Origin of the sequence: Pseudoalteromonas amylolytica (assembly GCF_001854605.1) — a bacterium.
GTDB lineage: Bacteria > Pseudomonadota > Gammaproteobacteria > Enterobacterales > Alteromonadaceae > Pseudoalteromonas > Pseudoalteromonas amylolytica.
Genome location: NZ_MKJU01000035.1, coordinates 173,015 through 230,685 on the forward strand (window position 1 = coordinate 173,015; position 57,671 = coordinate 230,685).

Below are 57,671 nucleotides of genomic sequence, written 5' to 3' on the forward strand. Positions count from 1 at the left end.
TATTAAGCGCTTTCCAACATAGTAAGCCATAGCCATAGCCACTGGCGACCATGGGACATCCAGCCATTGCACTGGACGACTGATTGGCCACATAGCTATGGCTTGTTGATTTAGCAGCAGCTTCACCTGTGCCAACTAAAACGCCCCATTCGTGAAGCTCAACGGTAGCATAAGGCAATTCAGACTCAGGCAGATAAATCGTTGTCGCGAAAAGCAAATTAAGCGCGTGGTCTAATTCAAGCAGTTGTGTTGCGACCATCGGGCTTGTACTTGTTTCCGGGTATTGGCTGATAATAGTTCGTGACGAAGGGCTGGGCTTTGCGTATTCATATGGCACACCTAACACAAACACGCTCTCGCTTTTGATATCGCTACTAATGATCTGTTGTAGACCTAAATTATCGATTCGCATTGCACTTTGCACATTCGCGCTATGGTCGGTCAGCATTAAAGACTCATCTTGGCGCAACAGCCAGTGATTATCACCCATTCCATGTACTTGCGTATCGTAAAAAGTGTACTGATTATGAAGTTCCCCTTGTTGCATCATGATGACACTGTCTTGGTTTAGACTAAGACTCGATTGCGATAAATCCTCTTGGTGATGGCGCTTGTTAGGTGGCTGATATTGACCAATCAAGGTAGTTAGTTCCAATTTTACAGCATCAGTGCTGCCGTGAACGGTCCACCTTCCCGCTTGAGTTGGTAAGAATTTGGCGCTGGTATAACGGCCATCCTTATCGATGTTGAATGCTTGCCAAGTTGTTGAACAAGTTGACTTACAAGCTTTTGAAATTCGATTCAAAGAAGCGTTATCATCACTTATGCTGGTACTGTAATCATCACTGAATTCAAACTGCAAGGATGATGGTTGCTCTGAAACTTGCAATGTAAAGGTGATGCGTCTTTGGTTACCACTGGCATACAAGGTACCTTGTTCATACTGGCCAAGGTTAAGCTGGGAGTAAGTATCCTGCTTTTTCATACTACCTGCCTGACCCGCGAAGCTGGCATGGTAGTTTCGCTCATCAAATGAATTGGTGGCCTCTAAGCCATTGAACTTGATGCTTTGTATGCAGGCCGCTTCTGAGCAGGTTTGTAGCTCGACAAGCTGTGCTTGGTAACGTAATGAATACCAAGGAGAAAGCGCTCGGTAACTGTCCCCTTGTGCAAAAAACAAAATAGGTAGTGTGGTTGAGTCAAGGTTCTGCGCTTGCACTGGCGTTACGATTGAACCCAATAGGGCTATGTGGGCCAATGCCGTCAAAGTTAACTGTTTCATAATTATTCCTTTTATCTTGAAAAAGGCGCGATGGCGCAGCTTAAGTACGCCATCAATATATTCGAGCTTAATGCACGAGCCCCTGTGACTGGCCAGCGCTAACTGGTTTGTTGAGTTGCATTGATAACCAAGTTTCTACATCGCTGCGAAGTGACGCAATGCTGTCTGGACCAGATTGATCTGCATAGAACCAAAGGCCAGTTGGTAGAGGAGGCGTGACACCACTGGCGCATGTAAACTGATTTGCCGCATACATGATTGCACCCGAGCTGCCGTATTCAAAATGACTATCAGAGTAACCGCCGTAACCTCTGGCTTTGACTCTGGCATTAGAGTCAAGCGTGAAGTGATATACCTCGTTGGGTTGCAACATAAAAGGGCTCACATCTGAAGAATCAAAACGCGCCCGCATGGTGCTATTCACAGTCGCTTCATTACCTGAGCGAGTGATCATGCCTGCGATGTTAGTAATGAGGTCACTGGCAAGTTGCCCATCAAGCAAACTGCCTGGATTGTCACTGACAATCGCAGCGGTGATGCCAAGTGCTGCTTTAAGTGCACCAAGCACTGAATTTATATCCCAGCCGGTGTTATAGCTCATAGCTGCTCCACCGGCTTTGTTAAACAACACGATTTCAGGAGCGGCGCCTGGCAAGTCTACCGCAAATTTAGCACCATCTGCAGAGTGAGAATTGGTGGCCTTTGACCAAATTTTCTTTGCTTGTCCTGTAACATGAAAACGGGCAGCGTAGGTGCCACGCACCTCTAAATTACCTGAACAAGTGTTACTTTGATTACAATCGTAACCATTGGTGTCGGCACAGAGCATTTTTACATAAAACTCGCTGGAATTATGATTGATACTAGAGTCGTAGCCATAGACTTTGTGCTTTGACCATCTTTCACCATCCCCCGAATGAAAAGCACCATATGCGGTGGTTTTAAAGTCCAGCTTATGTTTTGAAAGACCGCTGTCATCACTGGAATAGTCGCTCCAATTGCTTGGGCTAGAAGGGTAATTGGTAACAACATGTCCTGAACTGGTAAGTGGAGTTATCATTTGGCAAGCACATTGCGAGCGCTCTCCCCCAAGTGGCAGTTTGTTGAGCAAGTCCTTTAGCTCAGCATACACTTCACTAGGCAAGGTTTTATCATATTCCAACACTGACAAGCCTTTGCGTTTTGGTGCTGCATGTTCGTTGTACCAAGTTTCGTAAAGTTGCGGTGATTGTTGTTGAAGATATTCTGCCAGTGTGAGCGCTCTGTTGTTTTTTAACCATTGATCGAAAAGTGCGGGCTTGTATTGTGCTGCATATCGGGTGAATAGGAAATTATCTTCATAAGAAGCTTCATCCATCGCCTGTGACCAAAGGTCTAAAACAGTTTTGTCGAGTGCTTGAAACTGAGCAACAACGTCACCGTCTCGGTAATCACGAATTAAAACATCAACATAGCGCTCCAGCTCAAACTCCTCGTCATTGTCAGCAATAAACTCAAGTAATGATACTGAGTCAGTTGACCAATTGGAGATTGCACGCCACGTTGTTTCGCTCACTGCTGTGGGCGTCATCTGTCCATATTCTTGGGAGAGCTGTTGTGTTTGATCACTGTTTGTGACCACAGCAGCGCCAGCATATGCAAATGTAGCGCTGCTAAGCAGCATAGTGCAGGTTAAATTTGCCAGTACTTTGGCATTTAAAATTGTACGTTTCATTTTCGTATTCCTTCATCATTAATGGGCACGGTAATTAAATGTGCGCTTTGATGATGAAATGCTTTTGAGGTGCACAAAAGGAAGTTACAGGGTCAGAAACGGGAAATATGGGTAAATCATCTAGGCAAACTAGCGTTGGCGAGTGTACAGTGGAGTAATACAATCGATATTTAAAAATAAAAGTTTATTAATTAAATATTTGAACAGGTTTTTACCCAAGTTTACCCATTTGCCCCGTATCTTTATGTGCATTGATTTTTTCTTTAAGGCAGTATTTTTTTGAACCTGACGAAGGCATATTACGTGAATATTCCTTTGTCCACCATGGAGCTGTAAAAAAGGAGACAAGCCATGAAGCAATTGATCCTATTATGTTCACTGTTAACGGCTAATTTTGTGTATGCACACAACGCGCAAACAATTAAAGAAATAACGTTTAGCGAAAGCGCTATATGCCCTAAAAAGCAGACCGTTTTGCTAGGAAAAATGAACTTATCAGCAGGCACCTTCAAGTACTTGAATAGTGAAGGTAGCAATGTATGTAATGCGTTGAATAGCAAAATATTAAGTTGGAATTCTGCGACACCAATGCTTGATTGTGGTCAGTTTGATGACTGGCGTCTAGCTTATGAAATGGGTAATAAAATGTGTCAATCGCTGCTTAACAACATGCGCGGTTTTAGCCATACAATCACCACAGATGTGCCCGTATTTACAAGATTTGAGGGACCCTACGAATTTAAAGGGGACTCACACCACCAAACTTATGAGGCAAGCATGGGCGTGACCTTTGCGTGCTATATGTGCGATGTTAGTCGCTGATGACTGAGTGCGTCTTCCATCTCGGGGCTTCGGCCCCTTTTATGTATCATTAGCCGCTAATAAGGGCAATTTCTTCTAATTGACTTACTTTGTTTTGCAAGTCTTTTAGTTGTGGGTGGTCGGTATCGCAATGTTGTATGACGTGATTTGCGGTTGCAATAATGTTTCGCCAACGGGGCTTTTTGGGTAGTGTTTTAATACTTAGATAGCGCTCAAAGGTCCTTACTCTCAGTCGACCATCGTCAATATTTACTTTCCATACTTTGCTTTGTTCTGCCAATTCTATTCTTGATTGGCCAATACTTTGCTCCCAAATACTCAAAGCAAGCGTCATAATTTCCACCATTAATATACGGCATTGCTCGTCATCCAAATGTTTCGAGTTTGCGTTGACTACAACTGTATCGGTACTCGATGATGATGAATTTGTCACTCGACGTTTGAAATACACTGTCGTTATCAACACACCAGCAATGAAAGCGAGGCATACCAAGGTGATCATCGAATCGTGGTTTGATGATGACGAAGTTGTATTAAGTACGTTGGCCCTTTGCAGGCGAAACTGATAGAGGCTCTCACTTTGAGAACGACTATTTTTGAGCATATTAACGTAATTTTGTAATGTGTCGACAGCATTTCGGTAGCGTTGTGTCTGCTGCTGAGATTGTATCAACGCGATGTAGAACAGTTCAGTCAATTGACTATTTTGTTGGTCGTGGGCATTAAGGCCTTGTTGTAGAATAATCTGTGCGCCATTGTGGTCTCCTTCAAGCTGCTTCAGTTTAGCCTCAATTAGCAAAGCGCGTTGATCTGTATTACTGCTTTGAATTAACTGGCGCGTGTGTTTTTGTGCGTTTAACCATTGGGTGGCCTGAACAGTGTCATTTTGTGCGATGGCAATTTCTGCCAATAGTAAGTACGCTCTGGAAACTTGCGCATGTGAGCCACTTTCGTTGAGAGGCGCAACGAGGTCATAAATGAGCGTTTGTGCTTTTTCAAACTGCCGTTTCTTCATTAAAACTTCTCCGAGGCTTAACAAAGAGTGGTTTGCTTTTGTAATGTCACCGGCTTGTTGGTGTAAAACATGGGCCTGACGAAAGGAGAGTATGGCATCATCTAGCTGATTAATATCTCGTGAGACATTTCCTAGATTATTCAATGTAATAGCTTGTCGGCCTGTGTCGTTTAGTTGTTTAGCCAGTTGGTAGCTTTGTAAGAATAGTGTCAGGGCGGTATCTAAATCTCCCAGTGCTTGATAAACATTAGCAAGGTCGTTAGCTGACTTGCCGCTGAGACTAAGATCATCGAGCTGCCCAGCAATAAGCTGGGCATTATGAAAGTACTCAAGAGCTTGAATATAATTGCGCTGGCGGTAAGCATTAATGCCTTTTTGCCGTATAACATTGTATTTTTGAATATTAGTTAAGTCTTGTTCAAGTAAGGTGTCTAGCACTTGGTTGGCAAGCTTTAAATCTCCTGCTTTTCGATATAGTTCAACCAGCTCAAGTGATGCCCTAAATACACTGTCGCTTTTTGGCGGCAGTGTTTGAATCATTCGTTTACAGGTCAAAATGTCTCCTGTGACATTAGTATTCCCTTGAGGTTGGCACACATCGGCCCACAGAGAGCCATGATTTAACACCAATAACAAAAACAGACGACGTAACATTAAGGACCAGCTAAATTAAACACAATGTTTACATGTTAATATAATATCAACAGCGTGTCTTAACAGATTTTTTCCAAAAAAGCTGGTTTAGCATAGTGATAGTTTGGATAGTAATTAGAGTAATACCTTGGTTATTGATATGTAACTACTACAAGTTTGCTGAATATGCGCTATTTTTAAGCCATTAAAAACCTTAATTTGTGTACTATGAGACTTTGTAATTGGTTGATGTGCAGTTGCTTATTTATTTGCTTTACGAGCGTTGCAAGAGAGGCTCCTCGAATACTTAAAATCTATCATGACTCGGATTATTCAAATCATCACGCTTCAGCGCTTGCCATGAAAATGGGCTTAGTAACTGCTTTTGCCGAGGTCAATAATCAAGTGCAAGGGTATGAGTTGCAATTAATAGAAAAAGATAATCGTGGCAACAGTAATCGCAGCTTTTTACACATACGACAATATTTAAACGATCCGGATGCACTGGCAGTATTGGGTGGTTTACACTCTCCACCTTACATTAAATATCGGAAATTTATCAATGAGAGCGGCGTGTTATTGCTGATACCATGGGCCGCTGGTGGTCCGATAACGCGTTACCCTGACGCACAGAATTGGGTTTTTAGACTGTCTGTAGACGATAGCAAAGCTGGGTACACCTTGGTCGAACATGCACAGCAAAGCTTACGCTGCGAGAACATACATCTATTACTTGAAAATACCCCATGGGGCAAATCCAATGAAAAAACCATGCGTACTGCGATGGGAGATACTCCAATAGCTGGCGTGACGTGGTTTAATTGGAATACCCAGTATGCCAGCGCTAAAATTATCATCCGTGATATTGTGACAAGTGATACTGATTGTATTGTATTTGTTGGAAATGCTCCTGAGGGCAAGCATTTTGTCAACGCGATGGCTAGCTTAAAAAATCAGGATAGGTTACCTATAATTAGCCATTGGGGGATCACGGGTGGCGCATTTTATCCCGCCGTGAAAGAGTCGCTCAACAATGGTTTGGTATTACACTTTATCCAAAGCTGCTTTTCATTGAGGGATTATCGGCACCATACATTGGCCAAAGAGGCTGTAGATTTAGCCAAAAATCAATTCCCTGAGCAATTAGTTCACCCCGAACAATTAGCCGCACCCACAGGCTTTATCCATAGCTATGACTTAGGAAGGTTACTACTCCAAGGGCTTGGGCAGATCACGCTCAGTGATGATATGAAGAGTAATAGAGCACAGCTTCGAGCTGCGTTAGAGCACTTGGACGGCTCTGTAGTTGGTTTGCTAAAAACTTATCAAAGGCCGTTTTCAGTTTGGTCAACGACCAATCAAGATGCGCATGAAGCGCTGGGTCAGGATGACTTTTGCATGGCTAAATACGATCTCGATGGCGGAGTTACATTACTGCCAAAAGGAGCGAAAAAGGTGATAGGGAATGAAGCAACCAGTGACTAGGTTACTAAGATTATCATCTGATAATGCGTTTTACGCATTTCTTGTGATGAGCTTGATTTTATCGGTACTAATTAGTGTTTTCTTAGTTGGTCAACGCGCTAGTGATTCTGTGACTGAACTGCAAACTAACACCAGTAGAGTACAAGCGGATCTTACCAAAAACTATTTGCAACAGTTTCTTGAAACAAGACAGCAAATATTGCGAGACCTCGTGCGTCATCCGGTTATTATTCAGGGGGTAATGGGAGGAGAGTACTCGCAAGCTTCATTGTCAGATTTTCTGACGGCTTACCATCTGTTAGGCCATAAAGAGCATCTAATAATTGTGAACATGCTTGGCGAGGAAGTATATAACAGCCATGCGAGTGTGCTAACAACCAGCCCACATTTACCGTGGTTACAACAGGTGTTGAATTCGGAAATAAAAACAGCAATTTTACTGGATAAAGTTAAAGAAAAAGAACATGTTAAAATTGCAGTGCCGATTCATTACAATGGCTTTGTTGAAGGTGCGCTAGTTGCTCAATTTAGTACCAGCTTAAATGCCTTATTGACTGACACCTTAAAAGATGACAATACGGCGATTGTACTCGAAGGAAAGTGGTTTACCTTTAATAACTCAGACTTAGACAGTCACTACATGAGCATCAAAACTGACGAGATAGGCACGACGGGAATAGCCTACGAGTACCTGATTAAAACCAGTTGGTTAGAGGATAAAGTCTCCTCATTTCAGGGCGATATCGCTTGGGGAATCACAATAAGCTTAACTCTTTCGGCAGGATTGCTGCTACTATTTGGCCGCCAATTATTACTTAACCCATATCGTCGTTTAGAAAAGTCAGAGCAGCAAGCTAAGGCGAATGAAGCTCGATATAAGCTGGCCATTCGTGGCAGCCATGACGGTTTGTGGGATTGGGATCTAGAAAAGCAACATATATACTTTGCGCCTAGATTTAGGGAGCTGCTTGGTTACGACAAGGATGACACCGATAGTTTTCCTAACGATTTGAAAGCGTTTGCGTCTCACCTCCACAAAAAAGACCTGTTACTGTTACAGGAGCAACTGCATTATCACTTCAAGTACAGCAAGCCTTTTGATGTTGAATTAAGAGTACGTGTTTATGGTGGGGAAGTTCGCTTTTTTCGCGCCAAAGGTGTTGCATTAAAAGACAAAAGTGGCCGAGCAATTAGGATGGCAGGGTCGCTGACAGATATCACTGAACAAAAGGTATATCATAGCGCTTTAAAAAGCGCTAAAGAACATAACGATATGCTTGCAGAGGCCATTGAGTCATGCACTGTGGGTATATCCATTTCAGATGCAACACAGCCTGATTTCCCATTGGTATTTATAAACCGAGCATTTTGTGAAATAACGGGCTATGACAAAAGAGTATTAGGGATGAATTGTCGTTTTTTACAAGGTAAAGACACATCCCAAGAGGTGGTTGTCCAGATGCGTGACGCCTTGAACGCGAGAAAAAAGTTTTCAGCAAAATTAATCAATTACAAATGCAATGGTGAAGCATTTTGGAACAGTTTGGAGTTATCACCTGTGTTTGATAAAGCTGGAGTGCTAAAAGCGTATGTAGGTATTCAACAAGATATAACTGATTGGGTTAACTCTAGAGAAGCGTTACAAGAGGCCAAAGTAGCGGCTGAGCAGGCTAGTTTAGTTAAAAGTGAGTTTTTAGCATCAATGAGTCATGAGATAAGGACACCGATGAACGGTGTACTCGGTATGCTTAATTTGCTTTTAAATAGTGAATTAAACGAGGAACAACATCACAGGGCGAACATAGCCTTAAATAGTGCAACATCTTTATTATCACTGATAAATGACATATTGGACTTCTCAAAGGTGGATGCGGGCAAACTTGAGCTCGAAGAGCTGGAATATGACCTAAGAAGCATGTTGGGGGACTTTGCGGAGTCGGTAGCAATTCAGGCTCAAAATAAAGGGTTAGAGTTGATACTTGATACCACGTTTGTGAATGAATCTTTAGTCAGGGGGGATCCTGGTCGTTTAAGGCAGATCCTGACCAATCTAGTAGGCAATGCTATTAAGTTCACCAATGAGGGAGAGGTGGCAGTCTGCGCGAACTTAAAAGAGCATGACGAGCATCATTGGCGATTTGAGTGTGTTGTGAAAGATACCGGCATTGGCATCGCAAAGAATGAGCAAGGCAAACTATTTCAGTCATTTACACAGGTCGATGCATCAACCACACGCAAATATGGTGGGACAGGGCTAGGGCTGGCGATAGTTAAGAAACTATGCGAATTAATGAGCGGCAGCGTACAGGTACAGAGTGAATCAGGCCAAGGCAGTCAGTTTAGTTTTAATGTGTTGATGCGCAAGAGTAGCGGCTCTGTGGTCGTTAAACCCCATTGTACAATGTCAGACAAACACGTGTTAGTCGTTGATAACAATGATACCAACCGAGCTGTACTCACCAAGCAACTTGAACATTGGGGAGCAAAAGTGCGAGGTGTATCGTCTGCTCAGCAAGCACTCACACAATGTCATGAGTTCACTCAAGCACAGCAATCATGCTTTGACATTGCCTTTATAGATATGCAAATGCCTGAAATGGACGGCAAGGAACTCGGCAAAGCGATTCGTGAACAAGCAAAGTATGACACCATGAAACTTATTATGATGACGCCAATGGGGTTTCAGTGGGAGGCAGGTCACCTTGCTAAGTTGGGGTTTGCAACGTATTTTCCTAAACCTGCTACTACGTCGGATCTTATTACTGCTTTGGCGGTTTTAAATGAATGTGAACAGGAAAGCGGCGCTAAGAATCCAGCAATAAGTCGCTACATTAAAGGAGAAAAGCACCATCAGCAATTGACTAGTGATGGTATTAAGTGGTATGAGTCTATCCGCATTTTGCTAGCAGAAGATAATCAAGTAAATCAAATCGTTGCAACCAGTATGTTGAAGAAAATCGGCTTTAAGATTGTGGATGTGGCCGCAGATGGAAAAGAAGTACTTAGCCTACTAGAGCAGCGCCTAGAAGAGGACTGTTACACATTATTGCTAATGGATTGCCAGATGCCTGAGCTGGATGGGTATGAGACAACTAAATTAATAAGAAGCGGTGAAGCTGGAGAGTATTACGCCAAGATTACTATCATCGCCATGACGGCAAATGCGATGGTAGGAGATAAAGCCAAATGTCTTGAAGCAGGCATGGACGACTATATTGCCAAACCTATTGCTCAGACTGTGTTAGTCGATAAACTCTTACAATGGTTACCACATAAACAAAACTAGCATGGGCACTGGCTCCATGAGATGAGATATGTAATACTGTACAAAAAAACAGTGCCGGTGTAGGCGTGCAAAAACAACTTCCTGAAAAATATTATCTGGATCATTATCATGAGTTTGTAGGGTTTATTAAACTCAGCAACGGTCACTTATTGTCGGCGCAAGATAAGCATATGTTGGCGCTTATAGAAGCGCTCGCAGAGCACGAGCGCTGCATATTGGTTCGCCTGTTAAATAGGAAATCCAAGTTTGTTACATATGACTCACTCAATTACGCCGAGATCGATAATTTAGAGCTGGCATTGACTGGGTTGCGTGACAAGCAGTTGATTGGTGATGTTGCTGCGCAGGACTATCAAGCTTGGTTACAGATCCTCACCAAAACTGAATTACAAGATCTCTGCCAAGATGTGCAGTTGAGTCACTATCCCGCACGCAGCGCTAAAAAAGCGCTATGGCTGGATTTCGCTCGTCAGCATATTGACTTTACTCATGTTGAGCAACATATTGTAATAAAACGATATTTATGTGTAACGATTGCTCCATTGTTTGATTATCTGTTGTTCTTGTTTTTTAATCGCCTTGAGACGAATTTGTCGCAGTTTTCTATGCGAGATTTAGGAGTGATGAAGACCCACAGTGATGTTAATCCCGCCAGTTACTTTAGTGACTATCAACAAGCACAGTGTGCCTATGAATATGCACAACTTTATCAATCTTTACACAATATTAGCCTTGACGATGCACATGCACTATCAACTTATGTGCTTGACCTTAACCATGATTTTGAATTGCAGGAACAGGCTAGCCATCGTCGCGATAAACTGTTTTATAAGCTAGCCTGCTTGATAGAAAAACACATGCCACAACAAGCGGTGCGATTGCTAGCACGATGTACGAGTAGCAAAGCGCAAGAAAAGCGTATTCGCTTGATATTCTCTATCGGTGATCGTGAGCACTGTCGTACGTTGCTTGAAGATATTCTGGCAAGGCCTAATGATGAATCACTATTACTATTCGCTAAAGATTTCCTGCTAAGAAAGTTTCAGCAAAAACGCACCTCGATATTAACGGATTTATTGCGTGAAAGTCGTGATGAAATTACCCTAGATGAAGCCTACAAAGGTAATACAGAACAAGGTGTAATCGCCTTCTATGCGCGCCAGAGCGTTAAGAGTTGGCATACAGAAAATCAGCTGTGGCTGGCATTGTTTGGTGTTGTTTTTTGGCAGGAACTCTATGAACATGAATTATCTATGGCCGCCAATGAGTTTGAGCGCTACCCGCAGCTACTTAAATTTAATCGCTTTTATGCAGTGTTAGCAGAGGACATTGAAAACAAGCTGCAACAAATTAATCAAGCACCATGTTTAAAAAGCTGGTTGTTAAAACAGCTGAGCTATTGTTTTAAAAAGCAGAATGCATTGTTTTTATGGCATGATGACTTAATAGACGCATTGCTTGTGTTAGCAGAGTTTGCTCCTTTAAGCTCTTTAGTTTCTTTGCTACGTGCTATGAGTCAAGATTTTAAGAACTTAAAGGATGGATACCCCGACCTTATGGTACGTGAGGGCAATAGCCTACGCTTTGAAGAAATAAAGGCACCGGGAGACTCGCTCAGACGTAATCAATTGGTGACCATTAACCGCCTGACAAAGTGTGGTTTCGACGTAACAATACAGCGAACCCGTTGGCAGTTTGACCCAAATCAAACCTATGTGGTAGTTGATATTGAAACGACGGGAGGTAAGAGTCAGTTTGATCGCATTACCGAAATAGCCCTCGTGCGTATTGAAAGAGGTGAAATCGTTGCCACTTGGCAAAGCTTAGTCAATCCAAAGCGCACTATTCCAAAATATATTACTCAGCTGACGGGGATAGATAATCAGATGGTTGCAGATGCCCTCGAGTTCTCAGAGGTGGCCGATAAAGTTGCTTCGCTATGTGACCAGGCTATTTTTGTTGCTCACAATGTGAATTTTGATATGGGCTTTTTAAAGCAGGAGTTTCAACGAGTCGGTCGTGTTTTTAGTCAACCTAAACTGTGCACAGTACAATTGGCGAGAAAATATTTACCCGGACATGACTCTTACTCGTTAGGAAAACTATGCGCTGCTTTGGATATTGAATTAAAACAGCACCACCGAGCGCTTGAAGATGCCCGAGCAGCGGCAAAAATATTGTTATTAGTTAATGAAGTTCGCCAAGCCACACACACGCAACCATAGTGCTGAGTCTCAAGATGCTTTGAATATTTAGTTTTTAGCAACTAGAGTTAAATTCTAAGAAGAGCAAAGCGGTGAGAGTATATTGCGAGTACTGTTACTAGTTTGGATGCTGTGTTGCAGCTTGGGGCTTGGTGCTCAGGTGGCAGATCCTATCGATACATTGAATGAGGCGGAAGATTATCTGACAGTTAATCCGGCTCACTCTATTTTACTGCTCGAAAACATGGCAAAGCCAGATACGCTTCCCGAGGAATTGTTTGTACGCTGGCACCTCCTCGCTATGCGAGCCTCTGTGCCCACCAATCAAATGCCGCGCTTGATTGAGTCTCTTGAAGCTGTGTTTTCTGTCAGTCAAAGCCCGTACTTTCGAAACCAAATTACGTCAATTTTAAGTGCGCTGGGTATCTGGTTACGCCGATCTCAATATTACCAGGATGCACAAATCAGTTTGGATTGTTCATATAAGTACGCACAAAATGATCGACAGCGTTTGACGTTAACTAACAGCTTGGCCTTGGTTGCGAGAGAGCAGAGAAATCACTCAAAAGCGCGGGCTTTATATGCGCGCTCTCGCACGCTTGCTGAGCAATTACAACAAACCCCAGTACTGGCAATGATTGAGAATAACCTAGGGGCTTTGGCGTTGGACGAGGGAAAAGTTGATGAAGCGGAGCGTTTATTTCGCCAGGCTCTAACTGATTATCAGGAGCTGGATAAACGCTCAGGTAAGATCTCAGCCGGTATTAATCTATTATTTGTGTTTTTAATTAAAGAGCAAACAATGAATTACCAGCGTTTGATTGGCCCCACCTCTAGGCTGACCTCAATTTTTCCCAACGAATCAAAACAGGCTCTATTGTCTTGGTTGCAGGCAAGGTTTGAGCAATTACAAGGCAAGGCGCCCGATGATAAAGTAAAGCTTGCTTTAAAAGTAGCCTATGATGAGTTAGAAAGTGATACAGTACGAGCATGGGTACATAAGTATTTAGCACCAAAGCTGGTGGTTGAGGTTACACATCCTTTGATCCCTATGAAAAAATCGTTTGAAGAACCGTGGTTTGATGCCGTTAAAGAATGTGACTGGCAATAGCGATATTTTTGTATACCTGAACACCTGCTTTTTAAGATAAAATCAAATAAATTAAATACTTTTGAGTGTGTTTTGCCTGCTTATTCGCTTAATTTAGCTTGTTTAGGGCTGTCATATGGGCTGTCGGTGTGTGCTTGGTTGCTTATTGCGGTTCTAGCCATTTTTTTAACCCACAGCGATGTGCGCTATACACTCGCTATCGTCGCTTATTATGTGATTATAAATATATTGTTTTTATTGATATTTTGGTCAGATAAACAACGTGCCATCGCAGCACACAGGCGTATTAGTGAAGTTAAATTGTTAGCCTTATCATCGCTTGCTGGCAATATGACAATGTTTATTGCACAAAAATACCTTCGTCATAAATGCCAGAAGTGGCAGTTCAACGCAAAGCTTTTGTTATTGAGCTTTGCGCAAACGGCCATATTGGTGTGGCTGAGTTATCGGCTTCTAATTCAATAACTCAGGTGCATATTCATCAATGAGTGACCAGCGTTTAACGGTTTTTTGGCTACCTTGACCTAAAATCCAATAACGATAATTGGCGTCAATTTGACCATTTGCATGTTGGATATCCAACCAAGCATTGAGGTAGTTCAATAGGTCGTAATTGCGTTTTGCAACTGCAAACCCAGTTGGGTATTTACTGACCTCTCCTTGTGGTACTACCACGCCGAATTCAGGATAAAACATGCTCCAAGCAAAACCCGCTTCGGCACTTATCACCAGTGCATCATATTTATCTGGGTCACCAAAGTATGCCTTTAAATTTGGTAGTTGTTTAAATGCTACGTTGGGGTAGCCTCTGGCGACCTGATGTAATAAGGGGGCATACTCAACATGTGCAATAGTCAGTGGTTGCTTGGCGATATCTTTTAAAGTTGTAAACCTGTCTAACTGGTGGTCTTTAGCGAGCAGGGCAAGTTGCAACTGCAATACTTGATCACTAAAGCGAACCTTCGTCAAATCGGCCACATTTATCTCAAGGCCTGACATGGCTACATCAAAAAAGCCTTTATTGAGGTACTCATTAAGCTGATGCTTTTTGAACGGGATAAATTCAACACTTACATTAAGATCAGACGCCAAACGGTGCGCGAGACTGATATCAAAACCTACCAGTTCATTTTTTTGGTTAAAGTAGCTAAATGGCACGTTATCAATTAGATAGCCGACTCTTAGCAGGTTGCGTTTTTTAACCACATCAATATTCGTTAATGACAGTTCACCACTTTGATAGGCTTTGGGGACGTACCCCAAAACATGCGCAGGGACCTTATCGGCAATGACCATGTTGGCTATCACTTCATCTGCGGCTTGGGAGTTTTTGGCGAGATAGCTGTTTAATGTGAAGCTTGCTAGCATAAATGCAGGCAATAGCGCACTAAACAAAGTTAGATAGTAAACCGAACGAAGCCGCTTTAGATGTAATTGCTTGCGGCAATAGAAGATACTCAAGAACACAAAAGCAAAAATATAAACCACAGTGGTAGGTGAAACCACCTTGGCCGTTAAAACTGACATTGATAGGTAAAGCTGGTAGCTATCCGCTGGAATTTTTAAACTGTCCAGCATAAATGGAATGGCTAAGTGCACATTCGCAAAGTAGCTCAACATGGCAGAAAGCGTGACATTGGGTATATCTGTTAGGCTAATTGGATTGCCAGTAAGCCAGCCTGCAAACATCACAAAAATAAGTGTAGTGAGCTTGCCAAGGCTTGGGAAAGTGTAGGCGATGGGAACCAGTACTTCGGCAATATGATCTGCTTGCTCATCGGCTTTTTTGATACTGCGCATGTGCTCTTTTATACCTTCGGTGATAACTGGCAGTACAATAAACACGTTGCCGGTACTAAATGCAGTTATCCAAGCGTTACGCATTACTAAAATCAAAGCGCGGTATTTGATAGGGGTCAGTGCGGCAACTAGCATAGGTAATAACACCAGCATTAAATACATCCCTAAGCACAGAACCAACACCCAATAAACTTGTAGGTTATTTAGCTGTTCAATACTTAGTGTACCTGCGGTACTGGCTGTCATTGCAAAAATTCCGATCGGAAAGATTGAAATCACCTTTTTCGAAATAACGGTGAGACCTTGGCCGATAACATCCAGAAATTCCAACACGGTATTTTTACGCTTGTTGGCAATCAGTGCCATACCCAGAGCAATACAAAAGATCACGATGGCAGGCACATTCCCTTCTGCCAGTGATGCAAAGGGGTTTGCAGGAATATACTGCTGCGCAAAATCAATATTGTTTGCGGGGGCAATCAGTGCAGGGGAGAAGAATGTCCCCGCATCATGTTGAGGCAACGTAAAGGTAAAGCACCAAATAGCGAACAGGCCAACTCCCCACAAGCACACCATCACCGTGGCGGCTTTAAGTAAAATGCTGCGTACTTGATCGGGATTAAACTTACCCAAACCCACGATAAGGCTGACCACGATATATGGGAATATGGTGATCTGCATCAGCTTTACAAAGCCAGCACCAAGTGGCTGTAAAAATGCCACCCGTTCACCAAAAATAAGACCCGTCGCGACACCTAAAATGAGCGCCCACAACATCCAGTTACGGTTTTTAAGAAATTCTAACAGCGTATTCATAGTTGATATAAGTTGCGCTTATTGTAGTCATAAGCATAATAGAAAACGAAAAGAGCGGGGATTATAAGCGTAAACACTGACCTAAACCTGAATAACCCACAGCCCAGTGGTGCGAACAACTCAATTATTCAAAGGTGTTTACCAATCTTTACCCAACAGCAAAGCGCCACTGCCTGTTTCGCCAAGTACGTCATCAGGGTTATACATTGGACAACTCTTCATGGATAAACACCCGCAGCCAATACATCCTTCAACTTGGTTTCTTACCCTTTGCATGTAGGCAATTTTCTCATCGAGTTGTTGCTGCCAAGCGCTCGATAGTTTCTCCCAATCTTTTTTGGTTGGTGTGCGGCTATCTGGCAAGGTGCTGAGAGTTTGTTTTATTTCCTCAAGGGTGACGCCCATTTTTTGTGCGGCTTTTATCACCGCAATTCGTCTTAGTACATCGGGCTTATAGCGGCGTTGATTACCGCTATTTCGCCAACTGCGAATAAGACCTTTTTGCTCATAAAAGTGTAAAGTAGAGACTTTGACATCACTACGTTTAGCCACCTGGCCTGGGGTTAAATTAGCATCTTGTAAACGTGTGCTATTTGGCATCTTTTTTAACTCTGGTTTTCCAACCCGTGTATTTACCATGAACACCACGAGTCAGATTAGTAAAGCTCGACTCCAATAAGTCTACCCCATACAAGATACCCACCACAATCACCGCCATTTTTATAGCAATTAAAGGGCCAGCTACCGCGACACAAATACCAATGGCGGCTAGCATCCAGATTGCAGCGGCAGAGGTCACGCCCACAACAACCCCCTCTTTTGATAGCATCACACCTGCGCCCAAAAAGCCAATTCCTGTAACAACCTGACCGATGATCCTTGATGGGTCTGCCACATCATTGTTTACCTGCATTGAGAGCATAATGAAGGTGTAAGTACCTAAGACTATTAAGGCTGACGTCCTTATCCCAACGGGTTTTCCGCGCAATTGACGCTCTAATCCAATAATTGCACCTGCGAGAATCGCTGCACCAATATCCGGCCAGCGTAGTGGATCAATACTAAAAAGGGTGGTTAAGTCCATGAACATTAAATGGTAAAAATTAAACTTTGAGTGTAATAGAAATCATGACGCTTAGGTAGCAGAATTTAAATGTAACTTGTCAAAATGATAGGCCCGCAGAGTGCGGGCCTATCATATGGGGTTACTGAATTTGTCCGCGTATTTCACCACTTGTGTGTGCAGGTGTATGGACGTTTACGTAGTGTCCACCGCTTGTAAGGACAGCAAAAATTTCAGCCGTCAGTGCTGCATCAGCTGGTGCCATCCAACGGTTTGCATCGCTTTCATCTTGCTCAAGTGCCAGCAGCACTGGACCGTTGACGCCTATCGCACCGGTGTGAATATGTGCGGCAGTCGCATCAGCAACACCAGATGTGAGAACTTGTAGTTCTAAAGCAAAGTCATTGGTATTAACTAGGGCATAACCACTACCTGAAGCCGCGGTGGTCACTGCTGGTACTTCCTGATCGCCACTGAGTGAAAAGGCGACCAAGGTATAGTTTCCCGTTAGGATTTGTCCACGAATTTCTCCGCTAGGAACCGCAGGCGTGTGTACATTAACATAGTGACCGCCTGAGGCCAGTATCGCGAAAGTATCTGCATCAATCATGGTGTTTTGAGGTGTCATCCACACGTTCATGTCGTCGGTGCTTTGTTCAAGGGCTACTAATACATCGCCATTGGTACCAATGCGTCCGGTATGAATGTGAGCCGCGGTTGCGTCTGCTACACCAGAGGTCACTACTCGTAGCTCAACGCCATAATCATGGGTGTTCACCAGCGCGTAGCCATCGCCCGAGGCCGCAGTCGATACAGCAGGAACCTCTTGCGCGCCGGAGAGCTTAAATGTTGCCAGGGCAAAGTTGTCCGTCAAGATTTGCCCGCGCAGCTCACCGCTTGGCATGGCAGGCGTATGCACATTAACATAGTGTCCGCCAGAGGCGAGTATCGCGAAAATATCCGCATCTATCATGGTGTTTTGCGGTGTCATCCATACGTTCATATCGTCTGCACTTTGCTCAAGGGCCACTAATACGTCACCATTGGCGCCAATACGACCCGTGTGAATATGCGCGGCAGTGGCGTCTGCTACACCAGAGGTCACTACCCGTAGCTCTACACCATAATCATGGGTATTTACGAGTGCGTAGCCATCGCCCGAGGCGGTAGTCGACACAGCAGGAACTTCTTGCGCGCCGGAGAGCTTAAATGTTGCAAGGGCAAAGTTGTCCGTCAAGATTTGCCCGCGCAGCTCACCGCTTGGCACGGCAGGCGTATGCACATTAACATAGTGTCCGCCAGAGGCGAGTACCGCGAAAATATTCGCATCTATCATGGTGTTTTGTGGCGTCATCCACACATTCATATCATCGTTGCTTTGCTCAAGGGCCACTAACACATCGCCATTGGTGCCAATTCGCCCAGTGTGAATATGTGCGGCAGTGGCGTCTACTACGCCAGAGGTCACAACACGTAGCTCAACGCTGTAATCATCAGTGTTAACTAACGCGTAGCCGTCACCTGATGCCATGGTATCGGCTGCGGGTACTTCTTGTTTTCCTGATAAACCAAAGGTGGCAACCGCGTAATTGTCAGTTAAAATTTGGCCTCGGATCTCACCGTCAGGCATCGCGGGTGTGTGGACATTGACATAATGTCCGCCTGAAAGCAGTACATTGAGCGTTGCTTCGTCAATCATGGTGCCCTCTGGCGTTACCCAGTCAGTCATGATTTCATCGTCTTGCTCAAGTACCACCAATACGTCGCCATTGGCACCTATTCTGCCGGTGTGGATATGTGCTGCGGTTGCATCATCAACTCCAGATGTAACTACTCGCAGGTAAAGCTCTCCATCAGTGCTATCGTAGGAGGCGTAACCATCGCCCATAGCACTTGATTGGTTCATTGGTACTTGTTGTGAACCATTGAGTTCAAAGGTGATTATGCTGGTGGTGTCTGGCACAATTTGTGCGCGTAACTCACCACCTGGGAAGGTTTGTGTGTGCAGATTAATGTACCAATCGCCATCTAACATGTCGGCCATGAGTGACTCGGTGAGATCAGTTATCTCAATACTGGCTAGCGTTTCACTAGTTGCTTCGAATGCGAAAGCAACATCGCCATTTTCACCTAAGTCACCATCATGAATATGCGCAGCACTAAAACCTTCTACATCGCTGTAGTCCAATGTTGCTCTAAACTGCATTAGATTTTCATCTAGTTCAACGGTTGTGGTTGCAGTTTGCATGGAGGTATTCATGGGCACTTCTTGCTTACCACTTAAGGTCAGCTCGAAGGTTTTAGTCGCTGAAAACTCTGGCGTTGGTGTTGGAGGTGTTGGCTGTGTTACCGTGTTATCATCGTCACTATCACTACATGCCACCAGTAGCAGTAGACTAGCGCTTACTATAAACTTTTTCATTATATTCATCCTGTCTAGTGGGTTAAAAAGGATGACTAATTATCATCCATAGCCAGACTTACGAACGTTCTCGCCTGAAAGTTCACTATTATGAAAATAAAATGGTATTTATTTGCTTGGTACATTGATTCTCACACTCCAAATATACCAGTAAGCTCCCTTAGACTGCCTTGATTTCATAACAGTAGGCTTGGGCTACAGCACGGACTATAGTTAGGTGCTATCGTGTGCAGGGAATAAAAAAGCCCAGTATGGGAAACTGGGCTTGTGATCCAAGGAGGGAGGTTAGTTAAAAGCTATAGCTGACGCTAAACTTGATGCTGCGAGGCATGATGTAGCGGCCGTTAGGCGCATCAACATTACGTGGGTCACCTTCAGTAATACCTTGTTCGTCAGTTAAGTTATCGGCTGCGATTTGTAGTTTCAAACCTTCTGCAGGCTCTACAATTAAGCCCAAGTCAAACTTTTCATAGCCTTCAAGTACGACGGTGTTTTCGTTGTTGCCATAACGGTCATCTACTGCTGAGAAGGTGCCGTAAATAGTAGCGAACATTCCCGCTAACTCAAAGTCATAACTCGGCGTGACACGAATTTGCCAACCAGGCTGGCGTTGACTTTCATTGCCTTCGTTATCAGGGCTTTCGGTGATTTCAGTGTCTTGCACGGTGGCGTTTAAATTGACTGACAACCCAGACTCGTGGTTGTAGTTATAGTCAAACTCGATGCCTAACGCTTCATTGGTCAAGATTTCAGCCGGCTCGCCCGGTCTGCGCACAAATGTGTCACCTTTTACCTCATTGCTAAACAGTGTGGCAAAAAAGTCGGTATTGTCACCCATGTACTTATAGCCAAGTTCTGCTTGAGTTACTTCTTTAATCAATGGATTACCGGCTTCATAGGTACCATAATTGTCTCTAAAGTCATCGAAGTAAGGCATTTTGTAGCCTTTGTTGATGCGAGCGAACACACCCACATCATCAGCCAGTTTATAGTCGGCACCTATGGTCCAAGAGGTCTTGCGAGCGCTGTAATCCACAGACTTTTCGATAATGCCATTGAGGTTTTCATCCACTGAGTAGTTTACTTCGTGGCGCTCTGAGCGAAGGCCAATATCTAACGTCAAAGCATCTGTTGCGCGGTAGCTCTGTGTAGTATAGAACGCTAAGGTTTTAGCATCTCCCGTGCTGTTTATGTCATAGTTCCACGCACAACCATCAACACTGGTATTACACTCAATGCCATCAAGCATTTCGCCACCGGCTTCGAGTACGTAGTAGGCCGCGTTGCCTAGACTCCACCAATCTTGAGCAGAGGTTGAAGCGCTGTAAACACCGTATGCACTGTCCCATTTGTCGAAAGACTTACTAAACGCTAAATCATTGGTGAAAGACTCAATGTCTTTTAATACCACCCAGCGACCCATACTTTGAACGTTGGTATCGCCATCATAGATAGTGCCTGTGACCGCGCCTTTGGCGTCTTGTCTATTGTCAGCAACATCTTTAAGCAGTTCAGCGCTACCAGCTGGTACAAGGCCGTAGGTATTGGCTTCACCTTGGGTGAGGCTAAAGCGGTCAATAAAGTGCCAGCCATTTTTGAGTTCTAACTTGATGCTACCGCCGGAAATATGGCCGTTCCAACCACGCCCTTCACCCAAGTCGATTTCCATTGCATCATCACTACCTGCGTAAATGACGGCTTGGCGGTTGTGTGTTCCCAGTTGCGTATATTCAGCATCAACACCGTCAACATTAAGGGGAGTGGGTAAGTACCAAGCGCCCGTATCGTCAGTCTGACGGGTATAAACATTGATTTCGCCATTGTCTAACTCTTTGGTTAGGTTGATGGTGAACTGTTGGCCTCGCTCAGAGGTAAAACCTGCATCGCGAATGCCTGATGAACGTTTGATGTAACCGCCCACCATGTAATATAAATCATCGCTTAACTCACCACTTAGTACAGCGTCTAAACGCTGAAGGCCATAGTCACTGGTGGTATATTTAAACGTGCCTTCGGTATCTTCACTACCGCGTTTTAATTGAAAGTTGGTAGTTAAGCCTGGTTGACCATTGGAAACTACAGGGTTTGGACCACCGCGTAATGCCTCCATCATACTGATGGTTTCATCTAAGCGAAAAATCGATGAGTTTTCTAAAAATGAAAGGGTTGGAGCAGGATAAACCGGGGAGCCTTGCAAACTTACCGTTAAGAAGGGCGCATCACCACCGCCTGGAAAACCACGCACAAACACATTCGCACCAGACTCACCGCCTGAGCTTTCTACCCAAATACCCGGTACTGCTTTGAGTAAGTCCGCGGTACTTTTAGGTGCGAGTTTATCGATTTTAACCGCGTCAATATTGGTAACGGCAAAGCCGGCATCAATTTTTCTGATGCCGCGTCCACCAGCGGTACCAGATACGACGATAGTTTCGACTTTTTGTTCTTTAGCTTGTTCGTCTTGTGCTATCGCTTGATTACTCAAAACCGCAGCTATGGCTGTTGCGAGCAACGAGTATTGCTTGAGTTTGCGCATGGGAAAGCCCCTTTTGTTGTCATATGGTTCATATCATTGTGTGCGCCACTCCCCAAAACTTAGCGCTAAAGACTAAGTTTGTAACCCAGCAGTGGGGAGTTTTTAGGTGGCGCTGAAATTAAAATAGAGGTTATTGCAAACGTTTGCAATAACTTTAATGCAACTTTTTGCACATACCCTGTTTTATTGTGGCTAATAACCATTGTACATTTGCGCTATAATGGCAGTTGATTGCGCGAAATTGTTCAGTAATATGCTATCTTCTCAATAAGTTAGTGAAACGGTGAGATCTAAGTCTAAGAGGTTGTAGTGGAGCAGAAAAAATTAAAGTTGGTGGATTTGGCAAAACTTGCTGGGGTGTCAACCTCAACGGCTTCACGTGCACTGAACAATAATCCGGTGATCAAACAAGCTACGCGTGATCATGTGCAGCAGCTCGCCAAACAGCACAACTTCACGCTTAATACTGCGGCAAGCCGTCTAAGACTGCAGAAAACTAAAGTGATTGCTGTGGTGATAAATCTAGAAGCCAATACCGAACAGTCTATCGACGACCCCTTCTTGTTAAAAGTAGTTAGCGATATAAATCAAGCTGTTAACCGTCAGGGGTATGAACTTCTACTATCAAACTCTTATATGGCAGGTGACGACTGGTATGGCTACTTTATTGATGGTCGACGAGCCGATGGCCTGATTGTTGTGGGCCAAGGTAAGCAACAAAACCGTATCGAACAAGCTGCTAATTTAGGCGCGCCGCTGGTTGTATGGGGCGACCCTAAAACGCCGAGCAATTATCCCATTGTGGGAAGTGACAACTACTTAGGTGGTTTGCAGGCAACCGCACATTTGATAGCCAGAGGCGCATCAAAGTTATTGTTTTTGGGCGATCCGGGACATGCTGAAATCGGTGAACGTTATCGTGGATTTAAAGCAGCGATTGATGGTGCAAGCGAGGCCTGTCAGCAACAAACAGTTAAAATTGATATTACCAGTCAAGCTGCATATGAAGCGATTAATCAATTACTTAGAAGTGAAGGGTTAACGTTTGATGGCATTTTTGCCTGTAGTGACATGGTCGCACTAGGGGCGCTCAAAGCGTTAAAAGAGCGATATGTCAGCGTACCGAATGATGTTCGTTTGGTTGGGTTTGATGATATTGGTATGGCAGATGTAAGCCACCCATCGTTGTCTACCGTTAGGCAAAACACGCAACTTGCCGCGAAAATGTTGGTCACCAAGCTGTTGGCACAGTTAAATAATGAAGTGGTTGATTCACAAGAAATTGATATAGAGTTACTGTGTCGTCAATCAAGCTAGTAAATATATAAGATACGACTAATCGATGGAATTTAATTTGCAAACGATTGCAAATTAAATTTTGCGAGGCTAGACTTTAATTCATTCAATACTAATGAGTTCAGCTTATGACAGATGCACCAACTATTCTAACCAATGCATCAAGAGCACGTATCATACTGGCTATGATGGCCTGCTACTTTCTATTCGCGGTGTTACTCAACAGCGTAGGAACGGTAATCTTACAATCGATAAATAGCTTCGCGGTTAGCAAAACACAGGCAGCAAGCCTAGAAGGTTTCAAAGATCTTTCGATTGCCATCATGTCGTTTCTGGTCGCCTCCATGATCCCGCGTTTTGGCTATAAACTGGCGTTGTTAATAGCTTTGGCCGCGGTGATGCTGATCTGTTTAGTCACGCCACAAATCGGTCAATTTTACGCCTTTAAAATACTATTTGCTGTTGTTGGCTGTGCTTTTGCGGTGGTGAAGATTAGCGTCTACGCCTTAGTTGGGCAGTTGAGTGATTCGCCGTCTTCTCACTCCGCGCTCCTCAATACCATAGAAGGTATTTTTATGGTTGGGGTGCTCAGTGGTTATTGGATTTTTAGTTTTTTCATTACGCCGGATAGCAACTCATTGGACTGGCTTAGTGTGTATTACATTCTCGCTTTATTGAGTTTAGTGTGCGTGTTAACCATTAGTTTGGCACCTATTGCAAAACAGGCGCTGCCCAGTGGCAGTAGTATCACCAGCGAGTTTGCTGAAATGTTAAAGCTGAGCTTTCAGCCTTTGGTGTTGGTTTTTATTATTTCGGCATTTTTATATGTTCTGATAGAGCAAGGAGTTGGCACGTGGCTGCCCACGTTCAACAATGAAATTTTACACTTACCTGTGGATGTGAGTGTGCAGTTGACCAGCATTTTTGCGGCGAGCTTAGCGGTAGGGCGTTTGCTGGCAGGGCAGATTTTGAAACACCTTCATTGGTATATTTTGCTCAACATATGCTTAGTGGCAATGGGGGGACTTATTTTATTAACCTTACCTTTGACCCAAGGGGTTTCACAGCAAACAGTCAGCTCAATATTTGATGCACCTTTAGCTGCATATTTAATGCCGATGATTGGGTTATTGATGGCACCTATCTATCCGGTATTAAACTCAGTGATCCTAAGCAGTTTAGAGAAACATCAACATGCCTCGATGACTGGGATGATCGTTATTTTCTCAGCACTAGGAGGGACCACAGGCTCTATTCTAACGGGTTATATTTTCCAGCATTTTAGTGGACAACACGCATTTTACAGTGCATTGCTGCCACTATGTTTACTGATAGTTTCAGTGTTTCTGTTTAAACAGCGCAGTACACCAGCGCATCCTATTGCTGCCTAAGAGGTTTTCATGAAATTCGAATATTGCACCTTGTTTAAAGATGTGCAGCTAAGTGGTATTTTTGCTGATAGCAAGGTGTTTGCCGACGCCATTCCTAAAACAAGCTGGGCCAGTGCACAACAAGCATATGAACAACATGATTTACCAATGAGTTATGAGGCGTTAAAGTGCTTTGTAGAAGCGCATTTCACCTTTGCCGAACAGCCTGAATTACAAGCGCTTAGCGATGTAAAGTCTGTTGCTGATTACATTCAAAAGTTGTGGCCAAAGTTACAGCGAAAAGCCTTTTATAGTACCAACAACTCTCTGCTAGCGCTTGAGCATGATTATGTGGTGCCCGGTGGCCGATTCAACGAAATCTACTACTGGGACAGTTACTTCACTGCGCTTGGATTGGAAGATAGCGGTAATATTTCGCTCATAGAGGCGATGGTTGAGAACTTTGTGAGTCTGATCGCACGATACGGCTGTGTGCCTAACGGCAATCGAATTTATTATACCAGTCGTTCTCAGCCGCCAGTATTGGCGTTGATGATAAAACTTTTATTGCCGTATAAAAAGTCAGATACTAAGTGGCTTGAGCGCATGGTTGATGCGATGCGTCAGGAGCATGATTTTTGGCATCAAGGAGAAGCACAACTGGAGAACAACAGTGCGCATCGCCGAGTAGTTAAACTATTTAATGGGATGCAGCTCAATCGCTACTGGGATGACAAACCTGAACCTAGACCTGAGTCTTATGCAGAGGATATTTTTGATGCCAACCAATTGCCTCTGTCGCAGCGTGAATCATTCTTCCGTAATATTCGTGCCGCGTGTGAGTCAGGTTGGGACTTCAGTGCTCGATGGCTGGACGACCCAACGAGCTTGCTTAGCATAAACACCACCAATCGAGTACCGGTCGACTTAAATACGCTACTTTATTTGCTGGAAGATACGCTGGTTGAGTGTTTAACCATGCTCAATGACAAAGCGCAAGCAGATACATACTCACAGCGTGCTAAATTGCGCAAAACAGCAATACAGCAATTACTTTGGAGCGAGGAACACAACTGGTTCTGTGACTTTGACTTACTTATCAATAAACGTTCTGATGTTTTGAGTTTAGCGGGCTGTGTGCCACTGTATGGCGGTATCGTGAGCCCACAGCAAGCACATTTGATAGGCGTAAAACTAAGTAGCGATTTCTTACGTCAAGGTGGTTTGGTCAGTTGTTTAAGTAACACTTCTCAGCAGTGGGACAGCCCCAACGGATGGGCACCTCTGCATTGGTTTGCTATAAAGGGGCTAAGGGATTACGGCCAATTCGAGTTGGCACAAAAGATTGCTTTGCGTTGGCTCAATATGCTGGAGCAGGACTTTGCGATTCGCCACTGCCTGTTGGAAAAATATAATGTCTGCGAAATGCAAAAAACGGCTGGGGGAGGAGAGTACCAAGTGCAGCAGGGGTTTGGTTGGACAAACGGTGTCACCAGTCGCTTGCAAGTACTTTACAACCAGGCCTGAGCACTTTCAGTGGCGCGTTTTATAACATTGCATTGAACGTCAAATATGCGCAAATTAATAAGCCAAGTCTATACTGTGCTTTAATATCCATTATGCGGAGATGCATATGAACCGTTCTTTGCTTTTGTTATGTTTCTTTTTCTTTTCAATCACCAGCTATGCGAACAACTGGCAGTGGCACACCACACAAGCACACGCTAAAGGTGAATCTACATCAGCTATAGCGCAGCACTATAGCGCGAATTACCAAAAAGTGGAGGGTGACTTAATGTCACTTGCTGACAGCGGGGCTAGCATGACCATTTCTCTGCCCGACGGCCAGGGTGGGCTAATTGAATACGTCATACGTTATGATCCTATTATGGCTCCTGCACTTGCGCAAAAATACCCGATGATCCGTAGCTTTTCTGGCCATCAAAAGGGAGCCACGCACAATACCGGTCGTTTTGATATTGGGCCAAATGGCTTTTATGCCTTCTATCAAACTAAAGCGCGTACACTGTATATAGACCCAAGTTTCGGTAATTTTAAAGTGTATGAAAAAGGCAAAAGAGACATGCCTTGGCACGATGAAGTTGTAGAGCTTACGCAGCGCAATAGTTCATTAAATGCTCGTCAGCAAAGAGGACCACTCATCGGTAATGGTGGCACCGTTGAAGTAGTAACCTATCGCTTAGCTGTGACCACCAGTGATGAATATACCAGTTATTTTGGTAGTAAGGCCCAAGCGCTAAATGGCATCGTGACAACCGTTAACCGAGTCAATCAAATATACCAAACAGATATTGCAGTGAGACTTGAACTCGTAGCAAACAATGACGAGCTAATTTTTACTGAAAACGATCCGTACGATAACGGAGAGTTAGGCGATACCCTCACGGAAGTACAAAATCAGATAGATACCATTATCGGCACAAGTAATTACGATGTTGGCCATCTTATGGCAACATCCGGTGCCGGCTTGGCTGCATTGGGTGTCATCTGTGAAGAAGGTGGTAAAGCGATGGGAATGACTGGTATTGGCACACCTGAGGGCGATGCATTTGATGTAGACTATGTTGCCCATGAATTAGGCCATCAGTTTGGCGCTAATCATACTTATAATGGATCGGATGGGTCGTGTACAACTCGGGTAAGCGGCGCAGCATACGAACCTGGTAGTGGTATCACCATTATGGCTTATGCAGGCATTTGTGCGTCTGAAAACCTAGCGTCAAACTCCATTGCAATGTTTCATTCTCACAGTATTGATGAGATGCATACGCATCTCACGCTAGGTTCTGGCGCTAGTTGTGGTTCGTTACAGGATGATGGCAATAAAGCGCCTGTGGCTGATGCCAAAGAAGATCATGTGATCCCTATTAATACGCCTTTTATGCTGACAGGTGCAGCAACGGATGCCAATAGTGATGACACACTGAGCTACTCTTGGGAGCAGTTGGATTTAGGCTCAGCGACGTCAAGCAGTGCAGATTTGAAAGATAATGGTGAAGGGCCGATGTTCCGACCATATTTACCGAGCACATCTGCGACAAGATATTTTCCTTTGTTAGCGGATGTCATTTCAGGGCAAGTTACTAAAGGCGACGGCTATCCTACGACTGATAGAACCATGACATTTAGATTGGTTGTTCGTGATGGCAATGGGGGAGTGAGTTTTGATACCGCAAGCGTAACAACAGTTTCTGCGGCGGGTCCTTTTGTGATCACCTCACCAGATGAGAACAGCTCTGTGAGTGAAAACAACCAAATTACCGTGAGCTGGAATGTCGCTGGAACCGATCAAGCGCCAATTTCGTGCGCTAATGTAGATATCATGCAAACCAACAGTGATGCATCACAAATTCAGTTGCTATTATCGGGCACGGCTAATGATGGTCAGCAACAGGTCACTTTGATTGGTAGCCAAAATAATAAAGCGCGAGTGATGGTTAAATGTGCTTCCAGCGCTTTTTATGCCTTATCTCAAGAATTTAATTTAGCTAACAGTCTGGCGGTCACATCTCAGCAAACCATTTCTACTGCGGAAGATACCAGTGTTACCTTACAGGCATCACAATTTAGTGTTGTGAACCAACAAGTGGGGTCTCAATTAGTGTTGAGTGTTATCGCAGGAAGTGATTATACCTTCTCAGAAAACACCATAATGCCTGCTGCAAACTTTAACGGTGAGCTGACCGTAAATATTACCCTGACTGATGGTACAACTACGACAAGTTATCCTGCCAAGATACAAGTCACACCTGTTAACGATGCGCCAGAAGTACTCACGCAGGTGGCGCTAACAATGAATGAAGACGAAACCATTACCTTGGGGGTATCGCAGTTTGAGGTGGTAGATGTAGACAGTACTGAGTTTACGCTGGCAATACTTGCAGGGGAACAATACAGCTTTAATGCAAATGTAGTTACGCCTGAAGCTGATTTTAATGGCACACTAGAAGTGCCTATTACCATCAGTGATAAGGAAGGTGCGAGTACCAATTTTACCACACAAATAACCGTAACAGCGGTCAATGACTTGCCAGTGGCGAATAATGATTCTGTGACAGCAACCCAAGGTGTGCAAACAACTATCGCCGTGCTTGCCAATGATACCGATATTGATGGTGATACTTTAACGTTAGTAGAGCTACTGTACGAAGGTACGGGTACTGCGACGGTGTCTGGTAGCAATATTATGTATCAATCAGCAAGCAGCTTTACCGGTCAAGAGCAAATTATCTACTCGGTGAGTGATGGTAATGGTGCATCTGCTCAGGCTACGGTTACTGTAAATGTACGGACCCCTCCACCTGTGAGCAATGTAGATGATGGTGGTAGTGGTAGCTTTGGGTATTGGCTATATGCTCTAAGCTTAGGTCTGCTGTTGCGACGTGTTAAATGGAGTGCTAAGTATGCGTAGTTTGTATATGGCATTGTTGTTGAGTGGCTTGTTTGGGTGTCAAAGTGTCAGTGATACACCAGACAAAAAAAATGAGTTACTGCTTGTGAATGCTGATAGAAGTATGCAATGGTTTATGACGCACTCACTAGAGCAGGTGCTTGAAGCACATGAAGCTCAACAAAGCTTTGGTTTTATTGCACTGAATAGGCGAGGTTATTTCTATCCCAAAATAGGTATGGCTCGCAAACCTTTGCTACTAAAAGACGGATGTCAGACTTGGTTATTATCCACATCAAATGATGTTGTGAAAAGTGATAGTGAACGAGAAAAGATGGCAAACTTGCAGGCATTTGCTGCCAAGTTTAATGTTGCAATGGAATCTAAGTGCTTACCCTAGTGGGTTGGTCACATAAGTAAAACAAAGCCAGTGAGCGAACACTGGCTTTTTTGTTGCCATCTTAGAGATAATTCATATGTACCTTTTATTACCTTATGATTATAATTTCGCCCTTGTACCAATTAGGGTACTGTTGGTTTTTTTATTTGGAGTTTTAAATGGACTTAGAGTCAAAAGAGGTGGTTGAAACCACAGGTTCTTCAACACACACGCGCGAAGTGCGCTTTACTGGCGATGCACGCAGTTACTTTAGTATTTGGTTGGTTAATATTTTGTTTACCATTGCTACCTTGGGTATTTATTCTGCGTGGGCAACGGTAAGAAACAAGCAATACTTTTTTGGTCATACGCAAATTGATGGTCACAGGTTTGATTATTTGGCGACACCGCAACAAATTTTGAAAGGCAGGTTGTTGGCTCTGGCTTGCTTTGCACTTTATGTAGTATCGAGTAGTTACTTTCCATTGGTTGGTATTGTGCTGTTAGTGGCTTGGTGTATAGCATTACCTTGGGTAATCAATCAGGGCCTGCGTTTTAGTTTACGAATGACACGCTATCGCAATGTTCAATTTTCATTTAAAGGGCAATACAAGGACACGCTTATCAATTTTGTATTATTACCTATTTTGAGCGTTTTCACTTTGTATTTGTTGTTGCCTTGGGCCCTTAAGCGTATTGATGCCTATATACACAACAATATTTATTATGGTGACAAAAAGCTAACTACACACCTTTCTACAAAAGAGTATTACTTAATTGCTTTTGTATGTTTCTGTATGGCTGTTGGGCTGGGTATTTTGGCAGGTATTGCGGCATTCGTTATAGGCATTTCTGATAATTTGTTAGAGACCTCACAGTTGATTGGGGTTGGGATATTATTTATGCAATTCTTAGTGGTTATAATTGTTGCTTCTGCTTATAAGGCAATGGTGCGAAATCACATCTTTGAAAATAGCACGTTTGAAGGCGTTGCTGAGTTTGAATCAAACCTTGCACCAATTGACTACGTGCTACTTAATGTCACCAATACGTTAGCGATTGTGTGTTCACTGGGCTTAGCGTTTCCTTGGGCTAAAGTGCGTAAAGCCAAAATGTTGGCGGCAGCGACTGTTGTACACCTTAATCCAGACGCCGATGAGGTTATCAACATGCAACAAGCACAACAGTCTTCGTTTGCCGAAGAAGCTGCGAATGTATTCGATGTTGATATCTCTTTGACATAATATGCAAAAGGTTACGGGTAAACTCTATAGCGCTGGCAGTAACGCTAGCGTAAATTGCATCTTGCACAATAGCAACGGGCAAATTCGTGTTGTCAAAGATGATGATCTTGAGCTGTCTGTGCCCTTGCAAGACATTCTCCTAGGCGTGGCCATAGCGGGGCAAGCCCAAGATATCACGTTACCAGATGGCAGCCGATTTTTGCCTGATGATGTGAGTTTTCGTCTTACAAGTCTCTCAGGTGTTGGACTCCTTGAGCGTTGTGAGAGACACAAAGGGCTTGTATTGTCAGCCATTTTTTTGTGTCCATTGCTGTTATATTTGGTTTTCTTCGTGGTCGTCCCTAGTATGGCAGCCAGTGCGGTGACCTTATTGCCAAACAGTGTGGTTGAAGCGACTGGCCGGCAGTCCATGCTATTAATAGAAAAAATGGCGCTGGAGCCGACAGAAGTCGATCCCACACAGCAGGATAAAATAAATGCGCTTTGGCAAGATTCATTAAACCAATTAAAGTTGGACAAAGAAAAGTACCGTTTAGGTTTCTACCGCTCCGATTTTTTTGGTGCAAATGCTTTTGCGCTCCCTCATGGACAGATCGTGGTGACGGATGAGCTAGTTGCTAAACTAGCAAAGCATCCTGAGGCACTTCGAGCGGTACTACTGCATGAAATTGGCCATGTTGAACATCAGCATAGTATGAGAATTGCGGCCCAGTCGGTTGCCTCTACCATTGCGCTTGCTGTGGTATTTGGTGACTTACAAGGGGTTGCGGAGCTAACGCTCGGGGTGGGCAGTGTCATCATGCAACAGCAGTTTTCACAAGATATGGAAAGCCAAGCTGATGACTATGCACTACACAATCTTGAGGCACATGGTTACAAAGCCGCAGATTTTGCCACCGCACTTAAACTGATGTCTAGCGATAGAAGCACCGAACAAGATGCGTGGTCAAAGTATTTATCAACGCACCCACAGGTTGGGGAGCGTATTGAGCGGGCACTCAATTATCAAAGGGCAAAATAAAGGGACGCCAGTGCGTCCCTTTCTCATAAGGCTTTTTTGGGCGGTAGTGCCACGTTCGCAAAGATCAAACCCGCCACCAAAGACATAAAAATCAAAAATGTCTGTTGGCCAATATGGTCGGCATGAATAAAACTTTGCCCTTCAATCAGCGAGTTCAGGCCAATGTAGGTTTTAGAGCCGGGGACCAGTACAATCAAACCTTGCATGGCAACAATTGATGCGGGGGCATTGACAATACGGTTAAACAGATTACTGAATACGCCTACTGCAAATGCGCCAAGGAATGCCCCAATTGAATAATCAAAGTAGAGCGCGGCACTAATACTGACTGCGTAGGCGATAAACCCAGATGCAATTGACCAGCTAGCGTGTTTGAGTTTGGTTCTGAAAATGACTATCAAGCTTGTACAAAGTAGCAAGATAGCCAACCACGCGGTCCATTTTGGTAATGGATCGGGTTGTACAAAATCGGTAGTACCAAATAAAGCAAACCCAATGCTAATGCCTAAAAATGCACCGAAATAGAGTTTGAACAACAACATGAGCGAGTCCATAACCCTTGCCGTGCCTGATACTAAGTGACGCGATGAAAGCTCCGCAAATGCTAATGCTAATGCCAAACCTGGAATAAACACGATAATGGCTGACAATATTACCAATCGGATATTAATACTGGGGTCAACATAACTACTGACCGCACACGCGCCGACGGCCGCTACAATGGCAACCAGAGGCTCTAGCATGTGTGTAACACGCTTTGAACGGCCAGACCAAAGTATGAACATGAAAACTAGAATCGAGAACACGCCGGACCAAAGCACATCATTCCAACTCGTACCCATTAACATGGCAAAGGCAGCACCCGATACAGAAAACGCAAAACCTGTCATCAGCTTACTATATGGCGCTTTTTGTTTGCTGATTGTATCCAAATCAGCATCGGCTTGCTCAATGGTTAGCTGGCCTGTAAGGACCTTACTTACCACATCATCCGTGTCTGCTAGTGATCCTAGGTCATGATCACCTGGGTCTACGCGTGCGACATGAGTGTATTCTTCTTCATGGCCCTCCGTCCAGATAACGAATGTTACGGATGTAGGAGACATCACAAATGATGATTTTAAACCCAAGTGCGTTGCCACTTCCATGAGGTGTGCTTCAAGTCGGTATGCGGGTGTACCGTATTTGTGCAACATTTTACCAAGTTTAACAATAAACTTACGTTTTTGGGTAAAGCTAGCTGTATTCAACTGCGTGAAACCTAAAATAAAAGATTGATAATACACCTATCAGACAAAAGTGTTATTTGGTGATAAATGTAGCGATTGGAATTGCTGCGCATTCTAATCGCTTTCATTGCAAAGTCTAGGCTATTTAACGATTTTTATTGACATTTTTTGCTTCAATCCATTGTGCCATATATTGCGTGCTGCGCATGGTATGATGCTTGAGCATTTGCCCTGTAAAGTTGGCTTGTCTATGTTGCGTTAAGTTTTTAGTTATATCATTGATTTTATTTATTAATAACTTCTCTAGTTGCTCTTTTAGGTATACGCGGTCTAGGATCTCATTGGCGTGACTTTGTGCGCGCTGATAAGTCTTTTTATCGCTATAAAGTTTGACTGCTTTATCTGCAAATTGCTGCATATCATCGGCTATCGCGCCGGGCCACGGTAAGTCCAAGTGCATACCTTCTGCGCCGATTGCAGTGGTAATACTCGGAGTTTGGGTGATCATCGCTTCAAGCAGCTTTCCTTTTATGCCAGCCCCAAACCTAAGTGGTGCAAGGCAAATTCGGCTATTTTTCATTACCTCTAAAGCATCGTCGGCCCAGCCTTTGATAAGAAACCCCGTTTTTGGGTTGTGTAGTGCGGTAGCTTTCGGTGGCGGGTAAGAGCCGTAAATATGCAATTCAACGTTTGGTAGCTGTTTACGAATAAGTGGCCATATTTGCTGTAAATACAATACAGCATCCCAATTTGGTGCATGACGGAAATTGCCGATGGTCATAAAGTGTTGGCGTTGTTCAAATTCTGGCGTGTGTTTTGGTCGTGCTTTTAGATCAACCATAAAAGGTAAATAATGGAGCAGCGCACTGTCTATTTTAAAGGTATCTGCCAGCAACGTCATTTCAAAGCTTGAGATAATGAGACTGAGATCACAACGTAGAATTGCGGCCATTTCTCGTTTAGCCAGCTCAGAATGCAAGTCATTGGTGGTTAATTGCCGCTGTGCTTTATGCGCTTCGTGGCGGGCGTTTCGTAAACATTGTAGATCTTCGGTGTCGAGTATTTTTAGTGCGTTCGGCGCGTATTTATCAACTCGCCAGCCAAATTGCTCTTCCATCATAAAACGGTCAAACATGACGATATCAGGCTGTAAAGTCTTAATGTATTCATCAAAGCTACTACAGTTGAGAGCGATGCTCCTTCTAGTGATACCTTCTTGTACTAAATCCACCATGTGTTCGGTAACTTGCGCAGGGCTTGCGAATTCTACTTGCCATTGCTGGGCTTTAAAAAAGCGTAGCAGGGACATCATGTGGCTGCCCGCAGCTGACGAATTAGGTTCAGGCCAAACGTAGCCTATGATTAAAACTTGTTTACTCACAAAGATGATTCTCTTAGTTGGAGTGACACATCAACCAAAGTACGCACTGCAGGTTGTGATTGCTCCAATAATTCCGAAAGGGCCTGACCTGTGCGTTTAGCTATTTCATGGCTATCAATACGTACAGACGACAAGGGTGGTTGCATGAGGCGTGAATCCTCTAAATCGCCAAACCCGACGATTTTTATATCTTTACCGGGCGCAAGGCCTCGCTGGCGCATGGCATATATTGCGCCATATGCTACTACATCGGAAAAACACACAACAGCTTTGGTATCGGGTGCGTTTTGCATAAGCTGCTCAAAAGCATCGTACCCGCCTTGACGGTTTGCCGGGGCTGCGATTACGGGAACTGGATGAGTGATGTTGTGCGCACGCAGCGCTGAGTTAAATCCAGCCAAGCGCTCGCGATGTTCAGAAGTCGTTGCTGTAGAGCCTATAAATGCTAGTTCGCTAAGCCCTTGCTCCAACAAATGACAGGTTGCCAGATGTGCCCCTTTTTTATTGTCCGGTAAAATGCAAGGCGCACTACAATAGTCGACTTCGCGCATGATGTTGACCACTGGAAACCCTGTATCAATCAGCTGCTCTTGCCACTTTCTATCGGTATTTGGCGCGGGGCACATAATAAAAGCACATACGTTATATTCTTTAAAACGATTGACGATTTGCTGTTGTCTTTCAAGGCTTTCATTGGTGCTTACTAGCATCGGCACCAAGCCGAGCGCATAAATATGGGATTCCAGCTCAACTGCTAACTGCGCGGCGTAAGGGTCTGTAAGGTCATTGATAACTAATGCAACTAAATTTGAGCGTTTACTGCGAAGGGCTGCGGCCTCTCGGTTGTATATATAGCCGAGCTGTTCAATCGCGCCAAGCACGCGCTGTTTACTTTTATCGCTGACTTTGTCACTTTGTGTAAGTACTAAGGACACGGTGGATTTTGACACCCCTGCTGCAGCGGCAACGTCCCAAATAGTTACTTTTTCGGACTTTTTAGTGTGTGTCATGGTTGCTCATAAAGCCTGCGGGCAGTATTGAAGTAGAGAAGTGATGGTGATTTTAGCTTAAATCGATGTGTCACAAAAGCGTAAGCTTCAGCGAATATTGACTGATATAGCTGAATTTTTAAATAATTAAGTATATGATGCTCGGTTATATGGATCGGGTAGGACGAAAATAACATGAAGCGTTTGCTTATTGGCTTAGTGATTTTTGTAATGGCACCAATTTCAGGTGCCTTTGCACAGCAACAAGGGTACCAAGTACCTTCCCCCGCGTTGGCAAAATTAGTGGATGCAAAACTGCTGCCCAGCAGTTTTTTGAGCCACGACGGTAAATGGTTGGCACTGTTAGAACGAAAACGGGTTCTGACATTGGACGAACTCACGCTATCAGAAAAGGCATTGGCGGGCATTAAGTTTAATCCAAAAACTTTTATGCGAGACTCTCGTCGCACTTACTTATCATTAGAATTCAAGCATGTTGATACAGGCTCAGTGATACGCCCTCAGGGGATCCCAGCGGATGCAGTATTACGCTCGCCTCAGTGGTCGTCTGATAGTCGCTATCTAAGTTTTATTGTTGAGCAAGACGCCAGTGCCACTTTGTGGGTCTATGACATTAAAGAGCGAGAGGCGCGTCAGCTTAGTGAGTCAACGCTCAATGGCGTGGTTACAGCAACGCCGTATTATTGGCTACCAGATGGGTCTGCAATTGTGGTTAATTTTGCGGTTAACCATGGTCAACCAACGCTTAAGCCAAAAGCGCAGTCTATAGTACCTATCGTCCAGCAAAGCAGTGGCGAAAAGGCCCCTGCTAGAACTTATCAAAACCTTTTGAAAACACCATTCGATGAGGCGCAATTTAAATTTTACGCCCAAGGACAGTTGGCAAAAGTGCCATTGAATGGACCCGTTAGGGGCATTGGTAAACCTACCTTGGTAAAATCGTTTTCAGCATCACCGGATTCCACCAGTCTGATAGTGGGCATGATCGACGAGCCATTTTCTTATCAGGTGCCTTACCAGCGCTTTGCCAGCGTTTGGCAAGTTTGGGGCATGACAGGTTATCCTTTGTATGAGCTTGCCAGACAGCCTTTAGCAGAGAATATTCCCAAGGGTTTTGATAGTGTGCGCACAGGTCCTCGGGAGTTTCAGTGGCGAGCCGACCAAGGGGCAACTGTGGTATGGGCCGAGGCACAAGATGGCGGTAATATGAAACAAGATGTCCCCCATCATGACTATCTATACACAATCAGCGCACCGTTTAAACGTGAGCCAGAGCTGCTGGCCAAAGTTGAGCGTCGTTTTTATGCTATCGAATGGGCAGACGATGAGGTCGCGTTACTCAGTGAATGGCGTTTTAGCGACCGCAGTGTACGCACCTCGGTAATCGCACCAAGAGCAGCCGATCAAAACCGCGTAGTATTCTCTGAGCGTAGTTATAATGATGCTTATAAAGATCCTGGTCAGTTTGTGTATACGCGCAGCGATCTAGGCTCGAAGGTGTTAAAGCTCATTGGTGGGCGTTATCTATTTTTACATGGTGATGGCGCATCAAAGTCGGGTAATCAACCTTTCTTGGACCGCTATGATGTAAAAACGAATAGCGCTACGCGTATCTGGCAATCGCAAGCACCATATTATGAACGCGTAAAAGGTCTACTGGATGATGAAGGAATGCGATTTGTCACCGTTAGAGAGTCAAAAACAGAGCAGCCTAACTTTTTCATTCGGGATTTAAACTTTGATACCTTAACGCAAATGACTCGCTACGAACATCCGTATCCTGAGTTCAATGGTGTTACTAAAGAGCAAGTAAAATACACCCGAGATGATGGCGTTGAGTTAACTGGTAACCTTTATTTGCCCGCTAACTATGATGTCACACAAGGGCCACTGCCTGTGTTAATGTGGGCTTACCCACTGGAATACAAAGACAAGAGTGTGGCTTCACAGGTGCGTGAATCACCTTATGAATTTCCATATTTTGGTTACTGGGGCCCGATGCCTTATTTAGCCAAGGGTATCGCCGTTTTTGATGACCCTAAAATGCCTATCGTGGGTGAGGGGGAAGCGCTACCTAATGATAGTTTTAGAAAGCAGCTAGTCGCCAGTGCCAAAGCAGCAGTAGATACGCTGGTGGACAAAGGCGTGGCTGATAAAGATAAAATTGCTATTGCCGGTCATTCTTATGGTGCCTTCATGGTGGCAAACCTCCTTGCACATTCTGATTTGTTTGTCGCGGGTATTGCTCGTAGTGGAGCATACAATCGCAGCCTCACACCGTTTGGTTTTCAAGGTGAGGAACGTGACTTTTGGGAAGCACAAGATGTATATGCCAGTATGTCGCCGTTTTTTCATGCAGAGAAAATTAACGAACCTATGTTGATGATCCACGGTGATAAAGATCCTAATTCTGGCACCTTTCCTATGCAGTCAGAGCGTATGTATGCGGCGCTCAAAGGGTTAGGTAAACAAGCGCGTTTGGTAATGTTGCCCAATGAAGGGCACGGTTATCGCGCACGTGAAAGTATTTTGCATGTACTTTGGGAGCAAGAGCAATGGTTAGACAGCTATCTTTTCTCAGAGGCCACGGTAGAAGGCAGTAATGACGGTGAACAGCAACACAGTGACAATGCTGTTTCACAAAGTACACAAAGCGACTAAGCAGCGTGAGTAATTAATGAATATCAAGCAGCTAATTCAAAACTCATTCACAGTGTTGGCGATTGCGTCAGCACTGTTAATGTGTGGTTGGCTGCTTGCACCAAATGGCGTCGAGAGTGGTGAGCCGAAAATAACGGCCCAAGGGCAGGGAAGCACAGTAACTGCCTTTGTAAAAATGGATGACACAAGCCAAGCTCAACCTAGAGCTTTGAGTCAGGCACAGCAATTTTTGCATGCAAAGCAAAGTATGCCACCCGCAATTTTGTTGTTTGTTTTTGCTTTGTTATGCGTCAGTTGTATACCGTATCTAGCTGCATTATTTTTATCTTTAATTCCTTGGTATTGTCGTAATCAATCACTCGCCAAGCTGCGGTTTTCACTGTGGCGTGATAACAACATACTCAAAAGACACACCAGCCATTCATTGACTCTTTAATTTGTAATTTAACTTTTGAACTAAATACAAATTAAAGGAAAATCATGAATAAACAAACCAACCCGTTTAACCACCTGCTGGGCGCTATTTGCTTGGTAATGTGTCTATTTAGCAACGCAGAAACAAGTGTTGAAGTACCGATAAGCGCAGAGCAACGCCTTGAAACGCTTCAGCTGATCAGCAATCAAATCGAGCAAGGCTATGTGTTGCCCAAGGTCGCAAATCAGGTTGCCTCAGCATTGCTTGAGTTAACGGAGCAAGGTCGCTTCGACCATATTGAAACCCGTCAGCAGTTTATTGCTGAGATAGACCAACAGCTACGTGACTTGAGCAATGATGGCCACCTTGGCCTTGTGCCAATGCGCACAGACAAAGTGGTTACGCATATTTTGCAAGAGTCAGATGAAAAGCGTAACAATAACTTCGCGTTTGAGCAGGCCAAGGTATTAAGTGGCAATGTTGGATATTTAAAGTTCAACAAACTACACCCAGACGAGCGCGCCATGGAAGTCGCAACTTACGCACTTAACTTTTTAAGTCATACCTCACACTTGGTGATTGATTTAAGAGAGTGTGGTGGTGGGTCGATGGAGCTTGTGAGGCATTTGATCAGTCATTTTGTCAAAGATAAGACACATCTTTGGGATATCTTCTCAAGAGATGGCTTTAGCTATAGCGTTGAAAGCTATGCCGTTGTGGCCCAAGCACGCTTACAATCTATGCCAATTACTATCCTAACAAGTCGTAATGTGATCAGTGCCGCAGAGTTTTTTACCTATACATTGAAACATTTAGGTAGGGCTCAAGTTGTTGGCGAGCAAACAGCAGGGCTGGCACATGCCACAGGGGTTAGACAAATCAATGATTGGCTGGTTTTGAGGTTGCCACTTATGCGCCCGGTTAACCCAACAACACTTGGAAATTGGGAGCAGGTAGGTATTAAACCTGATATTGAAGTACCACAAGCCCAAGCGTTGGTAAGCGCACTTGCAAAAATGCAACCTACCAAACAATAGGGATGTGCCGTCACGGGGTAACTGTGTGACGGCCACCAATCCTCACGCTTGTTGAGGGGGCCGTTTGTTGTTATGTTTAGCCAAACCAAACATAACAGGGCGATGATTATAAATGGAGCAGATACCGAGTGAACGCTTTGAGTTTAACCTGAGCGAACTGTCGTTAGAAGTCTTTGATAAACACACTCAGCACTTGTACCCGCCCATATTGTTACCAAGTGCGCTGCGCTGTGCACTGGTGCATCCAACCAAGCCATGGTTATTTACGCTCTGTTTAGGTGATATAGGCATTAATGTGTGGCACTTAGAAACAGCCGCGCACTTGTTCACAATAGAAGGTATGGAAAGTCCTGCTGAGTTTATTATGTCTAACAGTGGGCGTTTCATCGTCATACGCTCACACTGGAATGCCATTTCAAGTTCTGGTGATTGCTTTTATCTGATTGATTTGCAAGGAAATATAAACAAACATTATACGTTGGTAGAACTTGTAGTTGAGTATCCCTATGAATTTGATCCCAAAGTATATTTTAGTGATACAGAGCAATATCTGTACTTGATTTGGGACGACGAATTTGAAGATATCAACGATGTGTTCAGCATGCGCTTCGAAATACACAATGATGAAGGCTTGCAACTGGTTAAGGGCGAGCAAACTCACCAGAGAGTGCCACAGCAGCCTTACCACCCTGATTACTACCCGTTTGACCTAACTGATAATCTAAGCGAGTTGGCGATACTAAAATATGGTCAACATTTTGAGGGCTGAATTTTTAGCTGTGTGCTTTGTTACTCGAAAGAGAACTGCCAACCGATGCGGTGATCACCATCAAAATAGCCAGCCATTGCCAAATACTAAGCAGTTCACCGAGAATGATAAGACCTGCCAAGGCGGCAATGGCAGGTTCTAAGCTCATCATGATACTGAAACCTTGAGCAGGCATGTTACGCAATGAAACCATCTCCAAGCTGTATGGAAGTGCGCTCGAAAGCAAACCTATCATGATCCCAAGAGGGATCAACTCCCAATTTAGAAGCGCAGCTCCTTGCGATGCGACGCCCAGTGGCACCACAGCAATCGCTGCCACTGTCATGCCCAAAGCAACAGTTGCGCCACCAGAGCCTTGGTTGCCTGTTTTTTTACCAAAGAGAATATAGCCGGCCCAACATGCTCCAGCAATAAGGGCTAGTAGCACTCCGATGGGATCTAATCCGTCAGCACTACTCATATCCGGTAGTAGCAGTAAGATCCCCAATAAAGCGAATAAAACCCATAAATAATCTCGTTTGCGCCTTGAGGCAAATAAAGCAACCGCTAAGGGACCTGTGAACTCTAATGCAACACCAATACCCAGTGGAATCCGCTCTATCGCGTAGTAAAAGGTAATATTCATACCGCCAAGACACAAGCCATAGATCAAGATGGGCTTTTTATTGGCGGGAATAACGCGCCAAGGCCGAAACACGAGACATAAAATGAGTGCAGAGAAACCCAAACGATAGGCAGTTGTACCCTCAGGGCCAACAAAAGGAAATAATTGTTTAGCAATCGAAGCGCCTGATTGAATGGTTGTCATTGCAATCAGTAAACACAATACAGCAAACAAAAAGTCTCGATTGGTTAGTTTCATTTAGGATGGTTCTCTATCACACTCATTTTTTGCAAGACGCCTAGTCTAAAGGGCTTGCACCGGTGCAGCAAGGCTTTTGTATACATTATTCAGTGGGTTTACGGCCAAGCATCCCTTCATTTACATTAGATAACTTTATTGCGATTTTCTAGTTACTAATGTTTCTAGTTCGGGTTTACAAAAATGGCCGTTTGCACTTTTCAGTACACGCCGTGTGCATTAGCTATGGTAGGTGGCTAAAAAATCTTGCCAATGCTGTTGATGTGTCAACATGGTGCGGTGTTTTTTAGAGTTTTTATGTGCTTGCGCATCTGCTTCGCTGTGAAAGGGGCCAGCTCGACAAAAACTACAATGGTTGTCTTGCAAATAACGGGGAATATAGAGTTGCTCTTGTAATGTTGGGTTGGCCTTGGTCGAAAACACATAGGTTATGCCGCTGGTATCTTTAACATGCTTGTCTCGGTCTACATTACGGATTTTATAGCCTGGAAACTGAGTGATGTCGAAAGGGTGCTGACCTAAATAGCTCATCTTGCTATTAACACATAATGACCCTTCCAAGTCCCACTCACAGTAGGGTTTGACATCTTTTGAAGTGATGTAGCACAGCATTGGCCCCTGTGGGTCTAACGCAAAGCGGTATGCGTTATCAATGAACTGACGCAACAAACCACGATTGAGCGTATTGATTGAATACTGTTGCTGTGCAAATGCCTGTTGGTCAGCAAATGCGGGAAGTAATGGAAATTGAAAAATCACTAAGTCAAAGCGTGGTTGTGCCAAACGTTGCCAGCTGTTGATACTTGTGACATCAAATTCACTCAGATATTGGCTACAGGTTCCACTGATTAAATCTAGCGCATGATCTTGATATTTATTACGAATGGTTTGTTCGTTGTCATAGGTGCTGGCGGTGAGTTGGCCCGTGCTAAGGCGCGCTTGTAGTGCATGAGAAAAACTTAAGTCGCCGTCTCCTACCGTGAGCACACGCCATTTTGGATCTATAATCATAAAAACTACATCATAATAAAAACAGAGGCGAGTATAACATCGCTGAAAATGAAAATCTTACCGTGGTTTAGGTTAAGTTGGTTTTGCCTGAGCGCTACGAGAGCGGCTAGACGTTCTAGATTTGTCTTTGTACATTTTGTTGTCTGCCATTTGCAAGATTTTATCTGGTTCTTGATATTTGTCTGTGGCAGCAAAACCAATGCTTACATCGACTTGATATTGTTGTAAATCAGGGTTGATAAGGGCTCTAAGCTCTTTGCATTCATCTGGGCTAAGATTACTAAAGGCGACAAACTCATCACCCCCAAGTCGAAATACGCATTCCTTATCAAACTGCTCAATGAGGGTCAGGGCAAACTTTTTAAGCACCTCATCACCGATATGATGCCCATAAGTATCATTAGCTTGTTTAAAGTTATCCAAATCAAAATAGTAAAGCCATTGATACTGTTCGCTTAAAGTAGAAAACTGAGTAAAACAGGCTTTGCGATTACCCAGTTGCGTGAGCGGATCATGATAGGCTTCATGGCGGAGTTTTTCTTCGAGCTGTTTACGGCTTGCTATTTCTAAGTTGAGTTTAGCAATGGTGACCTTTTTGGAAGAAAGTAGCCGCAACATGCCGTAGCAAACAAGCACAAAGCCGATGCTTTTTAATGAGGTATCTAAGACTAAAACGGGAATGATGGTATGACCGACAAAGTTGTCGAAGATATCAAGTAGCAGCCCGAGACAATAAAAAGACCAACCAAAAACCAGTGGTTTACTGTTTAGTTGCTGTGCAACGAGAGTAATGGTCGATGCTGACAAGCAAAACCACAGTATTTCTTCAACCGCGCTAATATCCACACTTGGTTGTGAAAAAGCCCAAAGCAACAAGGTGGCACCTAACACCCAAATCAGTGTAATAATTATTTTTTGCGCCATTGTTTATCCACATCTTGCCTACATCTAGGCTTTGCAATTTGTCTCTTACAGGTTAGCAGAGTATTTAAACTCTAGTTAGCTCAATACTTTGTGCAATCATAAATAAATGACATACAAATACGACAGACGTCAAAATGTAGCGCATTTTGTGATAATCCTTATGGTACTGCTGCCAAGCTGGCATGCCACGTTCGAACAACAAGACGATGGGAAAACAAATCGCAAGATATACTAATGTGCTGGTTGCAGAGGCTAGTACCAGTAATGGGAAGGGAACCACAACGAGTACCGCCATGACGGCATGGGTATAAGATTGCTCACCGGCACGCCATAAGGTGCCCGCCATAAATGCCAAAATTCCCATGCTGTATAAGGTAAATGCTTCAATTGCGGGTACGGAAGAGCCAAGTAACAAAGGCCAGAATACACAAGCTAAAAAAGGAAGAACGCCGTAGTAGCCCAATTGAATATGATTTAAGAACGGATGCATGATTTCCTCAATAATACGATGTTGTAACAGTGAACATGTGCGAGTATACCGCAGCCACGACGATGGTTATAACTTCTATGCAAAACAATCGATAAAAGATCACTTAGTCATCGTTAAAATAGCCTTCAATCTAAAAAATTGATTAAACCAATTCAAACAATCTATTTTATTTAATTGGTCAACACCTCTATCTTAGTAATCAAGCAAGGCGGGCTGGCTAACACAGCTCGATATCGACATTAAACAAAACTAAGAGAGTGAAATTATGACTACTTCTTTGATCAATACAAAAATTCAACCTTTCAATGCAACTGCTTACCACAACGGCGATTTCGTTGATGTGAGCGAAAAGGATCTACTTGGTAAATGGTCAATTGTATTTTTCTACCCAGCGGATTTTACCTTTGTGTGTCCAACTGAATTAGGTGACTTAGCCGATTACTATGCGCAGCTACAAGAGATGGGCGTAGAGGTTTACTCAGTATCAACAGACACACACTTCACGCATAAGGCTTGGCATGATGCCTCTGAAACCATCAAAAAAATTCAGTTCCCAATGATTGGCGACCCGACAGGCCGTATTACCCGAAACTTCGGTGTAATGATTGAAGAAGAAGGTTTGGCACTACGTGGTACGTTTGTGATTAACCCTGAAGGTGAAATCAAAGTGATTGAAACTCACGATTTAGGTATTGGCCGCAGCGCTAAAGAACTTGTTCGTAAGGTGCAAGCAGCACAATACATTGCCAACCATGATGGTGAAGTATGTCCGGCTTCGTGGCAGCCAGGTGAAGAAACATTAGCACCTTCACTTGACCTAGTAGGCAAAATCTAAATCAGACTCAAACGGGGTGGTGCACCCACCCCATTTTTTTCAATTGCTGTGAGGATGACCGAGCATGTTAGAGCAAAATATCAAAAATCAACTTACTAGCCATTTCAGCGCCCTAAAAGATCCTGTTGAGCTGGTCATTGCACTCGATGACAGCAACAAAGCTAAAGAATTAGAGGCGTTAGCGGCAGACTTAGCATCGCTAAGTGACCAAATCACTGTAACAAACAACCCAGACACCGAAGTACGCAGGCCAAGTATGACGCTCTACTCACCAAAGCGTGAGACACATATTCAGTTTGCGGGCGTGCCTATGGGGCATGAGTTTACTTCATTAATCTTGGCGGTACTGCAAAGTGGAGGGCATCCTGCTAAAGCATCAGAGGATGAAATCGCACAAATTCAGGCGTTAGAGTCAGAATTGAACTTTGAAATGTATATCTCATTGAGCTGTCAAACCTGTCCGCAGGTGGTTCAGGCACTGAACTTGATGGCGGCACTTAATCCGTTAATCAAAACCACCATGATTGATGGTGCATTGTTTCAAGACGAGGTGAGTGAGCGCAACGTATTGGCCGTACCTGCGGTTTACTTAAATGGTGAGCTATTTTCTCAAGGCGCAGTGACACTCACTGACATTCTTAATAAGGTGGATGTAAACGCTGCGGCTAAACAAGCGGCTAAGCTAAATGACAAAGAAGTGTTTGATGTATTGGTGGTGGGTGGTGGACCTGCTGGCGCATCAGCGGCTGTGTATGCAGCACGTAAGGGACTAAATACGGGCGTGGTTGCTGAGCGTTTTGGCGGCCAAGTGGCCGACACCATGAGCATTGAAAACTTTATTTCAGTTAAAGCCACAGAAGGGCCAAAACTGGTTGCACAACTCGAAGAACACGTAAAACAGTATGATGTGGATGTGATGGCAGGACAGCGCGCGGCTAAAGTGTATCGTGACCAGCTACTGCATGTTGAGTTACAAAGCGGCGCAACGCTCAAAGCAAAATCCATCATTTTAGCAACCGGTGCGCGTTGGAGAAATATGAATGTGCCAGGTGAGGCCGAATATAAAGGACGAGGAGTGGCATATTGCCCGCACTGTGATGGCCCACTGTTTAAGGGGAAACCCGTGGCGGTCATCGGCGGCGGTAACTCGGGTATTGAAGCGGCGATTGATTTGGCGAACATTGTCGAGCATGTCACCGTGCTGGAGTTTGCAGATAGTTTGCGTGCCGACGAGGTATTGATCAAAAAAGCTAACAGCCTAAGTAATGTAACCATCATCAAAAATGCACAAACCACAGAAGTGCTAGGAGATGGAAAGCGAGTGACTGGGCTGAGTTATACCGACAGGGTGACACAGCAAAGTCATGAACTGACACTGGCAGGAGTATTCGTACAGATTGGCCTTGTGCCCAACACCGAGTTTTTAAAGGACTCACAAGTGAGCCTCACGCAATTTGGTGAAATAGAAATAGACAACAAAGGTGCCACTTCCATGCCGGGCGTATACGGCGCGGGAGATGCGACCACCGAACCATTTAAGCAAATAATTATTGCAATGGGGTCGGGGGCCACAGCCAGTCTCGGAGCCTTTGATTATTTAATCCGTCATGCTCAGCAAAACGAGCAAGAGCAGGCAGCCTAGTCATTGCAAGCCAGCCTGTTAGGTGGCTGGCAACACCCAGCAATGTAAAGCCACCTTAGGATTTAAGGTGGCTTTTTTATATGGGACGATTTAATAAAAACAAAAACGCCAGAGCAAGCTCTGGCGTTTTATTTATAGATTAGAAATCTAGTAGCATCCTTTTAATAGGCTACCAAATTAATAAAAAGTTCCATCATGTTTAATTTTCTTTGGATGAAACACACTCGTTACGTAACGATATGATTTCAATGTCTAAGTTGCGTAGTTTTTCTTCATCTTCACAGGTAATTTTACTGTTGTGAATTTCAAGGTACGTTAACCGAGGAAGCTGTGCGAACACATCAACATTGAAAAGCTCTTCCGCTCCCGTGATACTGATGAAATCTAGCTCTTCTAACTTCGCAATCGCACTGAGATCTGAGACGGACAAATCTTTCAATGTTAAAGATACAAGACTAGTAAGCTGCTCAAGGCCAGTTAAATCAGTTAAGTCCTTTAACCCGGCAAGTTTTAGAGTACGGATGACCTCGTTTTTACCGAGAGCTTGCAAAGATGATATGTTATGTTGCTGGTTGTCAGCCTCTAATTCTAATTTTGTGACCAGGGGCATCGTGCTGAGGTTGGGTAGCGAGCTAATGGTATTAGCTGTAATACTAATCTGGTGCATTGTTTGTAAGCCGTTGAAAGCATTGCCGTCAAAAAATTCAGGGTCAATGTCCACAAAAGCTAAATTTGGCAGTCCAGCTAACCAATTTGTATCAATACTGCTCTTTTCTCCTAGGGAGCCAGATCTCGTCAACAAATATGTAAGTGATGTCATTTCCTGTATCACTGAAAAGTCGATATGATTGCTTTGCACAATCTCTAACATATTGAGTTCTTTTGTATGGAGTAGGGGAGCAAGAGAAGTTATCCCTGTATTGGCATATAGTTGGGCTATCTTTAATTTTTGATAGCCAGCTAAAAAGTCTATTGAATTTACCTCGACATTCACAAGCGTTATATGTTCTAAATTTGTAAGAGCTGCAGCTGTGTTCGTATGGGTAAGCTGAACATCTATAAAATGTAGATATTTTAGTTTGCTGTGCGCAGGGAAAACTCGCATATCAAATGAAGTATCTTCTTCTAACCCAAACGCTCTGAGGTTAGTTAGTGCTTCTAAAAAGCTATAATCGTAGATATTAGAATAGGATAGGTATAGCCCTCTCAAAGCTATGGCCTTACTTAGGTCAGTATCATCGCTGAGCTGAACCGACTTCAGAACAAGAGTTTTGAGCTTGCTAAGCGTCTGATCAGAAATGACGACACCGTTTGTTTCGGACTCGCCACAACGGCTCAATTTAAGCGTATCTAATCTTGAGAGTTTGTCGAAGTTAATATTGCTACAACTAATATCTGTGCTGTTTAGGTTTGTTATTGTGAGCGAACTTAGTTGGCTTAATTGCTCAAGTTGCGTGATAAGTGTGGCTGTGTCAGCACCGTCTGCTGTTGCGTATTCAAGCTCTAAGGTGTTCAATGTTGGTACGTTAATCAGCTCTGAAATGTCCTCAAGCTTAGCATTTCTGATCGTTAATTGTTCCAAGCCTACAATCTGTGATATTCCTGCAAGGGATTTTATGTCGTAATACTCACACTCTAATACTTTAATATGTGCATCTACCGCTGCGGGAACCGGATAATATAGGTTTCTAAAGTAGATGCAGTCGTGCAAGTTTTCATCCGTAATACGCTCTAAATCAAGATCAGGATAGGCATTTACTTTTATATCAAAAGTGGTGATGGTGTTAGGGACGTTATCACCTCCGACTATCAATTTAAATGATAGTGTGGTGTCTTCGAAAATACTCGGTACGACTATTTCAAGAGATTGAGCATCTTTATCGGCATGGGGGATATTGATCAATGGGCCATCAGTTTGCTCCCATATGTAAAACACATTCTCAATGTTCTGGGCCTCGACTGTTGGCTGAATGGTTATGGTGTCACGCTCATTGACCTCGGTTGGTGCGCCTATTTCTACAATTTTGATTTGGTCCTCGTCACTAGACTCTCCAGATGTATCTGGTTGTGTAGGTGTGGTTGACTCAGAGGAAGGCGTCGATTTGGGTTGCTCTGAAGAACCGCCACCGCATGCTGCTAAACCTAATGTAATCAATAGGATAAATAATCTTTTAATCATTGTGAATTTTACAGTAAAAAATATCGTGAGATTGTAACATACAATAGCTGTTTCTCTTAACGGTATATTACGTTTGTTGTTAAGTATCAGCCAGCTTCTGAGTGTGTTGGCTTATTTTCCAAAGCTTATGTGACTATGAAAGCATGCGTTGTGCCCTTTATGTTTGCGGGTTTTATTAACATGAAGAAAACTCGATTGCCTCGTAGGGAAGTAAAATCTATGTTGTATTTTTAACCTAACTAAGGAACAAACAACATGTACAAGGCAGGTTTACTTTCGTTATTGCTTAGCAGTTCGTTGGCTTATGGGGCCACTTTACCCGCAACTCATCACGCGATTGGTTATGAAGGCCGAACGGACAAGCATTACGATTTGGGGCTGGTCAATATCAACTGGCCAGGTAGTAACTTTAAAACCCAGCTTAAAGGTCGCAGCCTCTCGATGACTTTGATTGGTTTAGGAAATCAATTTGATGTCTTGGTTGATGGCAAACTACACAAAAAGATCGTTACCGACTACAGCGGTCAACCGCAAACTTACCCCTTATTCCATCAACAAGATGTTGCTGACGTTGAAATTGAGGTGGTAAAGCGCTCAGAAGATACCGCAAACTTTAGCCAGATCTTAAGTTTCGAAGTAGATGGGCAATTGGCAGGAGTGTGGCAGCAACAAAAGCATATTTTATATATTGGTGATTCAATTAGCGCAGGCTTTGGTAGTGAATCTAATAAACGCGACTGTACATGGCCAGAAGTACAAGCGACCAGTAACGCACGGCTTGCGTTTCCATACGTGAGCGCGCAAATGCTAGATGCCAGTTTTACGCAGTTGTCTGCATCAGGCCTTGGTCTTATTCGCAACTGGAGTGGTAATCAACCACACCACACTTTACCTTATTACTACGATAAAGCGGGTGCAGTTTTTGAAGATACACGCAGTTTTGAAGATAAGTTTCCGAATTTAATTGTGTTGGAGGTGGGCACCAATGACTTTAGTACCGATCCTCAAGCCCATGAACCTTGGGCCGACATTCAAGAAGTTAAACAAGCGTGGATTAAGCGCATGGTAGAGTTTGTGAAAACGCTACGAGGTCGCTATCCAAACCAACCAATTTTAATGATGCCAAGGCCTGCTTACCCCTATGATTTGATCATCCCCGCAACCAATGAGGCCATTGCCCAGCTCAACGAGCAAGGGATAACTGAGTTATATTCACAACCATTTAGCTCGGCTTTGAGTGGTTGTGTTTGGCATCCAACCAAGCAAGAACATCAAGAAATAGCGACGCAGTTGGTTGATTTTATTAAAACAAAGCAGTTGCTTTAGACATAGTCACACGACGCTTGGCGGTGTGGTTGTAACACTTACAACCACACCAAAGCACAGCAGCTTTATACTTCCTTATTTATTCCTCATTTACACACTAACTTAAAGTGGTCGACAAATGATCAAAGATGTTTTGGAGGGGTTATGAAAGTTCAAGTTACTGACAAGTTTCAGTTGTGTGCGCGGGCAATTGCGCTTATGAGTGCGATGTGGCTAGGTGGGTGTGGTAGCTCAAATAGTCAAACCGATACGCAGTCATCAGACAACTCGGAGCAACCGAGCCAAACGACTAACAGTGCGCCGGTAGCAAGTGCTGGTGCTGATCAGAATGTTGGCATTGGTCAAACATCGACGCTCAGTGGCAGTGCCAGTCGCGATGATGATGGCGATGACTTAAGTTATCAATGGAGTATGCTTGAGCGCCCCGACAATAGCCAAGCAAGTATCCAAAATAGCACTTCGATTAGCGCTTCTTTGGTGCCTGATGTTGAAGGTATATACCGAATTAGTTTGACGGTATCGGATGGTGAACACAGTGCTCAAGATGAAGTCATCATCAGCGCAGCGCAAGCGACTTCACAAACTGAGGATATCACCAATGCAATCTTCACCAAGCAAAATACCTCTTGCGTATCATACGTCGGCAACTATGAGTCCTTTGTGATTGATATACAAAGAGGTTTGGACTTTAGCGCTGACATTTCGATTTCCAGTGATGGCAATGAATGTACTTTTAGCGTCAATGAAATTCCTAATCATGACTTTAACGATGCTCAAGCGCAATTTGCGACCAACGTCAGTGAACAGTCTGCCAGTTACAGCGTACCCGTAGTGCCAGTTTTGTCTAGTTCAACCACAGCGGTTGAAATTGGTGTATCAAACGGAATTTTCTTAAATGGGGTTAGTGTGGATATCATGGCGGCGGCCTGTTATGGTGTGGGGAATGAGCCTTTAGGCAGAGAAAAGATAGGCTGTGGGGCCAATCAAAGTGACCACCCGTGGCGTTATGACCCGATGTCACCGCTAAACTCCTTTGGAACAGACAGCCACAACGCCCACCCCCAACCTAACGGGCGCTATCATTATCACGGCAATCCAAAAGCCATGTTTAGACAAGGCTGCCAAGTGGTCTCTCCTGTGATAGGGTTTGCTGCAGATGGCTTTCCAATTTATGGGCCTTGTATTGAAATCGATGGCGCTATTCGCCAAGCAAGAGCGAGTTATGCACTGAAAAACAATGGTGGCAAGAGGCAAGATGTTAGTGGCTATCAAACGCCACAAGGTAGTGTAGGAGAGGTGGCCAGCGACAATTATGATGGCCAGTTTCGCTCAGACTGGGAGTATGTTGCAGGTTCGGGAGATCTAGATGAATGTAATGGTATGGAAAAAAATGGCCAATATGGATATTACATTACCGATAGCTTTCCTTGGGTGGTGGGCTGTTATCGTGCTCTAGTTAACGATTCATTTAAACCAACAGGCATGGCATTAGACAATCTACTGCACGACCACGGTCATGTTCACACGCACCATGACTAAATCACAGCGTTTATGATTGAGCAGCGCTGGCAGTGATGTACTGCCGATGGTTGCTAAATGGCTTTAACCCACATGACACCGACGTCTTTTTTAACGACTTTAACGCGAGTGCCTTTGCTGAGGGGCTGTTCGCTTTTTAGTTGCCATTGAATGCCAGAATAGCTGTGATATTGCTTGCTGTTTTCGTCGAGATCGGCTTCGAGTACAAAATCAATGTCGGCAAAATCGCTACTTAGCGCTTTGCCACTAGATGACTGTTGTAGCCGAAGTAAAGGCTTCCAAAGTAATAGAGCCAACACAAACGTCAATAACGCATTGACCCAAAGTGCCGTGAGCCAATCTTCAGTCAGTAATCCAGCATACATCATGGTGCCGCAAAAAATCAGTGATAGCCCCAAAAACAGCAAAACAAATGTGGCAAACCCGAGCACTGCAACTTCAATCACCAGCGCTAAGATCCCCAATACAATGAGCGATTGCGCCAAGTTGTCTAATATGAACGCCATTCACTTACCCTTTTTGTTGTTTATTTATAGAGTTAATAATAGCCATGCCTTGTGCAACCAGCGAGCTGGCATCGGTGCCAGAATCTGGTAATAACACCACTGAAGACTCTTTAGCAATCGCTTGTTTGGCGGCGATAGCTTTTGTTGCAAGGTCTAGCTGTATCGCTTTTTGCCCAGCTTGCGTATCGGCGGCTTCACCCACTTTACGTAGCGCTTCAGCTTGAGCTTGTGCAACCGCGAGAATAGCTTGGGCTTCACCCTCGGCGCTTAAGATTTGCTCCGCTTTTTCACCTTCAGCTGCAAGTACTTGCGCTTGTTTTTTACCTTCGGCCACGTTAATCGCAGCTTGTCTATCACCTTCTGATTCAAGTATTTGCGCGCGTTTCACACGCTCGGCTTTCATTTGCGCCTCCATCGCTTCCATTACCGAATTGGGTGGCACAATGTCTTTAATCTCATAGCGTAAAACTTGGATGCCCCACGGATCGGATGCGCTGTTAATGGCGGCAACAATATTGGTATTGAGCAAGTCGCGCTCTTCAAAGGTTTTATCCAATTCCATTTTACCAAGTTCACTACGCATGGTGGTTTGCGCTAACTGGGTTACTGCAAAAATGTAGTCATCTACGCCATAAGTCGCTTTGTATGGGTCAAGTACCCTGAAATAGAGTACGCCGTCGACTATCAATGAAATGTTGTCTTTGGTGATAGCCGATTGAGAAGGCACGTCCACTGCTTGCTCTTTTAAGCTCCTATCAGCTGCAATACGGTCGATAAATGGCACGATAAAATTTAGGCCCGCTTCTTTGGTTGATTGATATTTACCAAAACGTTCGACCATCCAAGCTCTGTTTTGTGGTACGAACTTAATACTGCTTTTGAGCACCACCAGCACAAAAATAAGCAAGACAACTTCAATGTTAAATAAGACTTCTAAAATCTGACTAAATGGTTCCATGGTATTCCTCGCAAAAAACGCTTTGACGATTAATTATTGTGTATTGCGCTGTGAGTAGCCAGCGCTAAAACACCGCCTAGGGTAGGCTCTGAAACGTATTATTCCCTAAAAAACTCAGGGAAACCAAGCGTAACAGGGCGGTTGGTAAATATTACAAATAATCGCTGTGTACTGCACCTCATCACAGTGTTCTGTATCTTAATTGGGTTCATTATAGGAGGATTATTTTAGAAAAAGCAATCGGTGAAATTCTATACGGTAATATTACGTATCTCTTTTGCATTACTGGATGACCAAGCTTTATCAGCTGCTGTCGATTGATTTAACCACAGGTGCTGAGTGTGTTCGTTAGGGTCGAGTATTACTTCAATATGGCTAGGAACACAAACACTAAACACATGCTCGGTATTAATTTTCGCGCCTGCAATATAACGGTGTCGCCAACACTCTCTTATCTCATAATGATTGGTGCGCTTATGGTCGACAATTTCAATGCCGAGCGCTTGTGCATCAATACCTGTTTCTTCATTTAACTCTCTATGTGCGGTTTGTAAGGGAGATTCATTGTGTTCAACACCACCTGTTACGGATTGCCAAAACTCGGCATCATCGGCGCGTTGTATAAGTAGAAACTTGCCAGCGTCATTGTAAATCACAACTAGCACTGAAACGGGTTGTCTCAAAGGCATAATAGCTCTGGAAAGTGTGTTTAGCTTTATAATATCACTATATGAGGTTGTAAGATATGAAGTTTATAAGGCACAAAAAAAGTGGGCCCTAATAGGGCCCACTAAAATAACAACACCTAAACAGTGTGCTTTAAGGAAGATAAAACACCACCAACGTCCTTATTGGTATCAGCGATATCTACTTTTCAAAGGAGATAATGCTTTTAATGCGAAACAGATAATACAACTATGTTTATTAAATGTAAACATTAAATTAAAATTTTATAGAGAAAAATTGCCGAAATATATTTATATTAATAAAAATCAGTCACCTTGCGTTCAGTTTTATGTTTGTGTTTTAGATAAAAATATAAAGCTTATGTAAACTTTCAAGTTAGTCATGTGTCTCCATTTTGTTTCCATATTTGTCTGTCATAGTGTGTTAAGCAATGCTTATTGCTTTTAGCAGTTCCAAATCCTAATGCTCAGGGATGAGCTTTCCATGGCAGCTAAGCCAAAGGTAATGAGTGTTAACAGTCAGAGGTAGTGACGTGCCAAAATATACGGCTATGTCTCATTGACGAAGAGCTGAGCAAGCATGCACGAAGGGATATTTTCTTTTCAGCTCATCACTGATATTAAGCAGCTGTAGGCAAATTGACGTTGCCAAACTAGACGCTTAGCAACGCACAGTGTTCGACGTGTATCTACGATTTATTCAACAGGCTCTATCGTCCAAGTGTCGCCAATGCGGGTGGTGCTGAGCCATTTTCCTTGCAACCAACGATCGTCATGGGCGAGTCTTTGATCACTAAACCAGTTGTTTTCAAGTTTTACTTGAGTCCCAAAGGTAAGCGTTTCTTCGCCATTAATTTGCTCGACCAACCATTGTTGGCGGGTGTTATTGTCTCCGTGTAGGTAGTCGTTGAAATAATAACAATCATGAGAGTCTCGCCATGCACCTAATACTACGTGGGTGCTTTGCTGCGTTTCGGTTGAAATGATTTTGATCACATCATGTTGCTTTATTGGCCCTTGATAAGGGCGGTCCGCGCTTTTTTGCGCGTAGAAGATCACACGTTTATCTTGTGTATTCACGGTTGGAAAGTAAGCGCTTAGGCCAACATCTAGATTAAATTGCTCCAGTCCGCTTGGTAGCGTAATGTAGCTGACTTTTAATGCTTCTTCACTGTGGCAGATGTAATCTCCATTTTGATTTTTTAGATAGAAGCGGTCGTAATAGCACAGTGGTTGACCGATAGCCTTGCCACGTTGCAGGAAGTCCACTTCACGGGCATCGTTTCGCAACTCGCTGGTGTTTAGCACATTTTCAAAAGTGGGGGCGTGTTTGACGCGTTCACCAAACTCGGCAATTTTTTCTTCATGGCCCAGCAGCTTTAAAACGGTTTTGATCATTGAAGTGTGATCAAACGGTGTGTTGGTGTCTGAGCGAAACACGGTAGACGGCGCAATATGCGGAGAAATCAATAAGGTCGGCACGCGACCCCCTAGGCGATCAAACTTGAAACCGTTTTGCAACAGTGGCTTGGGTTTACCATCAAAACCAATGGTGGGTTCAAAATCGGGCTCTCCATCACCCCACGGTGGTGTTGCAGGGCCTGGAGGGATATGGTCATAAGCGCCGACAGGTTCGTCAAAGGTTATGATAAATAGCGTTTTTTGCCATGCTTGTTGGTTAGCTGTAAGACTCTCATACACCGCTTGCACATAATTTTCGGCCACATTTAAGTTGCCGGGTGGGTGGTAATCGTTACCCATCTCAGTAAAGAGTGTTTTAACCCCTCTATCAACGGCGCTTTCTGAAATGGTCCAGTAGGGTTCAAGGTAGCTAAATTTGGGTAAGTTGCCATCACGCGCCATGGTATGAAAATCATCTATTTTAGCAAAGTGGCTCTCTAGATCGTTGATATCTTTTTGCAGTGCGGGGAAAAGTCGATAGGTATAACAAGAATCAAGCTCACCAGAGCTAAGCTCTGCTAAGTAGTCTTTGATTGGCACAAGTTTTGGCAGCAAGGCGCGAATACTTTCCAATCTTTGTTTGAGCTTAGTACCAAATACCGTATCAAAGACGCCCGTAGCTAAGTCGATTTGGCTGATAACATGGTCAATTTTTTGCTGAACTTCATCAACTGACTGAGATGAGATCAAATTAAGCAGCTTAGATATCTTCTCGGGGATCATGCTGGTTTCCCAAAATACTTTCCAGCTTTGACCACTTTCTTCCAGCGCATTGAAAATGGTTTTATGCAAAAATCGGTCATCACCCAAGCCCATGCCAAGTATTTCTTCCACCATTTCTGCATCTGGGTTGGTTTCTAAATATCCGTTGTTTACTAAGCCTTGAGATGTGCCCGTTAAAGAAAAAGCGCGATTGGTATTAGTTTGTGACGGAACGGATGAAAACCATTGATCACTCACGGCGTAATGACGGGCCAGCTGATTTAAAACCGGCAATTGCACAGGGCTATGTGTTTCCATGATATGAGGCGCATAAAAACTGACCTCTTCTGTGGTTTGTTGCTCAGATAAACCCCTCTCATGTGCGTCTTTTCTTAAAACCCTGACATAATCAGCTAAATAGCCATTCATGGTTGGGTGTGTATCAACACTTGCCTGCGTGTCGGTGTTAAACAGTTGCATGTTAACTTGCTCAAAGCTCTCACCAGGTGAAACGCTGGGAATAGTAAGGCCGGATACACCACGAACGGGTGGCTGGCTCAAGTGCTCTGCATGGTTTGTAAGTGCGTTTAAGTCTAAGCCTTGTAGCCCGTCATAGGCTCGTTCGTCAGGTTTTAATGAGGGTATATTCAAGTTTGGCACATCATTTTCGTACAGCCAGCCCAGTAAATTGTCTAATGAGCGGTTTTCTAGCATCAGCAAAACGATGTGTTCAATATTGTGTTGTGTAGCCATAAGATCTCCTTGCTAACCAAAATGAATGGGGCGAACCCCATTAAATATGTTCGTAACTGGACATAACAGCAAGGCGTTGTTCGGCTTTTTGTGGTCGAGATTATGCTTATACAACCGACGGTGTTGATTTAATCCGCGACCATTAAGGTTCTGTAGGTGTCATAAGCAAACTGATCGGTCATACCGCTGACGAAATCTTGAATAAGGCGACAACGGTAGTAAAACTCAAACACAGGGTTTTGCTTTTGCGTATCACTGAGTGACGCTAGCGTCTTTTGATAAACGGCGACAAATTTGCCTGAGATTCGGTTAAGTAGTCTACTTTCTACAGGTAATCCATTGTGTTTATTGACTACTTGTGAGAACTGATCGGCGCTTAAATCTAATAACCTTTGATATTCACTGAGTATTCCGGAGGTAATCTTGTATCCTTGCAGTTCCAACTGCTCAACTTCTTTATGGCAAAACACATATTTAAATGCGACATTTTTAAGCGCTTTGGTGATGGCGAACTGATAGCTGCGATCTTCGAGTAGTGCGCTGTTGAAGTTGCCGTTATATATACTTTCTAGGTTATCGACAAAGCGCACAGTTGCGTGTTTTACCAAAGGGTGAACCAGTGACACCCGTAGCCAGATAAAAAACTCATTATCAAAGTTGGTTTGGTTATTACCTGCTTTTTTGATGGCATCTTCACACTTTTTAGCCATAAGTTCGGGCTCTCGCTGTAGCTCATTCGGCAGCTCACTATGCGCACGTGTGTATTCTTCTTTTAAAGCGGCGACGAGTTTATCAACGGATATCAGACCTTTTTCAACCGCGTCTTCAATATCAGCAAGGCAGTACGCGATGTCATCGGCGGCTTCCATGATGTACGACGCTGGATGGCGGTGACCCAACTCCATATGCAGTGCGTCACACATAGTTTGCACATATGACTGCTCACTGTAGTAATAGCCAACTTTCTTTTGCAGGTAGCTTTGTGGGTGCGTTGAGTCAGGGCGGGGTGCTGTACCACAGCGTGTGTACTTCAAAATACTGGCAGCTTGGCAGTAAGTTAAGTTCAAACTTGAAAGCGAATGAACGATTCGAATTGCTTGGGCATTGCCTTCAAAATGACAAAGGTCATAAAGCAGCTTTTCTTCGATACAGCTTAATGTTGGTTGTGTAGCGTTGCTAAACTGACGCACATAGGTGCCATAAACGGCATGTTGTGAGAAGTATCGACTAAACCAATCGTTAATTGCTGCTTCTCCAAAATGACCAAACGCAGGGTTGCCGATATCGTGCATCAGGCACGCCATTTCAACTAAGGTCTCGAGAGCATTGGCAAGCTCTGTGTGTAACGATGGCGCAAGACCCCGCTTTTTTAATTCTCTGATAAT

The 57,671-nt window shown here is 43.9% G+C and carries 42 protein-coding genes (2 of these 42 running past the window's edge); 21 read left to right on the top strand and 21 right to left on the bottom strand.

Annotated elements, in window-relative coordinates:
- A protein-coding gene (locus tag BET10_RS20020) for a hypothetical protein (protein ID WP_070987712.1) crosses the window boundary here: on the bottom strand, nucleotides 1-1,282 show its 5' portion. It extends 701 nt beyond the left edge of the window; the window shows 1,282 of its 1,983 coding nt (coding positions 1-1,282); the start codon lies at nucleotides 1,280-1,282; its stop codon lies beyond the left edge, outside the window.
- Between the two features lie 67 nt (nucleotides 1,283-1,349).
- Nucleotides 1,350-2,996: a hypothetical protein gene (locus BET10_RS20025; RefSeq protein WP_070987714.1), complete on the bottom strand. Its 1,647-nt coding sequence runs from the start codon at nucleotides 2,994-2,996 to the stop codon at nucleotides 1,350-1,352.
- Between the two features lie 351 nt (nucleotides 2,997-3,347).
- On the opposite strand from BET10_RS20025, the gene BET10_RS20030 reads away from it, so the two are divergent.
- Nucleotides 3,348-3,818, top strand: coding sequence for a hypothetical protein (locus tag BET10_RS20030; RefSeq protein WP_070987716.1), 471 nt, complete (start codon nucleotides 3,348-3,350; stop codon nucleotides 3,816-3,818).
- Nucleotides 3,819-3,867: 49 nt separating this feature from the next.
- On the opposite strand, the gene BET10_RS20035 is transcribed toward BET10_RS20030, so the two are convergent.
- A complete protein-coding gene (locus BET10_RS20035) occupies nucleotides 3,868-5,487 on the bottom strand; it encodes a tetratricopeptide repeat protein (RefSeq protein WP_070987718.1) in 1,620 nt (539 codons plus the stop codon).
- A gap of 228 nt (nucleotides 5,488-5,715) precedes the next feature.
- Between BET10_RS20035 and BET10_RS20040 the strand changes: the two genes are divergently transcribed.
- The 5 genes from BET10_RS20040 (at nucleotide 5,716) to BET10_RS22095 (ending at nucleotide 14,017) form a co-directional block, all read left to right on the top strand.
- Nucleotides 5,716-6,951 (top strand): ABC transporter substrate-binding protein, encoded by a 1,236-nt coding sequence (locus BET10_RS20040; RefSeq protein ID WP_420820132.1) that lies wholly within the window; start codon nucleotides 5,716-5,718, stop codon nucleotides 6,949-6,951.
- The gene (locus tag BET10_RS20045; RefSeq protein ID WP_070987722.1) at nucleotides 6,932-10,237 is read left to right on the top strand and encodes a PAS domain-containing hybrid sensor histidine kinase/response regulator; all 3,306 of its coding nucleotides are present in this window, start codon (nucleotides 6,932-6,934) and stop codon (nucleotides 10,235-10,237) included. Before BET10_RS20040 ends, BET10_RS20045 begins: the two co-directional genes overlap by 20 nt.
- 65 nt (nucleotides 10,238-10,302) lie before the next feature.
- Nucleotides 10,303-12,462 (top strand): exonuclease domain-containing protein, encoded by a 2,160-nt coding sequence (locus tag BET10_RS20050; RefSeq protein ID WP_070987724.1) that lies wholly within the window; start codon nucleotides 10,303-10,305, stop codon nucleotides 12,460-12,462.
- 139 nt (nucleotides 12,463-12,601) lie between these two features.
- Nucleotides 12,602-13,552, top strand: coding sequence for a tetratricopeptide repeat protein (locus tag BET10_RS20055; protein WP_237126004.1), 951 nt, complete (start codon nucleotides 12,602-12,604; stop codon nucleotides 13,550-13,552).
- Nucleotides 13,553-13,765: 213 nt separating this feature from the next.
- Complete coding sequence (locus BET10_RS22095) at nucleotides 13,766-14,017, top strand: DUF1294 domain-containing protein (protein WP_420820133.1); 252 nt, start codon at nucleotides 13,766-13,768, stop codon at nucleotides 14,015-14,017.
- On the opposite strand, the gene BET10_RS20065 is transcribed toward BET10_RS22095, so the two are convergent.
- The 5 genes from BET10_RS20065 to BET10_RS20085 all read right to left on the bottom strand — a co-directional run bounded on the left by BET10_RS20065 (nucleotide 14,006) and on the right by BET10_RS20085 (nucleotide 22,189).
- A complete protein-coding gene (locus BET10_RS20065; RefSeq protein WP_070987726.1) occupies nucleotides 14,006-16,168 on the bottom strand; it encodes a cation:dicarboxylate symporter family transporter in 2,163 nt (720 codons plus the stop codon). The genes BET10_RS22095 and BET10_RS20065 overlap by 12 nt on opposite strands.
- A 138-nt stretch (nucleotides 16,169-16,306) precedes the next feature.
- The gene (soxR, locus tag BET10_RS20070; RefSeq protein WP_070987728.1) at nucleotides 16,307-16,768 is read right to left on the bottom strand and encodes a redox-sensitive transcriptional activator SoxR; all 462 of its coding nucleotides are present in this window, start codon (nucleotides 16,766-16,768) and stop codon (nucleotides 16,307-16,309) included.
- A complete protein-coding gene (locus BET10_RS20075) occupies nucleotides 16,758-17,252 on the bottom strand; it encodes an MgtC/SapB family protein (RefSeq protein ID WP_070987730.1) in 495 nt (164 codons plus the stop codon). The genes soxR and BET10_RS20075 overlap by 11 nt, the downstream gene beginning before the upstream one ends.
- A 121-nt stretch (nucleotides 17,253-17,373) precedes the next feature.
- On the bottom strand, nucleotides 17,374-19,653 hold the full coding sequence (locus BET10_RS20080) for a CHRD domain-containing protein (protein ID WP_205987558.1): 2,280 nt from the start codon (nucleotides 19,651-19,653) through the stop codon (nucleotides 17,374-17,376).
- A gap of 289 nt (nucleotides 19,654-19,942) precedes the next feature.
- A complete protein-coding gene (locus tag BET10_RS20085; RefSeq protein ID WP_070987732.1) occupies nucleotides 19,943-22,189 on the bottom strand; it encodes a TonB-dependent receptor in 2,247 nt (748 codons plus the stop codon).
- A 309-nt stretch (nucleotides 22,190-22,498) separates the two neighbouring features.
- Here BET10_RS20085 and BET10_RS20090 point away from each other — a divergent pair, with 309 nt between their 5' ends.
- From BET10_RS20090 to BET10_RS20120, 7 genes are all read left to right on the top strand, one after another.
- Nucleotides 22,499-23,506, top strand: coding sequence for a LacI family DNA-binding transcriptional regulator (locus BET10_RS20090; protein ID WP_070987734.1), 1,008 nt, complete (start codon nucleotides 22,499-22,501; stop codon nucleotides 23,504-23,506).
- A gap of 107 nt (nucleotides 23,507-23,613) precedes the next feature.
- Nucleotides 23,614-24,876 carry an MFS transporter gene (locus BET10_RS20095; protein ID WP_070987736.1) on the top strand — a complete coding sequence of 421 codons (1,263 nt, stop codon included), beginning with the start codon at nucleotides 23,614-23,616 and terminating at the stop codon, nucleotides 24,874-24,876.
- A gap of 9 nt (nucleotides 24,877-24,885) precedes the next feature.
- Entirely contained in the window at nucleotides 24,886-26,382 is a 1,497-nt protein-coding gene (locus BET10_RS20100) for a trehalase family glycosidase (RefSeq protein WP_070987738.1), read from the top strand.
- A 106-nt stretch (nucleotides 26,383-26,488) separates the two neighbouring features.
- Entirely contained in the window at nucleotides 26,489-29,287 is a 2,799-nt protein-coding gene (locus tag BET10_RS20105) for a reprolysin-like metallopeptidase (RefSeq protein ID WP_070987740.1), read from the top strand.
- Nucleotides 29,280-29,666: a hypothetical protein gene (locus tag BET10_RS20110; protein WP_070987743.1), complete on the top strand. Its 387-nt coding sequence runs from the start codon at nucleotides 29,280-29,282 to the stop codon at nucleotides 29,664-29,666. Before BET10_RS20105 ends, BET10_RS20110 begins: the two co-directional genes overlap by 8 nt.
- Before the next feature lie 158 nt (nucleotides 29,667-29,824).
- Nucleotides 29,825-30,889 carry a YjgN family protein gene (locus tag BET10_RS20115; protein WP_070987745.1) on the top strand — a complete coding sequence of 355 codons (1,065 nt, stop codon included), beginning with the start codon at nucleotides 29,825-29,827 and terminating at the stop codon, nucleotides 30,887-30,889.
- A gap of 1 nt (nucleotide 30,890) precedes the next feature.
- The gene (locus tag BET10_RS20120) at nucleotides 30,891-31,910 is read left to right on the top strand and encodes a M48 family metallopeptidase (protein WP_205987559.1); all 1,020 of its coding nucleotides are present in this window, start codon (nucleotides 30,891-30,893) and stop codon (nucleotides 31,908-31,910) included.
- 23 nt (nucleotides 31,911-31,933) lie between these two features.
- Here the strand turns inward: BET10_RS20120 and BET10_RS20125 are convergent, their stop codons facing one another.
- The 3 genes from BET10_RS20125 to BET10_RS20135 all read right to left on the bottom strand — a co-directional run bounded on the left by BET10_RS20125 (nucleotide 31,934) and on the right by BET10_RS20135 (nucleotide 35,530).
- Entirely contained in the window at nucleotides 31,934-33,160 is a 1,227-nt protein-coding gene (locus BET10_RS20125) for a threonine/serine exporter family protein (RefSeq protein WP_083330628.1), read from the bottom strand.
- A 124-nt stretch (nucleotides 33,161-33,284) separates the two neighbouring features.
- Entirely contained in the window at nucleotides 33,285-34,520 is a 1,236-nt protein-coding gene (locus BET10_RS20130) for a glycosyltransferase (protein WP_070987747.1), read from the bottom strand.
- Nucleotides 34,517-35,530, bottom strand: a complete 1,014-nt coding sequence (locus BET10_RS20135; RefSeq protein ID WP_070987749.1) for a LacI family DNA-binding transcriptional regulator — start codon at nucleotides 35,528-35,530, stop codon at nucleotides 34,517-34,519. Before BET10_RS20135 ends, BET10_RS20130 begins: the two co-directional genes overlap by 4 nt.
- Nucleotides 35,531-35,704: 174 nt before the next feature.
- Between BET10_RS20135 and BET10_RS20140 the strand changes: the two genes are divergently transcribed.
- The 4 genes from BET10_RS20140 to BET10_RS20155 all read left to right on the top strand — a co-directional run bounded on the left by BET10_RS20140 (nucleotide 35,705) and on the right by BET10_RS20155 (nucleotide 40,412).
- Nucleotides 35,705-38,191: a S9 family peptidase gene (locus tag BET10_RS20140; protein WP_070987751.1), complete on the top strand. Its 2,487-nt coding sequence runs from the start codon at nucleotides 35,705-35,707 to the stop codon at nucleotides 38,189-38,191.
- A gap of 16 nt (nucleotides 38,192-38,207) precedes the next feature.
- On the top strand, nucleotides 38,208-38,627 hold the full coding sequence (locus BET10_RS20145; protein ID WP_070987753.1) for a hypothetical protein: 420 nt from the start codon (nucleotides 38,208-38,210) through the stop codon (nucleotides 38,625-38,627).
- A 44-nt stretch (nucleotides 38,628-38,671) separates the two neighbouring features.
- Complete coding sequence (locus BET10_RS20150; RefSeq protein WP_070987755.1) at nucleotides 38,672-39,643, top strand: S41 family peptidase; 972 nt, start codon at nucleotides 38,672-38,674, stop codon at nucleotides 39,641-39,643.
- A gap of 112 nt (nucleotides 39,644-39,755) precedes the next feature.
- A complete protein-coding gene (locus BET10_RS20155; RefSeq protein ID WP_070987757.1) occupies nucleotides 39,756-40,412 on the top strand; it encodes a hypothetical protein in 657 nt (218 codons plus the stop codon).
- Nucleotides 40,413-40,416: 4 nt separating this feature from the next.
- On the opposite strand, the gene BET10_RS20160 is transcribed toward BET10_RS20155, so the two are convergent.
- From BET10_RS20160 to BET10_RS20175, 4 genes are all read right to left on the bottom strand, one after another.
- Entirely contained in the window at nucleotides 40,417-41,274 is an 858-nt protein-coding gene (locus BET10_RS20160; protein ID WP_070987759.1) for an EamA family transporter, read from the bottom strand.
- Between the two features lie 219 nt (nucleotides 41,275-41,493).
- Nucleotides 41,494-42,285 (bottom strand): Rossmann-like fold-containing protein, encoded by a 792-nt coding sequence (locus BET10_RS20165; protein ID WP_070987761.1) that lies wholly within the window; start codon nucleotides 42,283-42,285, stop codon nucleotides 41,494-41,496.
- Between the two features lie 72 nt (nucleotides 42,286-42,357).
- Nucleotides 42,358-43,209, bottom strand: a complete 852-nt coding sequence (locus BET10_RS20170) for a GGDEF domain-containing protein (RefSeq protein ID WP_083330629.1) — start codon at nucleotides 43,207-43,209, stop codon at nucleotides 42,358-42,360.
- Nucleotides 43,210-43,273: 64 nt separating this feature from the next.
- Complete coding sequence (locus BET10_RS20175) at nucleotides 43,274-43,699, bottom strand: DUF3429 domain-containing protein (protein WP_070987763.1); 426 nt, start codon at nucleotides 43,697-43,699, stop codon at nucleotides 43,274-43,276.
- A 265-nt stretch (nucleotides 43,700-43,964) separates the two neighbouring features.
- Between BET10_RS20175 and ahpC the strand changes: the two genes are divergently transcribed.
- Together ahpC and ahpF are read left to right on the top strand one after the other, a co-directional pair.
- Nucleotides 43,965-44,534 carry an alkyl hydroperoxide reductase subunit C gene (ahpC, locus tag BET10_RS20180; RefSeq protein ID WP_070987764.1) on the top strand — a complete coding sequence of 190 codons (570 nt, stop codon included), beginning with the start codon at nucleotides 43,965-43,967 and terminating at the stop codon, nucleotides 44,532-44,534.
- A gap of 64 nt (nucleotides 44,535-44,598) precedes the next feature.
- A complete protein-coding gene (ahpF, locus tag BET10_RS20185; RefSeq protein ID WP_070987766.1) occupies nucleotides 44,599-46,176 on the top strand; it encodes an alkyl hydroperoxide reductase subunit F in 1,578 nt (525 codons plus the stop codon).
- 199 nt (nucleotides 46,177-46,375) lie between these two features.
- On the opposite strand, the gene BET10_RS20190 is transcribed toward ahpF, so the two are convergent.
- Nucleotides 46,376-48,355 (bottom strand): leucine-rich repeat domain-containing protein, encoded by a 1,980-nt coding sequence (locus BET10_RS20190; protein WP_070987768.1) that lies wholly within the window; start codon nucleotides 48,353-48,355, stop codon nucleotides 46,376-46,378.
- A gap of 255 nt (nucleotides 48,356-48,610) precedes the next feature.
- Here BET10_RS20190 and BET10_RS20195 point away from each other — a divergent pair, with 255 nt between their 5' ends.
- Together BET10_RS20195 and BET10_RS20200 are read left to right on the top strand one after the other, a co-directional pair.
- Nucleotides 48,611-49,681 (top strand): SGNH/GDSL hydrolase family protein, encoded by a 1,071-nt coding sequence (locus tag BET10_RS20195; protein WP_070987777.1) that lies wholly within the window; start codon nucleotides 48,611-48,613, stop codon nucleotides 49,679-49,681.
- Nucleotides 49,682-49,825: 144 nt separating this feature from the next.
- Nucleotides 49,826-51,220 carry a YHYH protein gene (locus tag BET10_RS20200; RefSeq protein ID WP_205987560.1) on the top strand — a complete coding sequence of 465 codons (1,395 nt, stop codon included), beginning with the start codon at nucleotides 49,826-49,828 and terminating at the stop codon, nucleotides 51,218-51,220.
- 53 nt (nucleotides 51,221-51,273) lie between these two features.
- Here BET10_RS20200 and BET10_RS20205 read toward each other — a convergent pair whose 3' ends face one another.
- The 5 genes from BET10_RS20205 to dgt all read right to left on the bottom strand — a co-directional run.
- The gene (locus tag BET10_RS20205) at nucleotides 51,274-51,726 is read right to left on the bottom strand and encodes an activity regulator of membrane protease YbbK (RefSeq protein ID WP_070987779.1); all 453 of its coding nucleotides are present in this window, start codon (nucleotides 51,724-51,726) and stop codon (nucleotides 51,274-51,276) included.
- Nucleotides 51,727-51,730: 4 nt separating this feature from the next.
- Nucleotides 51,731-52,684 carry an SPFH domain-containing protein gene (locus tag BET10_RS20210; protein ID WP_070987781.1) on the bottom strand — a complete coding sequence of 318 codons (954 nt, stop codon included), beginning with the start codon at nucleotides 52,682-52,684 and terminating at the stop codon, nucleotides 51,731-51,733.
- A gap of 251 nt (nucleotides 52,685-52,935) precedes the next feature.
- A complete protein-coding gene (nudB, locus tag BET10_RS20215; RefSeq protein WP_070987783.1) occupies nucleotides 52,936-53,373 on the bottom strand; it encodes a dihydroneopterin triphosphate diphosphatase in 438 nt (145 codons plus the stop codon).
- A 693-nt stretch (nucleotides 53,374-54,066) separates the two neighbouring features.
- A complete protein-coding gene (locus BET10_RS20225; protein WP_070987787.1) occupies nucleotides 54,067-56,286 on the bottom strand; it encodes an alkaline phosphatase family protein in 2,220 nt (739 codons plus the stop codon).
- 128 nt (nucleotides 56,287-56,414) lie between these two features.
- Nucleotides 56,415-57,671, bottom strand: partial view of a dGTPase gene (gene dgt / locus BET10_RS20230; protein WP_070987788.1) — the 3' portion only. It continues 228 nt past the right edge of the window; 1,257 of the gene's 1,485 nt are visible here — the last part of the coding sequence; its start codon lies beyond the right edge, outside the window; it ends in the stop codon at nucleotides 56,415-56,417.

Bases quoted from the DNA above. Each gene is read 5' to 3' on its own strand.
- nudB (WP_070987783.1), bottom strand. From the start codon at position 53,373: ATGCCTTTGAGACAACCCGTTTCAGTGCTAGTTGTGATTTACAATGAC.
- BET10_RS20085 (WP_070987732.1), bottom strand. From the start codon at position 22,189: ATGCGCAAACTCAAGCAATACTCGTTGCTCGCAACAGCCATAGCTGCG.
- BET10_RS20210 (WP_070987781.1), bottom strand. From the start codon at position 52,684: ATGGAACCATTTAGTCAGATTTTAGAAGTCTTATTTAACATTGAAGTT.
- BET10_RS20225 (WP_070987787.1), bottom strand. From the start codon at position 56,286: ATGGCTACACAACACAATATTGAACACATCGTTTTGCTGATGCTAGAA.
- BET10_RS20135 (WP_070987749.1), bottom strand. From the start codon at position 35,530: ATGACACACACTAAAAAGTCCGAAAAAGTAACTATTTGGGACGTTGCC.
- BET10_RS20110 (WP_070987743.1), top strand. From the start codon at position 29,280: ATGCGTAGTTTGTATATGGCATTGTTGTTGAGTGGCTTGTTTGGGTGT.
- BET10_RS20100 (WP_070987738.1), top strand. From the start codon at position 24,886: ATGAAATTCGAATATTGCACCTTGTTTAAAGATGTGCAGCTAAGTGGT.
- BET10_RS20040 (WP_420820132.1), top strand. From the start codon at position 5,716: ATGTGCAGTTGCTTATTTATTTGCTTTACGAGCGTTGCAAGAGAGGCT.
- soxR (WP_070987728.1), bottom strand. From the start codon at position 16,768: ATGCCAAATAGCACACGTTTACAAGATGCTAATTTAACCCCAGGCCAG.
- BET10_RS20205 (WP_070987779.1), bottom strand. From the start codon at position 51,726: ATGGCGTTCATATTAGACAACTTGGCGCAATCGCTCATTGTATTGGGG.
- ahpF (WP_070987766.1), top strand. From the start codon at position 44,599: ATGTTAGAGCAAAATATCAAAAATCAACTTACTAGCCATTTCAGCGCC.
- BET10_RS20065 (WP_070987726.1), bottom strand. From the start codon at position 16,168: ATGAATACGCTGTTAGAATTTCTTAAAAACCGTAACTGGATGTTGTGG.
- BET10_RS20165 (WP_070987761.1), bottom strand. From the start codon at position 42,285: ATGATTATAGATCCAAAATGGCGTGTGCTCACGGTAGGAGACGGCGAC.
- BET10_RS20035 (WP_070987718.1), bottom strand. From the start codon at position 5,487: ATGTTACGTCGTCTGTTTTTGTTATTGGTGTTAAATCATGGCTCTCTG.
- BET10_RS20025 (WP_070987714.1), bottom strand. From the start codon at position 2,996: ATGAAACGTACAATTTTAAATGCCAAAGTACTGGCAAATTTAACCTGC.
- BET10_RS20080 (WP_205987558.1), bottom strand. From the start codon at position 19,653: ATGAAAAAGTTTATAGTAAGCGCTAGTCTACTGCTACTGGTGGCATGT.
- BET10_RS20175 (WP_070987763.1), bottom strand. From the start codon at position 43,699: ATGCATCCGTTCTTAAATCATATTCAATTGGGCTACTACGGCGTTCTT.
- BET10_RS20075 (WP_070987730.1), bottom strand. From the start codon at position 17,252: ATGGACTTAACCACCCTTTTTAGTATTGATCCACTACGCTGGCCGGAT.
- BET10_RS20150 (WP_070987755.1), top strand. From the start codon at position 38,672: ATGAATAAACAAACCAACCCGTTTAACCACCTGCTGGGCGCTATTTGC.
- BET10_RS20155 (WP_070987757.1), top strand. From the start codon at position 39,756: ATGGAGCAGATACCGAGTGAACGCTTTGAGTTTAACCTGAGCGAACTG.
- BET10_RS20095 (WP_070987736.1), top strand. From the start codon at position 23,614: ATGACAGATGCACCAACTATTCTAACCAATGCATCAAGAGCACGTATC.
- BET10_RS20160 (WP_070987759.1), bottom strand. From the start codon at position 41,274: ATGAAACTAACCAATCGAGACTTTTTGTTTGCTGTATTGTGTTTACTG.
- BET10_RS20170 (WP_083330629.1), bottom strand. From the start codon at position 43,209: ATGGCGCAAAAAATAATTATTACACTGATTTGGGTGTTAGGTGCCACC.
- BET10_RS20190 (WP_070987768.1), bottom strand. From the start codon at position 48,355: ATGATTAAAAGATTATTTATCCTATTGATTACATTAGGTTTAGCAGCA.
- BET10_RS20030 (WP_070987716.1), top strand. From the start codon at position 3,348: ATGAAGCAATTGATCCTATTATGTTCACTGTTAACGGCTAATTTTGTG.
- BET10_RS20195 (WP_070987777.1), top strand. From the start codon at position 48,611: ATGTACAAGGCAGGTTTACTTTCGTTATTGCTTAGCAGTTCGTTGGCT.
- BET10_RS20140 (WP_070987751.1), top strand. From the start codon at position 35,705: ATGAAGCGTTTGCTTATTGGCTTAGTGATTTTTGTAATGGCACCAATT.
- BET10_RS20115 (WP_070987745.1), top strand. From the start codon at position 29,825: ATGGACTTAGAGTCAAAAGAGGTGGTTGAAACCACAGGTTCTTCAACA.
- ahpC (WP_070987764.1), top strand. From the start codon at position 43,965: ATGACTACTTCTTTGATCAATACAAAAATTCAACCTTTCAATGCAACT.
- BET10_RS20120 (WP_205987559.1), top strand. From the start codon at position 30,891: ATGCAAAAGGTTACGGGTAAACTCTATAGCGCTGGCAGTAACGCTAGC.
- BET10_RS20105 (WP_070987740.1), top strand. From the start codon at position 26,489: ATGAACCGTTCTTTGCTTTTGTTATGTTTCTTTTTCTTTTCAATCACC.
- BET10_RS20045 (WP_070987722.1), top strand. From the start codon at position 6,932: ATGAAGCAACCAGTGACTAGGTTACTAAGATTATCATCTGATAATGCG.
- BET10_RS20145 (WP_070987753.1), top strand. From the start codon at position 38,208: ATGAATATCAAGCAGCTAATTCAAAACTCATTCACAGTGTTGGCGATT.
- BET10_RS20200 (WP_205987560.1), top strand. From the start codon at position 49,826: ATGAAAGTTCAAGTTACTGACAAGTTTCAGTTGTGTGCGCGGGCAATT.